This window comes from Chryseobacterium sp. II3a (assembly GCF_057815135.1).
In genome coordinates this window covers 749,730-807,400 of record NZ_JBYPZJ010000001.1, presented here as the reverse complement: position 1 = coordinate 807,400, position 57,671 = coordinate 749,730, and the positions used below count along the sequence as shown (strand labels likewise).

Sequence of the window (57,671 nt, the reverse complement as noted above, 5' to 3'; positions counted from 1 at the left end):
TTACCTGGCCTATTATGACTACGTTAATAAAACGACCCATTATGACACGTATATCAAGTTCAGGTCCGGCTATGAAGGCGTTGGCGAATGTATAACAAACAGACCCAAAGCTCGGGAAAAAGGTCTTGATGAAGCCTTTTATGAAGAACTAAAAACCTATGCTAAAAACATTTCTGAAAACTTATTTCATGCTTTTAATTCTGCCGGCTGGTTTTCTACCATCCATAAAACCGATACTATTACTGCGATGGATAACGGATTGGCAGACTCTGATGTTGAAAAGGTAACACAAGCTATTAATGGAGGCCAAACCAATATAGCAGAAAGAAAAGATTACACCAAGTGGACTAAAGAATTTTTTAAATATGATACAGAATGCGTAAACAAATAATATACCTCTTTTTCCTCCTTTTTTATTCACTGAACAGCTGCCAGAGTACTTCAGTAAGTAATGATCATATTGCGGTTTTACAGAATAAGAAAAAAGTAGGATCGATCAACCAGGCAACTGAGATGAAGTGTGACAGCTGTTATGCTTTAAGAATAGTACAAATAGACGGCAGGAATTTTACCTTCAAAGTACCTGTTTCTTTAAATAATATTGATAACAAGAACATTTTTCAGGAGGATTATGAACTTATAGCAGATCAGTCGGCCAAAGACCTGTCGATCAAATACAACAGTCTTATTACTTCTGATGCCTATGTTTTTAAGATTAAAAAAATTAAAAACAATGTTGTTATTACCGGGGTAAGCAAAGTAAGTTCTGCAGTTCATCATCATAAAATAGCCAAAGATGATTATGCGGATTATCCAGCTACTTCAATATGTGAAAAAGATACCCATCATGTACTGTTGCCAAGCCGGGAAATTAATCTGAATTCTTATTTCATCAACTCTGATAAGAATTGCTTTTTATGTCCCACAAAATATAGTGTACAAGAGTGTTTAGAAAAGAAAAAAACGAATACCAAGTTCAATTGGCAATAGCAAGAGTGAAAAATTATGGAACCAGTGTTTCCCATACATGTTAAATTAAACCTTCAGGAAGGAAAGAAATTTTACCGCTACACCTATAATGAATATACCACTATCTATGGAGAAACTCATAGAAGTGAGCTGAACAAGGTTTTTCATGTTACGCTGAAGCGTTTAGAAACAGAAAGATTTGAATACCATATTGAAATTTTCGACAGAGTTCATCGAGATAAAGAACTTTCGTCAGCAGAAAAGAATTTTTTAGACAGGATTGCAGAGATCAATAACAATGTAAAGCTCATAACAGATGAATATGGAAGGTTAAAAAACATACAGGACCTGTCTGCTCTTCAGGAGAAAGTGGAAAAAACAGTAGAAAAGCTTTCCCGAACTTATGTTGGGAAACAAGCAGACGATTTTTATCAGTTTTTAAAAACATTGTATCAGAGTGAACATCTGGTGGCTAAAGATCTTTTAAAGAATATTCATTTCGGAATGATCCTCCATCCATTTTATGGAAGATTTGATGAGAAAGATGACCAGGTAAGGCATGGTGTACGTTATCGTAATTTTATGACCAACGCCATCATAGATATTGACGAAAGTATACAACCAGAGGCCATTCGTTATGATGATGAGTTATTATTGCTACAATATACCGGCAATATCCCCTCAGATAAAAACTGGGAGATGTTTTATGGAGAAATGCAGCGAAAGGAAATCGCCCATCATAAGGAGACCGATTTCCCCAAACTGGACAAATATAAAGGACAGATTTTATTGGATTTTGTCACCAAAGAAGTATTGGAACATAAACTTACCATAGAATTTTCTCTTGGAGACAACTACCAAAAGAGAATCATCTATCATATAAAAGAAATAAGCCATGAAGAACTATAGCAAAATACCATGGATGGAAGAGATACAAATCCTTCGGATGGAAAATTCAGCAAAAGGCTGTCCTATTATGGCTGTGTGCTTTTAGTATCAAAAAAAACCGTATTAAAAAAGTAAAAATTTTAAAATGGCGACACGTATTACCATAACAGATTCCGGGCAGACGCAAGTCTTAAATGGTCCGTTGGCTCCGGATACTCCCGATAACTCATTACAGCGGATCACTGATGTTTATTTCGCCAAGAAAGTGACAACAGACGATGGAACAAGAGTCAGTTTTACCAAAATTGATTCTGCCCATGTGCAGCGGGATGATCAGAATCAGGAAATTCCATACGATTCCATATTAGGAAAAACGGTATACCTGGTCATAGAAACCAGTAATATGACAAACTTGAGCATAGATGTGGTGATAAGACCTTCTGCCAATACGATGACGGAAAGTACAGATACCTTACAATTAATGCGTTTCGTATCTCCCAACCGATATGAAGCCCAAAGATTATTTACGGTGGCAGTAGGCAACTTTGATGCGCTCAACAACAGACAAGGGACCCATGATCATTATTGTAACTTAGAGGCCGACCATATTAATAAAGCGATTATTAAACTGCAACTAAGACCGGATGGTAGAGCTATTTTTGATGAGTGGACCGAAAGACTCGCAGATGCCAGCATTAATCTGGAAATAGCGGTAGAAAGAACAGACAATAAACCTTGTGCTTACGGAGATAGCCAGGAAGAGGTAAACGGAGCCGGTATTTTCTTGAATGATGACAGAGGCCGCTTCCGGGTGGTGGGTAAAACGATATACAATATTCATCATGGCAGTAATACATACAACACTTTACAGGTGATCACTCAGAATCCGGAAAGAAGAAGAAGGATTCAGAAGGTTTTGAATAACCATTCTAATGACATTGTTTATTTTTATTACGATCAAAATGATAATGAACACAGGATCTGTTCCAGAACTAAAGTAAGTGTCACCAGAAAAAGAAGAGTCAATACCGTTCCACCGTTAGCTCAAAGAGGAAATCTTTCGCAGACCATAGATTTTACTGCCAATAGAGCAGCCGGCGAACAGATCGATGCTCATCAATTATTGGTGTATGCTAACGGAACTCTTGGTGATGGAGCTACTGATAAATGGTATGCCAATCAGCAAGGAAATGTTGATCTGGTGGATATGGATATTTTAGCGAATGCTGGTGTAGGTCCGCAGATTTTTGAAGCATTTAATTATAATCAGAATGGGGTCATCATTCGTTATGGATTCCAGCATACCAGAAGGAGAAGTATTCAGCCGGATTTATTTGCCGGTTTCTTAGGATCATTAGCACAATTCAGACAGCAAGGACACACGCATTATATCGTATCTCAAGGTTTTTCTTACTCAGATGCGTCATGTTATCCCAGTGCAGAACACGTGAATGGAGAAGCAGGAGATTTGAATTTATTAACGACTCAGGAAAATGGAGTCAATACCGTCCTTAGTGCTGCCAATTTTGATTATGAAAACCAGGTGATTCTTCGAAATATTCTTTATGATTTTGGATTTGAATCAGGCCGATCAGAGAATTTCTCCAACACCTCCAATGCCAGCACTGGTGATGATGTTACAACACGGTTACCACACACCACCCATACCGCTACTCCAAGACATAACAACCACCTGCATGTTCATGGTTTCACCCCAATATCAGATATCTATGCCTAAAATTAATATCATTTACTTCGCTGCTTTATTTTTCCTTTTTTCCTGCTATTCTAAAGCTCAAACGGAAAATAAGACCATCAGCGCAGAAACGCGTTCAACAGATAAAGGATCAGCTGTCTTTAACACCAATAAAGCAGATTGTATAAGTCTGCCCTTTGGATATTCAGATCTTTCAAAACAAACAACAGCTGATGCAGTATTGCCTGTCATACAGGATGAAAATAAACTAAAGGAACTTAAGGCATTACGATTTGAAACAGCAATACCCAAAGATTTTGTCCTGCTTCCAGAAGAATATGATGCTCTTTTACCATTCAGTAAAAATGTCAATGAAAAATCTTATCAGATTAAGATGGCCTCTAAATTTTTGTGTTATGGAAAATATTCCCTGTACTTTATGGCCGTGTACAATACCGTTCGATATGCAGAACCCTTTATTGAAAAAATATATTTAGTGTCAACAAAAGACAATAAGCCGATTGATATGAAGAGAATCTATCTTCATCATGAGGGAGAAATGGGGTTTGCCAACTATACCTTATTCAATATTGACAAAAATTATATCATTTCTCTACAGGATTATGAATTTAGTGAAAACCCTTTTACCATAAAACCTTTACAAAAATACCAAATCCTTCCTTCCGGAAAATTTGCCCGATACTTCGATAAAGAAGGTTCATACCAAAATACCGAAGAACAAGGTATGGTAAAAAATCACACCAAAGATGGAAAATGGATAGAATACAAATCAAACAGTTCTATAGATTTACAAAAATATCCTGAGTTTACAGATCCTTATACGTATCTGGAAGCGGAATACAAAAATGGATCACCTACTGGAACATGGAAGTTTTATAAATTACTGCAAAATTATAATGAAGAAACAGGAGAACCTATCATCAATACAAGAAAAAAAGGACAATTGATTTATACTGAAGTGTATAAAGACGGGATGTTGGAAAAAAGGGAATTGAAGTAGTAGTATCTTTATTTTCTGCATTTAAAAGGCCTTTTCATTCATGAATGAGTGGCAATCAGCACATATTCAATGGTGTATCAGATAAAATCGATGCACTTCGCTACCCTATTTTTGAATGAAATTCTATCCAATTAAGATCCTTGTCAAGGATGCCACACAAACTACCTTTACATGATACTTAGACGATATTGTTAACCACCTATTCAATTAAATTCATAGACTTGTTCTTCATTCAAAAACCTCAAAACGAAGCTCATGCAAGGCTATTAAAGCAAGCTATTCTTACTTTTCCTTCCCCTTTTCCCCTTTATTTTTAACACTCCCTATACTCTGTTGAACTGAATGTTTCCGCTGTAATCTTTTTTTGCTTATTTTTACATAAAATAAATAAAAATAAGACATGAAAAGAATCGTATTAGCCGGGCTAATAACTATGGGAGGGCTTCTAACTGCAAAAGCACAGTGTAAAACCGTATCTACTCTTGTAGAAAATTTTGATACATGGAAAGATATTGATAAATGCTGGACTGCTCAGCCAGGGAAAGCAATGCTGTATGCGAGTGACAAAAAAATTATATTTTATTCTATGAACAGCCCGGGAGAAAATATGTATTTAGAGACTCCAGAAATTAAAGCCGGAAACTATACTCTTACCCTTGACATTTCAGATAACGGAGGAGAGACCACACTGGAAATTTTCTCAGTCAACAAAACTTCCGATGCCAAATCATATGTTTCAATCGCTAAACCTTCCAAAATAACAGGGGATAAAAAAACATACAATATTTCTATAAAAAAAGACACCCACTTAGGCATGAAAGTTTTGCTGAATGGCGTTCATCAAGCTGTTTATATAGATAACTTTTCATTGAAACAAAAATAATATATCCCAAAAAATATTAATCTTTTAAAAGGTATTTAAAGACACTCATACAAGTTCATCCAATCTCCGGAGTCAGACAACTTCGGAGATTTTTATTTCAAACAAATAATAAAAAACTTTACTTATTCACTGACTTTTGACAAGCTGGAAAAAATCAATACTATAAATATTTAATTTAAAAGAAATAAAGTGTAAGGACAGCCTAAAATTTTATACTCCAATGTAATACTATCCTTTTCTCAGGTGTTTTACTATTAGTGTAAACCATAAAATAACCATAGAATATTTCTTTACCTATGAAGGAAATCAAAAATCATTCAATGCATTTGATTGTTTACTGAAGGTCATCTTAGCTAATTAACTAATGAAATGATCAAAAATCGCTTGAATGAAATCTTGAAAACATCATTACAAAAATTAAAATAAAATGAGAAATAAATACCTATTCGTATGGATAACAATCTTCTTTATCAACATTCTTTCCGGGCAAGGGTTGAAAGAATTGTTTTCAACGCTTTATGAGAAAAAAATTTTTAATGGAAGTGTCGTTACCTCCAACCCTGGAGATGCTATTTTTTCTAATAGGTATGGATTTTCAAATATAGAGAAGAATGAAAAGATGAGTGATACGTCTCAGTTCCCCATTGCTTCAATCACAAAAACGTTTACCTCAACCGCTGTTTTGCAGCTTCAACAGAAAGGAAAGCTTAGGATAGAAGACCCTGTTCAAAAATATCTGCCAGATTTCCCTTATTCTAATATCAGTATCAAACAACTCCTTAGCAACACTTCAGGATTGGCACAAGAGTATCATTTATTTGATACGGTTATCAAAGAAAATCCGGAAAAAATAATTTCTAATCAGGATATTATTCCAGTACTCCTTCGCTTTAAAACTCCCCTTTCATTTCTACCAGGAAGCAAATGGGAATACAATAACGTTAACTTTTGTATTGCCGCAATGATCATAGAGAAGGTTTCCGGAATGAGCTATGGCCGGTATCTGGATGAGAATATTTTTAAACCTGCCAAAATGAAAGATTCATTGGTCCCTGTTAACAGGAAAATTAAAAGTCAAAATCAGGTAGAATTATACACTTATCCTAATTTATATTCAACCCATCTTGTGAATGTCAATACCCTTAAAGATCCTTTTCTGATACAGGAAAAAAGTAATTTTTATGGAAACGGAGGTATTCTAAGTACGGCATCAGACCTTAAAAAGTATCAAAACGCATTGTTTGCCCATCAAATAGTAGGAAAGAAAGAACTGCTGGATGCTTTAACTCCCACTACACTCAGTGATGGGAAAAAAGTAACTTTTATGATAGACGGAAAAGAAGCCAGCTATGGCTTAGGATGGGCAATGTATACGGACGAAACTGATGGAAAGATAGTTTTTCACGATGGGGCAATCAATGGTCTCACCAGTATTTTACTGCATAATATGGCTAAAAACCAAACCGTTATTCTTCTTTCGAATAGTGGAAATACTCCTGTTTTTGCTATATCCAATACTGTTTTAAATATAATGAATAACAAACCGCATACGGTTCCAGAACAAAATTTTTCAAGAACCTATGGAAGCTTACTTGAAAGTGGAAACAATGAAAAAGCAGATCAGCTGATTCAGGAATATCTGAAAAATCCACGCAGTTCTGAAACCTCTGAAAGAGATTTTAATAAGCTGGGATACCAGTTTCTCAGACTTCCGCAATGTGATCACGCCTTGAAAACCTTCCATTCAGCAACACTATTATTTCCGATGAGTTGGAACGTGTATGACAGCTATGGAGAAGCGTTGCTACAATGTGGTAAAAAGGAAGATGCTGTTACCATGTATCAGAAATCCATTGCATTAAACCCTGATAATAACAATGCGAAAGAAATGCTTTTGAAAATTGAAAAAGAGAGTATAAAATAATGATGGTCTCCGAAATATTCTCCGTAAAGATTTTTCACAATATACGGCAATATCTCCTGAGATGTAATATATTTAACGATCAGACTCTTATATTGATAAATAATAGAACTAACTCCATGAAAAACCTAATTGTTTGCTTACTTCTTCTTGTTTCCGGTTATTTTTTTTCACAAACCATTCCTGTTGAAAAATTGGATAATTATCTGAGCTATATTGAAAACAATAATATAGGAGTTGGAAGCTTGTCGGTTTTTAAAAATGGTAAGGAAGTCTATGCTAAAAATTTTGGACAAAAAAACATTCCTGAATTAACGTATAATAAAAATACCAGATACCAGGTGGGCTCTGTTACCAAAATGATGACTGCTGTTTTAATTTTTAAATTAATTGAAGAAAATAAGCTCGAATTAAATGATAAACTTTCAGCGTTTTATCCGGAGATTCCCAATTCCAATACAATAACCATTAAAAATTTATTAGAGCACACCAGTGGATTGGGAAGCTATGTGGTAAAAGATGGTGAAGTCTGGGTTACCGAAAAAGTAAGTGACCGGGAGATTATGGACCTGATCATTAAACAGGGGAAAAGTTTTGAGCCAGGTGAAAAGGTTGCCTATTCAAATTCAGCATACTATCTCCTGACAAAAATTCTTGAAAAAAAATACCAGAGACCATTTCACGAAATACTGTATTCTGAAATCATAAAACCTTTGGGCTTAAAAAATATAGCCTCTTTCAAATCTGACAAAAAAAATGTATTCCTGCCTTACCGATATGAAAACGGATCCTGGAAGGTTCTGAAAAAGGAAATAGACTTTCTCAATGTAATTGGTGTAGGCGATATTTCTGCGACTCCTTATGATCTGAATATTTTCATTAATAGTTTATTCCATAACAGAGTTTTAAAAGAAAAAACATTAAAATTGATGGAACCTGTATTAGGCAAAGAAGATTGGGGAAGAGGGATCGCTATCTGGGATTTTGATCATCATATATTTTATGGGCACGGCGGGGATACTTTAGGATCTCACGCAATTCTCATTTATAATAAAGAGGCAGACCTATCCATTGCTTATGAGACGAACGGAGAAATAATAAAAAAGGAAGATTTTATAAAAAACATAGTTTATCTGCTTTATAACAAAGAAATTAAACTTCCTGAGATCAAAGGTAAAGAGTAATACATCTTTTCCTATTTAAATCAACAAATATAAACCACAACCAATACTTATGAAAATCATCAATTACACAAAAATTTTCAGAGAAGACTGCATCAAAATCTTCAAAAGCAATTTGCCAAAGTTTTTTGCTATGGAAGAATTATCTTTCTTTGAAGACTTTTTAGATCAATATACTAAAGAGAATTACTTCGTGGTTAAAATGGATGGTCATATCATAGCATGTGGAGGTTTCTTCTTAGATACAAAGAATAATACGGCGGGATTATCATGGGGAATGGTTCATGCTGACTATCATGGAAAAGGAATTGGAAAAGCCCTTACTCAATACCGAATTGATTTGTTAAAAAAGACCTATCGATCCATGCCTTACAAAATTGAAACCTCACAGCATACTGCTGAGTTTTATAAAAAGAACGGATTCCGAACAGTAGAGATTGTACCGGATGGATTTAGTAAAGGAATTGATAAATACATCATGATCATGGAAGCACATGAGCGCTAATGTACTCCTTCACTCACGAAATTCTTCCGATTTATATCATTCTCACACTATGAACCTGATTTTTAACTGTCATATTTAATTATATTTGAAAATCAACCAATGCACCCTTTAAAATGGAAGATCATATATAAGAAATAAAACTCAGACCCACAATAGTTGATGATTTAGAAATCCTTTTCCAATTTCAGCTTGATGATGAAGCCAGACACCTTGCTGCATTTACTTCAGAGGATTCTAAAAATAGAGAAGCCTATCTGGCTAAATACACTCAATTATTGGATAATCCGACCGTCAACAACCAGACCATTATGGTAGGTTCTGTTATTGCAGGCAGTATTGCCAAATTTGTTATGGAAGGCGATGCAGAAATCACCTATTGGCTCGATAAAAATTTCTGGGAAAAAGGTATTGCTACTGCAGCGTTGAAAGATTTTCTTACCATCGAAATGACAAGGCCCATTTTTGGACGGGTCGCTTTTGACAACCTTGGTTCACAAAAAGTTCTGGAAAACTGCGGCTTTATTAAAATCGGTACTGACAAAGGTTTTGCCAATGCCAGGCAAACGGAAATCGAGGAATTTATTTACAGACTTGATATTTAGCTCTAACAAAAAGTTCAGCTGTGTGGTATTAAACTTATATTTTGATGAAGTATTTTTTAAGCTTCCTGATTTTGAAAATTAATTGCTAACCAACCTAGCGTTAAAGACTTAACAAAGGCGCTATTTCCTATATATTGTATAGTTTTTTCTTGGCAGTGGTAAATTCATCAATAAGGACCATTAACTTTTCATGAAGCGAAATTATATTCATGAATTTTCGCACATAAAACACTATAAAAACAACATCAAAAAGACTTAATTTAATTAAAAATTTTCATTGCCACTTCAATTCGTTTGGTTATTTTTAACTTTTAACACTATCAATTATATTTTGTATTCAAAAAAACAAATGATGCTATGAAAAATGAGTATTATGACACTTTAGATCTTAAGCCTAATGGGAACATTTTGGAAATGTACAGAAACCGTAAACGTTATGTTCCGGATGCTCAGGATGCCATAATTGATATATTGAAAAAAAGAGGCTTATATGAAAAAGCTCTTGAAGAAGAAGAAAAAGAGGAGATAGAGCAGGAAAAGATAGAAAAAGAAACTATTAAGGACTTTGAAAGAAAGGTCTTTGGTGATGACTCATCAAATATTGAATTTGCTCAAAAATCCTTGCATGGTAATGAATACTTTAAGGCAGTGTTTTCTACTGTACAAAAGAGTTTTCATTTTAGCAGTCTTGCTTTAATTATAGGTATACTTGGAGTGGCAAGTCTATTTATTTTTTTTATAACCAATGAATATAAAATAGACTTAATACTGTATTGGGCCCTTCCTTCATTACTTTCATCGCTGTTTTTAATCATTGGAATTAAGGGACAAAAGTCTGCCCAGTCAATAGTCACATTGCATAGAAAAAACAATCAGCAAATTGATTTGACAATACAGATGAAAGAAAATGAAATTACAATTAATTACCCGTTCAAATACGAATACTATTGGACCTACATACAAAATATTAAACCAAGGCTTAAACAGGTTACCTTATTCATTTTAATATATAAACATGATGAAATGCTAATTTGTTTAAACGAAACATTGGATGCATCCAAGAACCCGCCCCCTCACTGGAATTATCTTCAAAATGAAAAAATCATAAAAGGATCAAAATTTTTATTTACTAATTATGGCTTTCAAAGTCCAAATCTGTATAAACTGCAAAAAATATTAGATGGAATAAAAGAACAGCATTAAACTGAACATTTTTCTATCCATCTCTTTCATATTTAAGTAGGTTTACATTTCTATATAGTAAAGACTGCATTTAATTCTTTTAGAGCATTTTTTCTGCTTCTTCCCTATTGTATATGATTCTATTATCCACTTTTATTAAAGAGCTAAAAACATCCGCATATTCATTAAATATATTTTTCTCATAGTGAACCATAACCGGAAATAACTGGCTGGCCTGATAGAACCTTTTATTATGTAAGGCACTTTGCATAGCTTCTTCTATATCTGTTACTAGAGGTCTGCAGTTTTTCTTTAAAAGGAAATTCTTTAGATTCGATTCAAAGAACTTATCTCCATAACTGTTTAAAAACTGCTTGATATAAGGATATAATTCCTGTTCGCTTTTCCCGTTAAATGTCGCAATATATAATGCATTGGTAATTACATCGTACACATTGTCTTCATGATAGATTCTGTGCGGTTCAAAATTTTCTTTTTCATCCCATTTTTGATGGATGAAGCGATCAAGCATTTCAAATCCTTCGGGTATTGACCACGCCAGTAAAATAAGCATAGCCTGATATGCAATATACTGATGGTCACTATAAAGCAGCAGTTTTAGTTTTTCTATCCTGTCAATATCTATTTTTTCAAGGAGCTGTACTTCACTCAGATCATATCCTTCTTCTCCTTCTTGGTTATAGTAATAAAGGAGTTCATTGAGTTCTTTATTCATTTTTACAATCATTTGATTATAATTTATGGGGTATTCTGGATAAGTTTCAAATATCTCAGCATCCAATAATATCCATGCTCCTTACAATAAGGACCGGACTTGATAAAACCGATATTTTGAGAATCAGTTTCATCCCAGGCTTTATTGATTAGTCTAATTTAAAAAAGAAATATACTACCGCCGCCCATTCTTTTTTAACACCTTTAGCATATCCAATAGTACTTCGGCTGCTATTTTCCACCGTTCCGTCATCTTTAATATATCCAAGGGTTGAACGGCTGTTACTTTCTACGGTGCCATCTTTTTTAACGTACCCTACCGTTGAGCGATTTTGATTTTCTATGGTTCCATCGCTTTTGATATAGCCAATAGTGCTGCGGTTTTTATTTTCAATATAACCTGTTGTGCTGCGGCTTTCAGATTCAATGATTTGTGCATTTACAGAGAAAATACTGAACAGAAGAAAGCTAATGAGCAATGTTTTTTTCATGATTTTAAAATTGTTGTGAATTGTTTTGAATTGATCTGCTACTCTATTCAAGCTCAAAATCCCATTCTTTACTGAACATTTGGGTATCTTCATTGATGACTTCAAATAGATTGTTTACTTTTTCTTTGCCATGAATATTTTCTAATTCCAGCCATTCTGATTTTGATAATGGTAAAAAGGCTAAAGTATCAGAACCATCGCTCCCTTTGCAAAATCTGATTTCATAGTCGGATTGTAATACCCTGTTTAAGAAAATGAGTGTAGGATCCCGGTCAATAATTTTTTCTGTAAAGGTATTGCCTTTGTAATCGATGGTAAGGAGGAGCTCATCTCCATTGTAAACTATTTCAGCATTCAGAGTACCTGTATTAAGACATTTCTCACAATATTCTACAATGGCATCATCCTCTTCCCGCCAATCTACCCAGAAGATCAGTTGACTGTTAAGTGCATTCAATTCTTCAAAACTTTCTGTTTCAATATATTTTTTCAGGGTATCAGCTTTGTTCATTCCGTAATTTTAAAGATTAAATATACAATTTATATGAATCTCAAACTCTATAAAAAAATAGCGCCACTTAAAAATAAGTGACGCTATCTATTCAGAAAAGATTTAGGTTACCAAGCTTTTAAGCCTTACTATCGATAACCATTAAATTTATCGTTTGATAACTTTTACTGTTTTTACAAAGTCGTTTATGGCATTTATTTTAACCAAATAAACTCCTGATACAAATTCGGAAGCATCAATGGTTCCTTTTGTATCATTAATTGCTTTAGTAAGGATCAGCTGTCCTGATGCATTGTAAACCGTTACAAAAAGAATTTTCTGATCGTATGAGATCGTAAGGATATCCTGTACCGGATTTGGATAGACTTTCAGCTTATCTTCTTTTGCTGAAACTTCTGCAACCGCTAAATTACTTGTAGGGCAAGCAACAGGTACAAAAATTGGTTTGTCAATATTGGTACCATCTCCTAGCTGGCCAAAATCATTGCGGCCTGTTGCTGATAAAAATCCATTGGTATTTATAGTAAGCCTAGTATAATATCCTGCTGCAATCATTTTTGTATCAGTAGCTGTACCTATTTGTGTAGGAACAAGTCTGTCGACTTTTGTACCATCACCTAGCTGTCCGAAAGTATTTCTACCCCATGCCCAATGGGTTCCATCTGTTTTAATTCCTACAGAAGAATTAAAATGGTTAGTAGCTACACTTTTCCAGTCTGTTGCAGTTCCAATTTTCGTTGGAGTACTTCTAAGTATTTTGGTTGCATCTCCTAATTGACCATCGAAATTTTCTCCCCAAGCCCATAATGTTCCATCTGTTTTAAGTCCTATTGAATGAGAATATCCTGCACTCACGGCTTTCCAATCTGTATCGGTTCCGATTTGAGTAGGGATTAATTTTAAAACTGATGTTGCACTTGAATTTCCATCGCCTAATCGTCCAAAACTGTTGCTTCCCCAACCCCATAATGTTCCGTTTGTTTTGATAGCAAGAGTATGACTTGTTCCTGCTTCAATTACTTTCCAATCATTTGCAGTGCCAATTTGTACAGGGACTGTTTTACGGATGGTGGTACCATCTCCCAATACTCCACTAATATTATATCCCCAACCCCATAGTGTCCCATTGGATTTTATTCCAAATGTATAATTATCCCCGGCAGCAATACTTACCCAGTCTGTTTCTGTTCCTACTTGCTCAGGAGTATTTATCTTGGTTGTAGTTCCATTACCTAATTGTCCATTTTGATTATCTCCCCACGTCCATAGTGTTCCATCTGTTTTAAGTCCTACGGAATGAGTATATCCAGTCGCTATTTTCAGCCAATTATTTCCAGCTCCGATTTGTGTTGGAGTATTTTTTGAAATATTAGTTCCGTCACCTAATTGTCCAGATAAATTGTTTCCCCATCCCCATAATGTACCATCTGTTTTTATCCCTAACGAATGAACATCCCATATACTCACAGTTTCCCAACAGCCTGTTTCATAAGTAGGAAGTGTAGTAAAAGAGCCAGCCAACACCCAATTACCCTGGCTGTTTCCACAATTAGATGCTACCCACCAATAATAAACAGTGTTAGGTAATAAATTGGTCAAATTTACTGTTTGGGAAGAAGTCGTTCCCTGTATACCTCCAATAATTGGACTTGTACTATATAAGTAATAGTAACCCGCATTAGGAGCTGGATTAGATCCTGTCCAGTTAATAGTAGCCGTTCCAGAAGTGATATTAGTTGTTAAAAATTGTGCAGGAGGAAGACAATTTAAAGGGCAACTCAAAGAGACGAGAGTACTTTTCGAATTATTTGTTCCATCTCCTAACTGTCCATAACTGTTATCTCCACACACTTTTAAAACTCCATCAATGTTTTTTACAAGAGTATGATACCCCCCGGCAGACATCAATATATTATCTGAAGAAGAACCCACTTGTGTAGGAGATAGTACTGATCCACTTGTTATACTACCTAATTGACCAAATTGATTGGCTCCCCACGACCAAAGTGTTCCATCAGTTTTGTTAGCAAAAGTAGAATTATAACTAGCGCTGATACTTTGCCAATTGTTTCCTATTCCTATTTGGGTTGGAATATTTTTAACAATAGTAGATCCATTACCTAATTGCCCATTGCCATTAGTACCCCAGCTCCATAATGTTCCATCCAGCTTTATTCCCAGAGAATGAGATGTTCCAACATCAATATCTCTCCAATTTGTAGCGGTTCCGATTTGGGTAGGAACGTTCTTTGCAGTTGTTGTTCCATCCCCAAGCTGCCCACTGTAATTGGATCCCCATGCCCATAGTGTTCCATTTGTTTTGATGGCAAGATTATGTTGATAGCCTGCGGCAATACTTTGCCAGTCTGTTGCTGTTCCGATTTGGGTAGGAGTAATTTTTTCAACAATCGTTCCATCACCTAATTGTCCGTAGATATTATATCCCCAGCTCCATAATGTTCCATCTATTTTTAACCCCATAGAATGATAACTTCCTGCACTTACGCTTTTCCAACCTGCAGTAGTTCCTATTTGAGTTGGAGTAACTTTATCCGCTTTGGTACCGTCTCCCAACTGTCCATAGTCATTATTTCCCCAAGCCCATAACGTGCCATCTGTCTTGATGGCAAGGGTATAATTCTCTCCGGTTGCTATTCTCAGCCAATTATTGTCTGTTCCTATTTGAATAGGAGCATTTCTGTCAATTGTAGTTCCATCTCCGAGTTGACCATTGGAATTACGTCCCCAGGCCCACAGGGTTCCATCTGATTTTACTCCAACCGAATGCTGGTTTCCTGCACTAATACTTTCCCAACAATCTGAGGAAGTCGGTATTTTTACATTAATAACATTTCTAAAAACAGGGCCCCAAACACCCATATTGTCTTTGATACGTACGTTAAATACATGTAAACCATTAGAAGGCAAATTAATTCCTGTCTTGGTCAGTTCTTCATAAGTGCTGTTAAAATTTCCATCGGCAGCCAGTACCGGGGTTCCACTGCCTTCTCCCGGATCGGTATCCCAGAAATATTCGGCCTGGGAAAGAGAAATCACATTTGACGTTACAGGTTGTTGAACATCAATAACATTGCTAAAAGCTGGTCCCCAAACCCCTGTATTATCTTTGATACGGACAGAGAATTTGTGTAAGCCATTACCTGGCGTAACAATATCTGTTTTAATCAGTTGCTCGAAAACACTGTTGAAACTTCCATCCGCAGCCAATACCGGAGTACCATTTCCAGCTCCAGGATCTGTATCCCAGAAATATTCAGCTTGGGAAAGAGAGATCACATTTGACGTTACAGGCTGCTGAACATCAATAACGTTGGTAAAAACAGGTCCCCAAACCCCTGTATTATCTTTGATACGGACAGAGAATTTGTGTAAGCCATTACCTGGTGTAGCAATATCTGTTTTAATTAATTGTTCAAAAACACTGTTGAAACTTCCATCCACGGCCAGTACCGGAGTGCCGTTTCCTGTTCCGGGATCAGTATCCCAAAAATATTCTGCCTGACTTACGAATACTTGTGCCGGGCACAGTATTACCATAAGCAAAGCAATGATACTATAGATATAATTCTTCATATTTTGTTATATCGTTAGTCATTATTTAGAAAAACCTGATGCATTGATATTCAGCGTACCTCCTACCATCGTTCTTGGAGTAAGCAAATAATTTATCTGAGGTTTATTACCAACATTGGCAGGCCAGTAATTAGCCCAGCTGTTAGAACCTCCATAGTGACCTGCATCGTTTCTTGTTAAATCTAAATCTGTATATTTTACATCAGGGCTTCCGGCATTGACATTCATCCCTGTTAAAGTATAGGTTGTATTGTTAAAATTCATATTAACAGAGCCTGAATTGTTACTTTGGGTCATCGTTCCATCGGTTACAAATGGATTGGTAGATAGATTGTAACTGGCAGTTATATTCACATTAGCACTACCGTTTGAAATACAGGAATTAGTCTGCCCTATCACAAAAGAGATCGCATTGTTCATAATGGCAATATTTCCCGTACCTGCAGTACTACTGTTCAAGCTAATCCACAACGGAGCTACATCACCTGCACTCGTGCTATAGAGTGTATTATTAGTAATTTCATTAGAGCCTCCTGCCTTAATCCCATGCACAGATATACGGCCGCAAAAATTATTATAAAATTTAAAATCATAAAAAGGCTGCGTATAGGATAATACATCATCAACAATATTTCCATACACCTCAACATCAGACGGGGCTATAGAAGATTCCTGAAGGTTAGAACTAGAGCGGACAGTAATAAATTGTGCTTTATTAGCCGTAGCTCTCCCGTGGGAAAAGCTAAGAGAACCCCTAACGACACAACCAGAAATGTTTGTGGTAATATTAGATTGGTTAGTAAACACATTATTCAAATCACAATTCAAAAGATTGATGGTTGTTCTTCCTCCAGTTGTTGGTCCATTCACTGTCACATCATTGATGGTATAATTCCCTGAAGTCAGATTACTGATAGTTACCACTCTTCCTGCAGCCGAATTGATTGTAATGGTTCCTTTAATGAAATACCTGCTATAATTGGTTTCGGAAACAAAAGCAAGTGATTTGTTGATGATCAGGTTTTCTGTATAAGCCTCTCCGTTAGCTTTAGGCTGAATGATGATACGGTCACCTTCTGAAGCAGCTGTGATAGCCGCGCTTACGGTAGAATAAGCTCCACCGGTTCCACCATTTCTAACATAAAGATCGGCTGCAAAGGCCATAGTACCTGATAAGCCAAGGAAGGCCATGGTTAGTAGTTTTTTTCTCATAATAGTAAAAATTTATTGGTTAAATATTAAATTATATTTTTTATAGTTCTCTATAGATGTTCTTCTATTTCCTTTATTGTTAAAAGCAAAGGTTATGGCATAAGAATTTCGATCAATGAATAAACATAGATTTAAAAAATTTCTTTGATTAAATAATAGAGCATCATCATCTACACCACAAAGCTTTATAAGAGTATCATCTACCCGGGCTTTAACGGAATATCTAATAATCCTTTCTCCGGTTCCTTTATGTGATTTAATAGGAAATCATTAAATCAATAATTCAGGAAAATAACATATAACTCTAAGAAATTTTGAGGATTTACTGTTGTTTTAAATGGTTTGAAACAACAAATTTTGATGTATTAAAGGTAAATACAGAGTAGTTGTATTCATTTTTATAGTTTTAATTAGTTTTCAGGTTTAGTTTTAGTTTTTCAAACAGCAACATAATCAACTATAATAGCTTGATGGTGTTTACTGCAAAAGTAGATTTTTATTATGACTCATGAAATAGGTGATGAAAAATTAATTATAATTCATACCCTATCTAAATATTCTTGCATTTTAGAACTTAAGATGGAAATAATAAAGAAAAGCGGCCTCCCATTTTGATCATAAATATAATTTCAAAAAAATAACAAACACCAAAGATATTTGCCATTTTTTAGTATTAAAGATGAACCCGAACACACTTTATGTACTTCTCAGTTCACAGATTTCTTTTACCAATTTCGGGTACAGCTTCTGAAGGTCAGCTCCGTTTTTGGGTTCACGGTTCATGTGACGATCCATGCTGTCATAATGATGATCCGGATACCATTCATTAACAGCATCCCTTATTTCTGATTCATCTTCATTCTCATGATTTTCAGAATAGGCTTCATCTGATACATACAACAACCCTTCTGCCCAGCAGTCCCCAATATTGAAGCTATATTTGCCGCTGACAAATGTCTGTATATCTTTTTTAATATCATCAAAAAATGCTCTGCCTTTCAATAATAACCAGCAGCGGAAATAAATAAATCCGTCATCGGAAAGATAACCATCAAAAATATAATTTTTATTTTCAGTCCTGAAATCACATTCAAGGATGATGGAAAGTTCGGCAATTTCAGCAGTGTAGAGTTCACTCAGCTTTTCCTGAAGGGTCTTTTCAAAAAGGATCAGCCTTTCTTTTCCAAATCTGGAAAGATAGACCATCAGGTGTTCCAGGTGTTCATCAATATCATATTCACTCCATTGGGCATTTTTATGTTTATTGGTTTTTTCAATTGCTTCCCAGAAATAAATATCAGCTTTTTCAGCTTCAGAAAGTTCTGTTTTCTGTGGGATTTTATCATCTTCAAGGATTTCCGTATACCCTTTTTTAAGCTTTTGTGCGATCAGTTTTTCAGATTCTTTGGAACACTCCATTTCATTTTCAAAATCTTTAATGGTTTCGCGGCCTTTGGTCCCCGTTTTTCCAAACACAATTTTTTGTGTATTTCCTTCATATTCAATATTCCAAAATTTATCTGAGATTCCATTTTGATTGATAAAATTCCTTTTCATAAGTATATAAAATGTGATTGATAAATTAACGGAATTAAACTACGAAAAAATAAAGAAACTCAGTCCTTCTTCGTCTTTATATGTTATCCTTGTGAATGCATATCTATAAAACATTGGAGAGCCTTTGATTGTGGCCCGTCTTTCCTGAAAATAAGAACGGTATTCATCGTACCCAATTGCTTATTTAAACCATAAGTTTTGATAGCTCTTCCGCCGTAATATGCAGTCACAATTTCTTCCGGCAATATACTGATTCCCAAACCTGCTTCTACAAAGTTGATAATCCCTTCAAAAGAATTCAAAACAGTACTTTTATAGTTCATCACCCCTTTATGGCTCAGCCAGGATTCGAATCGCTCTCTAAAAATACAGCCATCATCAAATACCACAATTTTCAAAGGGGACTTTTCAAGCAATGTTTTTAATTGGGGACCTTTGGAAGAGGTTAGAATAACAAGCTGCTCATCTTTAATATTAATCTTTTCAAGTCCGTTGGCAATAATAGGAGCAGAAACAAATGCGGCGTCCAAGCTGTAATCCAAAACTCCCGCTATCAGAGAGTCCCTTGTATCTGATTTAAATTCCAACTCAATATCCGGATATTTTTCTTCAAAGGTTTTAAGGATTTCCGGAGCTTTTAAAACCATGGTTGTTTCAATACAGCCAATTTTCAGACATCCTCTGACATTCTCGCCACTTCTGATATTATGTTTGGCTTCTTCCACCAGGTGCTGAATCTGTTTACAATACTGCATCAGGACCATTCCTTCGGATGTAAGTTCTACTTTTCGGGAAGTGCGCGAAAATAGCTTGGCATCAAATTCCTCTTCCAGACTTTTTATTCTTGCTGTTACATTAGACTGAACTGTAAACATTAAGGAAGCTGCCTTTGTAAAGCTGCCGGTTTCCGCAACGGCTTCAAATATTTTTAAATCGTTTGTATTCATTTTACAATCATTAAAAGTGATTATATTGATTATAATTAATCGTTTTTAATAATCAAATATCCGTATTAATTTTGGAATCTCAAAAAGAATTCAATGGAAATAACATTCAGACAACTCATCACAGGTCTTTCAATTGGTTTATTCACCAATACCCTAGTAATGGGCCAATCTACCCAAAAATCAATTTTAAATCATCACATTATGAAAAACCAGTCAATACATTACCGTACGACTCAAGTTAACGGCTTACAACTATTTTACAGAGAAGCTGGTCCTGCCAATGCTCCCACTATTCTTCTGCTGCATGGATATCCTACATCATCCCATATGTTCAGAAATCTAATTCCGATACTGAGTACAAAATACCATGTTATCGCTCCTGATTTACCCGGATTTGGCTATTCGGATGCTCCGGATCATCAACAGTTCAACTATACATTTGATAATCTTGCCAATACAATACAGATATTGGTTGACAAACTAGAAATGAAACGTTTTGCAGTCTATATTTTTGATTATGGAGCACCGGTAGGACTGCGCCTGGCGATGAACAACCCGGAAAAAATAACCGGAATTATTTCTCAAAACGGAAATGCTTATGAAGAAGGACTAAGCAAAGAATGGAATCCTATACAAAAATACTGGAAAGATCCATCAGAAGCTAACCGCCTCTCCCTTAAAGATTTTGTTTCTAAAGAAGCTACTTATTTCCAATACCATCACGGAGTATCAGATAGTTCTCTCATTGCTCCTGAATCATATACATTAGATCAGAAATTTCTGGACAGACCAGGCAATATAGAGATACAGCTCGATCTTGTGAAAGATTACAGAACCAATGTGGCTTTGTATCCCAAATTTCATGAATATTTCAGAAAACATCAGCCAAAACTTTTATTAGTCTGGGGGAATAAAGATCCCTACTTTCTGCCTGAAGGTGCTGAAGCTTATAAAAAAGACCTTCCGGATGCCCGCCTCAAGTTTTATAACACAGGACATTTTGCACTGGAAACCCACGTTACGGAAATTGGTACTGAGATCCTTGATTTTATGAAAACCTTACCTCAATAATAACTACTAGCTTAACGAATATCTTATTATGAAAGCAATTGTAATCAAAAATTATGGTGGGCCGGAAGTTCTCCAACTCGAAGAAGCCCCCATTCCATCTATAACAGAGTCTTCTCAAGTGCTGGTAAAAGTAAAAGCCACCTCTGTCAATCCATTGGATTACCAGATAAGGCGGGGTGATTATGCCTCATTATTTGATTTACCTATGATAACAGGTCATGATATTGCTGGTGACGTTATCGCAGTAGGTGATGCTGTCAAAAACTGGAAACCCGGTGATAAGGTTTACTATTCACCTCGTTTTGGCAGTACCGGAAGCTATGCAGAATATCATGTCACTGAAGAATCATCATTGTCAAGAATGCCTTCAAATATCACTTATGAGGAAGCCGCTTCCATTCCTCTCATCGGTGGAACAGTCTGGGAGATGTTAGTAGTAAGGGCACAAGTGAAAAAAGGAGAGACCATTCTTATTCTTGGCGGGGCCGGAGGTGTTGGAACACTGGCCATTCAGGTTGCAAAATCGCTTGGCGCTTTTGTCTATACTACCGGGCAAAGTATTTTACATGAAAGACTCCAGAATCTGGGAGCAGATGTTGTTATTGATCATCATCACAAAAACTATATTGAAGAAATACAGATACACACTAAAGGTAAAGGAGTCGATATAATTATCGATACTGTGGGAGGCAGTACGTTATCAGACAGTCCGCTTGCCTTAGCAGATTATGGCAGAGTGGTAACATTGGTTGATATTCCACAGCCCCAAAACCTTATTCATGCCTGGGAAAAGAATGCCACCTATCATTTTGTTTTTACCAGACAAAGCAGAGACGAAGTTCATTCTATCACCCAGTTAATTGAAAGCGGGCATATTAAACCGGTTATAGACAGTGTATTTCCTCTGGAAGAAATTCAGAGTGCCCATCAAAGAATACAAGATACGAAACGAGTCAAACCCTTGTTTGGTAAAATTGTTCTGACATTGTAGACAACACTGCAAAAATATTGACTTTTATGAATTATAATTTTTAATCCTCTCAACATATGTAAACGTTTTGAAAAATCATTGAGCCTACCTTTGTCTCATCCATGAAAACACCTCATAGTTCGATATTTAAAATTTTATAAGTCATGATTCATTCTAAAAACATTGCACATCAGGGAAAGCTTCTTCTGGCTTCATTCATTCTTATCTTAGCGTTTGAAAGCTGTTTACAGACTAACAACGATACAACCCACACAAAAAAAAATATGACAAGTATTGAGTATAAAAATCCAGAAACTCTATTTGATCCGACTCCATTTGCATTTTCACACGCAACCAATGGTGTAGGGAACGGAAAATATGTATTTATATCTGGACAAAGTGGTGGTGAAGACCTACATCACAACCTCTCGGAAGATTTTAGGAAGCAAGTACAATTCGCTTTGAAAAACCTGGAAACAGTGCTTAAAGAATATAATCTAAAGTCTGATGACGTCCTTAAAATCACAGTACTCATCGTTGATCACGATCAGGAAAAACTCAAGATCTGGACAGAAGAAATGCACAAAGTATGGAAAAACAACAAGTTTCCAGCAAGTACTTTAATTCCTGTTCCCAAATTAGCATTGGATGGCATGATGATAGAAGTAGATGCCGTAGCTTTTATGCCTTTATAAAAACTAATCACATAAGGCCATTCTTTCACAAAGCATGCTGATTGTGGGAGTTTAAAATAAAGTAATCGAGTTTCATTGAGAAAATAGCAATCCCTGCTCTCCAAACTAAGAAGAGCAGGGATTGATGTATAAACTTGTCTTCAGTTCCATTATACTTTTTATACTTTAAAAGTGTAAGTCAAAGCGAAATACAACATAAAAAGGCAGATTAATGTATAAATCCCATTAACTACCATCAATACAGCTCCCATTTTAGTTTTTCTTGATGCAATACCTAATATAAAGGCTACAATTACAATCCCAACAATCAAGAGCATAACAGCATTCTCCCAATCATGGGTAAACAATACCTCATCATATTTCATTAAGATCACAGATAAAAGAATATGAGCAATGGTAGCCAACAGGCTTAATTTTGATGTAGACATATGTATATTTTGTAAGCAAAGAAAGTGACAGTTCCGTTTTTCATGGTCAGAATATCAAATATAATACATTCTGTTTCAACAGACATATTTCTAGGGAGTATTACTTATATAATTCATTATACTTGTCTACAATATCACGGATGCTTTTCCATGCAGGGTCGTCATAAGCATTCATTTTGGAAATATCACCAGCAGTTGTTGTGACGATAATACGGGTATCAATACCGTCTATAGGCTGTACGCTGTGTCCTTCCTTTGCGGATCCAAACATCTTCTGATCAATGGCATCAATCAGATTTTTCCAGTCTTCAGGTTTTATTTTTCTGCTGTATGAAAGGTTATTGGCTTCATTAGCTGCCATTTTCCGATTGTAATGAATAGAATCTTTATCTATCAAAGTAGTGGAAGAAAATCCAAGCTGCCCACCGGCAGAGGTCATTTTCACAGATTGCACCTGCTCAGTATGTATCGTATTAATCTGGTCTGTTTTGCTCTTATTTTCTTTACAGGAGATGAATATCATCAATAACAAAATCATTAAATGCTCTAAAATTTTACGCCTTGTTTTCATCTCTGATGGTATCATTTTTTTCATATTTCTTTAAAAGTATCATTAAAAATACAGAACGACAAGTAAATAAGCGGTTATAAAAAAAATTGAGCACTAAAAGGTGCCCAATACGTGGTGTAGTATATATAGATTGTTATTAGTTCTGCTGTTCCCTGTTAAGTTTCTTTCTGAAAAGTAACAGTAGTGAGCTGAAGAATGTCAGATAAGCAATATTGAATATAGCACCCCCAACCCATCCTGAATATGGCAATGGTAAAAGACCTTTAATCGGAATGATAAACAGAGTCAGGACAAATGGAGTCAATAAAGCCATCCATCTTGGCAACAGTGTTTTATTTAAAAGAATACACACGGCAAATGAAATCCATCCAATGGCTAATACTCCAATAGCCGCTCCCCAGGCTATGTTAAGCATTTTCATAAAACCCCGGCCTGTTTCCAAAAGATATGAATGAGCCACCGGATCTGTATGATAGATTGCTTTATAGATTTCGCCTACATAGAAGAAACCTGCATGGCCTAAAGGAGACAAAACCGCCCCAACCAATAAGATCCAGTAAACAGCTACCGAATACCATTTCCCGGTATCTTTAAAAAACTGGAAAACCAGCCATGTTGCCGGAAGCAGCAAAGGTCCTGTGAGTGCTCCGATTAAAGCTCCAAACATTAATCCTGGTGTTGAGCCTTCCAGCATCAAAGTAGCAAATTCAACATTCACCTGATCGGCATAGGTCTTTGAGAATAATGGATAATCAGCAGGATTCGGGTCAAATCCGGCTACGAAAACATCACCGATAATCCAACATATAGATACCATAATGGCTGCTGCAAAACACCAATTTACTTTACTTGAATATTTCATAATTTAAAATCATTTTTTACGTTCACTTTCTTCATTATCTCTATTTTTCATGCTTTTGCATATGGCAAAATGAACATTATTAAGAACCATTCTAAATAATTATTTATATTTGTGCAAATCTAATCGGTAATACAGCTCATACAGGTATGTAGAAGGGAGTAAAAAGTCCGTAAAAAGGAGATTTCTAATTAAAATAAAAGCATAATGACAGTAAGAATCTATGATGATAAGATTGGAGGTACCCTCATTGAAAGAAAGTATCCTGATGTTTTTTTTCTGAATGACGGGGAAATCACAGAGTGTATTACGTCTCTGAAACCTCCTTATGGAAATGGTTTTCATCATGAAATCTGCTTTGAGAATGTTCACATTGGCTTCGGAAATGTTTCCCTTGAAAATAAAGTATTACTCTATTTTGAAGCTGACTTTGAGAGCGTTGAAATGCATTTTTCATTAAAAGGAAAAAGCGCTGCCCTTTCAGAAAATTTCAACAATAAAGTGTGTTTTGAAAGCTATCAGCACAATATCATTTATGCCCATCAGATGTCTGGCCAGATGGAATTCGACGGACATGAAATGCAGATCCTGGAAGTCAATTTAGCGCCCGCTTTTTTTAAAAAATTTCTTCCTGAAGACTCTGACCTGTTCAATACTTTCAGAAATGCTATTGAAAAACAACACTCATGTCTTATCAATCCGGACCATTGCAGGATCAACCTGGAAATGTATCAGGTACTAAACGACATCATCCATTGCGACAGAAAAGGGATTTTTAAAAGGATTTATCTTGAAGCTAAGGTTGCTGAACTCCTTCTGTTACAACTGGAACAGCTTTTTAAAAACGAATCTTTCCCCTCATCTCTTCCTAAAAAAGATGAAGATAAAATATATGCTGTGAGAGATTTTATTGTCAATAATCTCAGCACAACCTGTTCATTAATTGATCTTGCCCATCAGGTAGGTACGAATGAATTTACATTGAAAAAGGGCTTTAAAGAGCTATTTGGAACTACTGTTTTCAATTTCTGGAACGACATGAAAATGGAAGAAGCGAAAAAAATGTTGCTTGAAGGACACTTGAACATCAATGAAATTTCCGATATTATCGGATATAAAAACCCAAGGCATTTTTCTTCAGCATTTAAGAGAAAATACAATTTAATTCCAAGTAAACTTAAAAACACTAATAGAATAAGCCATTAAATTTATGGATAATCCCAACCCATATCTACTAATTCTCACCTCATCAAAATTTAAAATTTTCACCCTAGATCATATAGGCTGAATTGCTCTATTTTTAAATAACGAAAATTACTATAAAAACACACCCTTTATTTTATTTCATTTAACATTTAGGTACATTTGTTAATGATTTGGTAATAACAAAACACTGTAAAAAGATTGATTTTTATCATATCGCCAAAAAATAAACACCTACAAACAAAACATTATCAACTCATTACTGAAAATTAATTATTGTTTGCATAAAATATTTTGCCGTTCTCATAAAATGTCTATATTTACCACCAAGGAGTTCTTAACACCTTCTTTATCAACCGAAATTGGTAACACTTAGCTGTGTATTAAAAGGGAATCGTGTGCAAATCACGAACTGTCGCGCAACTGTAAGTAACAACAAAAAGGTTTTTATCAAATTCATATCCACTGTATGCTGCGGTATATGGGAAGGATGATAAAAACTGTTACAAGTCAGGAGACCTGCCTATTTCGAATTGACGATGCTTTCGCGGTTTGGAGCTTATAGTCAGGTATGATACGGTATGGATAATGATATGATAACATAGTTTATCAACTTGTATTATTTTTTGAGATAGAGAGTAGCAGAACAGCAGGTTCTTCTATGGATCTACAGCTCACCCGTGTCCCCTTTCCATAATTTTTCTTTCTCACAAAAAACATCGTGAAGTTTACAAGAGCTTTTTATAGGGTTTAATCTATGTAAAAAGTTTAAAAATGTACCAAGCCAATCACAATTATGTATCCATGAGCAACAGATTTATGACCGTAGAAGTCTCGTTCTGTGAAGTTTCGAAAAATCCTCTGCTTTCATGCTCATCAACAACTTATCTGATTTCTTCTGATCATTTTCTTTTTATCTCCCAACAGCAGCTTAGCAGCCCTTCTTTCTTATCACACAAACTTCAACTAAACCATAAATATTACAATGACTAAAAATGAAAACTGGAAGTCTCCTGGTGCACAATTCCGAGAGGCCATGCAAAAAGAAAGTCCTCTTCAGATTGTCGGGGCCATCAATGCCAACCATGCATTATTGGCTAAACAAGCCGGCTTTAATGCTATTTATCTTTCAGGAGGCGGGGTTGCTGCCGGATCTTTAGGAGTTCCGGATTTAGGAATCACTACACTGGAGGATGTGCTGATTGATATTCAAAGAATCACCAACGTTTGTGATCTACCTTTATTGGTAGATGTGGACACAGGATTTGGTCCGTCAGCATTCAACGTCGCAAGAACAGTAAAATCATTGATCAAAGCAGGTGCAGCAGCACTGCATATTGAAGATCAGGTAGGGGCAAAACGCTGCGGACACCGCCCGGGAAAAGAAATCGTAAGCAAAGGGGAAATGGTAGACCGATTAAAGGCTGCAGCTGATGCTCGTACTGACGAAAACTTCGTAATCGGAGCCAGAACGGATGCCTTTGCCAATGAAGGATTGGAAAAGACCTTAGAAAGAGCTGCCGCTTACAAAGAAGCTGGTGCTGATTTCATCTTCGCAGAAGCAGTTCATGACCTAAGCTTTTATCAAAAATTTGTAGATGCTACAGGAATTCCTGTGCTAGCCAATATCACCGAGTTTGGAATGATTGATTTGTATACTATTGATGAGCTAAAAGCCGCAGGTGTAGGATTGATCCTCTACCCTCTTTCAGCATTCCGTGCTGCGAATAAAGCAGCTTTGAATGTCTATGAACATATTCGTAAAGATGGAACTCAGGCCCATGTATTAGACACCATGCAGACCAGAGAAGAACTCTACCAAAGCATTGGATATCATGATTATGAACAAAAATTAGATAACCTTTTTAAACAAAATATTAGTAATGTCAACGAATAGCGAACCAACATTTAAGCCAAAGAAAAGCGTAGCTCTTTCAGGAGTAGCAGCAGGGAATACAGCCCTTTGCAGTGTAGGAAAAAGTGGAAATGATCTCCACTACAGAGGATATGACATCCTGGATCTGGCTGAAAAAGCAGAATTTGAAGAAGTAGCTTATCTTTTAATCTACGGTCAGCTGCCTACCGGAGCTCAGTTGAAGAACTATAAAGCTAAATTAAAGTCTTTAAGAGGATTGCCGCATTCTGTAAGAAATATTTTAAAAAGTATTCCGGCCGCGGCTCATCCTATGGACGTGATGAGGTCTATGGTATCCGCTATTGGCAGTATTCAGCCTGAAAAAGATGATCACAATGTAGCCGGAGCAAGGGATATTGCAGATAAATTATTAGCTTCATTCAGTTCCGGACTTTTGTACTGGTACCACTATACCCACAATGGTAAAGAAATCAATGTAGAAACAGACGACGATACTATTGGCGGACATTTCCTTCATCTGTTACATGGAAAAAAAGCTCCGGATTCCTGGGTAAAAGCAATGGAAATATCTCTTAACCTGTATGCTGAACATGAATTTAATGCTTCTACATTCACGGCTCGTGTTATTGCCGGAACTTCTTCAGATTTTTATTCATGCATCACAGGAGCCATTGGAGCTTTAAGAGGTCCAAAACACGGTGGTGCCAATGAAGTGGCATTCGAAATTCAGAGCCGTTACAATTCACCTGATGAAGCTGAAGCAGATATCCGTCAGCGTATTGCCACTAAGGAAGTGATTATCGGATTCGGACATCCGGTTTACACAATTTCAGATCCTAGAAACGTAGTGATTAAAAAAGTAGCTAAGCAACTTTCTGAGGAAGCAGGAGATATGCTGTTGTATAATATTGCTGAAAGACTGGAAACCATTATGTGGGAAGAAAAGAAAATGTTCCCGAATCTGGATTGGTTCTCTGCAGTATCTTATCATCTAATGGGAGTACCTACCCTTATGTTTACTCCATTATTCGTTATTTCCAGAGTTACAGGATGGAGTGCTCACATTATTGAACAGAGACAGGATGGAAAAATCATCCGCCCAAGTGCCAATTATACAGGCCCTGAAAATAAGGAATACGTTTCTCTACAAGACAGAAAATAAACAAATTATCATTAATAATAAAACTATAAAACAAAGATGTCATCACACATTTCAAATGAAAGACCCCAACCGGATAAAGTATTAACAGATATTGCAGATTATGTATTGAACTTTGAGATCAAAAACGATCTGGCCTGGAAAACAGCACATTATTGTCTTTTGGACACCATCGGATGTGGATTGGAAGCTTTAACCTACCCAGCGTGTACAAAACTTTTAGGTCCTGTCGTAAAGGGAACAGTGGTTCCTAACGGAGCAAAGGTTCCGGGTACACAGTTCCAGCTGGATCCTATTCAGGCTGCATTCAATATCGGAGCTATTATCCGTTGGCTAGACTTTAATGATACCTGGCTGGCGGCTGAATGGGGACATCCATCAGATAACCTTGGCGGAATTTTAGCCACAGCAGACTGGTTATCAAGAACCAATATTGCAGAAGGAAAATCGCCTTTAAAAATGAAGCAGGTATTGGAAGCCATGATTATGGCCCATGAGATTCAAGGGGTAATGGCATTGGAAAATTCTTTTAATAAGGTAGGTTTAGATCACGTATTATTGGTAAAACTAGCTTCCACAGCTGTTGTCGGAAAGTTGATCGGTTTAACGCGTGAAGAGATCATCAATGCTGTATCACTGGCTTTTGTAGACGGACAATCTTTAAGAACCTACCGTCACGCTCCCAATACAGGTTCCCGTAAATCCTGGGCTGCCGGAGATGCAACATCAAGAGCAGTACGTTTAGCATTGATCGCTAAAACAGGAGAAATGGGCTATCCATCTGTATTAACAGCAAAAACATGGGGATTCTATGATGTCTCTTTCAGAGGAAATGAATTCAAATTCCAGAGAGATTATGGTTCTTATGTCATGGAAAATGTATTGTTCAAAATCTCATTCCCAGCAGAGTTCCACTCTCAAACCGCTGTAGAAGCAGCAATGACACTGCACAATACTTTAAAAGGCCTTGGAAAAACAACAGATGATATCAAAAAAGTGACCATCCGCACCCACGAAGCTGCCATTCGTATTATTGATAAAAAAGGACCTTTGAACAACCCGGCAGACCGTGATCACTGTATCCAATATATGGTAGCTGTACCATTGATCTACGGAAGATTAACTGCTGCAGACTATGAAGATAATATTGCTTCAGACCCAAGAATTGATATTCTCCGTGATAAAATTGAATGTATTGAAGATGTTCAGTTTACAACAGATTATCATGATCCGGAAAAACGTTCCATTGCCAATGCGATGACCATAGAACTGAATGACGGAACTATTCTTGATGAAATTGTTGTAGAATATCCTATCGGGCATAAACGAAGAAGAGAGGAAGGAATTCCTGAGCTTATCAAGAAATACAAAGTGAACTTAGCCCGTATTTTTCCTGAAAAACAACAAAAAACAGTACTGGAAAACTCATTGGAATACGAAACATTGATCAATCTTAACGTCAATGAATTCGTTGATCTACTCGTAATATAACCCAATTAAAAGTTGAAAGTAAGCAACACCACTTACTTTCAACTTTCCTTCTCAACTTTTCAACTTATAAAACGATGTCACAAAAAGTAAAAATATTAATTAATGGAGCGTTTATTGAAAGTAAAACTCAAGAATACCTTCCTGTAGAAAATCCTGCTTCCCAAGAAATTCTTGCTGAAGTACCTTTAACATTAGTATCAGAAATCGATCAGGCTATTGAAGCGGCTACAGAAGCTTTCAAAATATGGAAAGAGGTGGCTACGCCTGAAAGAGCAAGGTTATTTTTAAAATACCAGCACCTTTTAAAAAAACACCAAAAAGAAATTGCGGAAATTCTTTCCAAAGAAAACGGAAAAACCTTTGCGGATGCTATGGGCGATGTATGGCGCGGTATTGAAGTGGTAGAACACGCATGCAATATTCCAACCCTAATGATGGGAGAAACCGTAGAAAATGTAGCCCGTGGCGTAGATACCTACAGCTACATCCAACCTCTTGGAGTTTGTGCTGGAATTACTCCCTTCAACTTCCCTGCGATGATTCCTTTATGGATGTTCCCAATGGCAATTGCCTGTGGAAATACTTTTATCCTAAAACCTTCTGAACAAACTCCAATGACCTCCATGAAAATGGCAGAATTATTCTTAGAAGCCGGTTTTCCAAAAGGAGTCCTGAATATTGTTCACGGTTCTAAAGACCAGGTGAATCATATTCTGAATCATCCTGAAATCAAAGCCATTTCATTTGTAGGTTCGGTACCTGTTGCAGAGCATGTTTACCGTACAGGAACAGATAATCTGAAAAGAGTTCAGGCATTTGGAGGCGCAAAAAACCACATGGTTGTGATGCCGGATGCCAACAAAGGACAAGTGATCAATAATTTAGTAGGTGCCTCTTGTGGGGCTGCCGGTCAACGCTGTATGGCTATCAGTGTAGCTGTGCTGGTAGGAGAAGCTCAACATTGGGTAGAAGAGATCAAAACAGCTTTAAGTACCATCAAACCTGGGGTATGGTCTGATGAATCTGCTGCTTTTGGCCCTTTAATCAATCAACAGTCTAAAGAGAAGGTGTTAAGGTTAATCAAAAGTGCCTACGATCAAGGTGCTGAAGTATTATTAGATGGAAGTAACTGTACCGTAGAAGGCTATGAAAACGGATATTTTGTAGGTCCTACTCTCTTCAGTAATGTATCTGTGGAAATGGATATTTACAAAGAAGAAATCTTTGGCCCTGCTTTACTTTTATTAAAAGCAGACACCTTGGATGAGGCTATTCAGATCATTAACAACAACCCTTATGGAAACGGAACTTCGATCTTTACCAATTCGGGAGCGGCTGCCAGAAAATTCCAGCACGAAATTGAAGTAGGACAGATTGGAATCAACCTTCCAATTCCTGTTCCATTACCATTTTTCTCATTTACAGGATGGAGAAAATCTTTCTTTGGTGATCTGCATTCTTATGGAAAACAAGGGGTAAAGTTTTATACCGAAACCAAAACCATTACTGCCCGTTGGTTTGAAGAAGATGTTCCCGGAGGAAATGTAAATATGACAATCAGTTTAAAATAATTGAAATGGAAAGCTGAAAAGTGGATATTCACTCATATTTACAGAAAGCCTTCCATTCTTAATGCTCAACTTTCAATTTAAAGACTATGGAATTTAACCTAAGTGATGAACAACTGGCATTTCAGGATGCCGCAAGAAAGTTTGCTGAAAAAGAGCTCGCTCCCTATGCCTCGGAATGGGATGCTAAAAAAATATTCCCAAGAGAAGCCATAGCCAAAGCCGGTGAATTGGGATTTTGTGGAGTTTATACAAGTGAAAATGCAGGAGGTTTGGGATTATCTAGACTTGATGCTGCTATTATATTTGAAGAATTGGCAGCAGCCTGCCCTTCCACTACTGCTTATATCACCATACACAATATGGTTTCCTGGATGATTGATGAATTTGGAAATGATGAGATCAGAAAAGAATTCTGTTCAAAACTGGCTTCCGGAGCGCTGCTTGGCTCTTACTGCCTTACGGAACCGGGATCAGGATCGGATGCAGCAGGGTTGAAAACGACGGCTATCAAAAAGGAAAATAAATATATCATTAATGGAACAAAAGCTTTCATTTCAGGAGCTGGCGAAAGTGATGTTCTTATTGTGATGGCGCGTACAGAAAACTCCGGAGCCAAAGGAATCAGTGCCTTTGTAGTCCCTGCTCAAACTCCGGGAATCAGCTTTGGTGAAAAAGAGAAAAAACTGGGATGGAATACCCAGCCTACCCGTTTTGTATTTCTTGATCATGTAGAAGTGGATGAGAAATATCTTTTAGGTACCTTAGGGGAAGGATTTAAAATTGCCCTAAAAGGATTAGACGGAGGCCGCATTAATATCGGAACCTGTTCTGTAGGAGCTGCCCAGGGAGCTATCAACCAGGCTCAACGCTATATGCACGAAAGACAGCAGTTTGGAAAATCACTGGCTCAGTTTCAGTCTTTGCAGTTTAAAATTGCAGATATGGCTACGGAATTGGTTGCTGCCCGTCAAATGGTTCAGCTGGCAGCCTTTAAGCTTGATTCTAAAGACCACAACGCCACGACTTACTGTGCTATGGCTAAGCGGCTGGCTACCGATATGTGCTTTAACATCTGTAATGAAGCATTGCAGATATTGGGAGGATATGGATGCACCCAGGATTTTCCTGTAGAACGTTTAATGCGTGATGCCAGAGTGCATCAGGTAGTAGAAGGTACTAATGAAATTATGAAGCTCGTTATTTCAAGAAAGATACTTGAAGAAGGAGCTACTTTACAGATTCGTTAATTCAAATAATTAAAAAATGAGCTTACTCCTTACAGAAATAAAAAATAAAGTCGGAATCATCACGCTTAATTCTGAAAAAACACTCAATTCTTTATCATTACCCATGATTGAAGAATTAAAAACGGTTTTGGAAGACTGGAAAAATTCCGATGAAGTAGCCTGTCTGTTTATTCAGGGGGCAGGTGAAAAAGCGCTGTGTGCGGGGGGAGATGTAAGACAATTACATGATGCCATCATTGCACAGAGAGCGATTAATCCTACCCAGGTACCACAGGATTGCTATGATTTCTTCTCAAAAGAATATCAGGTAGATTATACTATACATACCTATCCTAAACCTATCATCGTTTGGGGGCACGGAATTGTGATGGGAGGCGGAATCGGAATTATGGTCGGTGCATCCTACCGTATTGTAACGGAAAGAAGTAAACTCGCGATGCCGGAAATTACGATTGGCCTCTATCCGGATGTAGGCGGAACCTGGTTTTTAAATAAAATGCCCTCCGCTTATGGCTTGTATTTAGGATTAACAGGAGCCAGACTGGATGGAGCCGATTGCCAATTTTTAGGGCTGGCAGACTATTATGTAGCATCCTCTTCAAAAGCAACCATCCTCAACGAATTAGAGCTTGCTGACTGGAATAAAAATCCTCATAAAACCGTTTCTGACCTATTAAAGAGTGTTTCCAAAGACGTTTCTGTTCCGGAATCATCGGCAGCCTTGCATCAGAACTTTATTAAACAGTTTGAAAAGGCTGAAACATTGGATCAATTCAAAGAAATATTAATCAATTCTCCAGAAAAAGACGAGTGGATCAATGCTGGAATTAAAAGTTTCGAAGCAGGTTCTCCCAGTTCAGCTCACCTCATTTTCAGACAATTGAGACTGGGTAAGGATTTAAGTCTGGAAGAAGTTTTTCAGTCTGAACTGAATCTGTCTTGTCAATGTTGCATTCATCCCGATTTCGCGGAAGGAGTACGGGCATTATTAGTGGATAAAGATCAGTCTCCCAAATGGCATCCTGCCACCTTAGATGAGGTCACTCAGGAATGGGTAAACTCTTATTTTGAATGGATCATCGGAGAATGGAAAGTGAATAAAGAAGTAATGATTGGATCTTAAAATCACCTCGTTCTTTTTTAATTCAAATTAAATCATTTTTTAACCCTCAAAGAAATAATTATGTCCAATATAGCATTCATAGGATTAGGAAATATGGGCGGACCTATGGCCGCAAACTTAGTAAAAAACGGTCATTCTGTAACGGGATTTGATCTCTCCAATACGGCTTTAGAAGCCTTGGTTTCAGCAGGCGGACAAACTTCCGGTTCAGCTCTGGAAGCCGTTAAAAATGCAGATGTAGTCATCACGATGCTGCCTTCGGGGAAACACGTTGCCGAATTGTACTCTGAAGAATTTATCAACAGCTTACAGCCTAATACGTTATTGATTGACAGCAGCACCATAGATGCTGTAACAGCCCGTTCTGTAGCGAAACTTGCAGGATCTAAAGGCTGTAAAATGATAGATGCTCCTGTTTCCGGAGGTACCGCTGGAGCAAAAGCCGGAACATTAACGTTTATTGTAGGGGGTAAAACCGAAGACTACGAAAAAGCAAGACCTATTTTAAAATGTATGGGACAAAATATATTCCATGCAGGAGATTCCGGAGCAGGTCAGGTGGCCAAAATCTGTAATAATATGTTATTGGCTATTCATATGATCGGAACTTCCGAAGCCATTAATTTAGGCATCCGACATGGATTAGATCCTAAAATACTAAGTGAAATTATGCAGAAAAGTTCCGGTAAAAACTGGTCTTTAGAAGTCTATAATCCCTATCCGGGTGTAATGGAAAACGTTCCCGCATCAAGGGAATATTCAGGAGGATTTGCTGTAGATCTAATGACCAAAGACCTGGGACTGGCAGCGGAAGCAGGATTGGAAACCAAAACCGCTACTCCACTGGGAAATGCCGCTTTAAATCTATATAGAATGTGGAGTGAATCTGGAAATGGAGCCATAGATTTTTCAAGTATTATCCAATTTTTAAATGGGAAATTAAATGCAGAAAACGGAAAATAGCTCCACTTTATCCAAAATTATCCCATCAAATAAAATCAGATACAATGAATTTTGAAACCCTATTATACGAACAACACGGACCTATCGGAACACTGACTATTAACCGTCCACAAGCATTAAATGCATTGAATGAAGTTGTTTTAAAAGAACTAAAAATATTTGCCGATCAGATAAAAACCACCCCAGACATTCGCGTTCTGATCATCACAGGCTCCGGAGAAAAAGCTTTTGTTGCCGGTGCAGATATCAAATCCATGCAGGAAATGACTCCTCAGGAAGCTGAAGCCTTTTCCATCATGGCACAAACCGCATTTAATGCCATTGAAGAACTACCATTTGCGGTTATTGGAGCAGTTAACGGTTTTGCACTAGGTGGCGGCTGTGAACTTGCATTATCCTGCGACATTATTCTGGCCAGCGAGAAAGCTAAATTCGGACTTCCGGAAGTTACTTTAGGCTTATTGCCATGTTTTGGCGGAACACAGCGTCTTCCAAGAGCAATTGGCCTGTACAAAGCAAGAGAAATGGTTTTCTCAGGGGAATTTTATTCAGCAGCTGCCTGTAAAGAATTTGGTTTTGTCAATCGTGTTATTGCTCCTGAAGACCTATTGAATGAAGCTCAAAAACTGGCAGAAACCATTGCCTTAAGAGGTCCAATAGCTGTAGCCAAAGCAAAACAATCATTAAATACTGGTTTTGAACTGCATATTGCAGACGGGCTTAAACAAGAAGCCGCCTTATTTGGAGAATTATTTAATACTCAAGACCATAACGAAGGTATAGGCGCATTTATAGAAAAAAGAAATCCTGAATTTACAGGGAAATAATATTGAAAATAGAATGTTTCGCTAATAAAGCCCGGAAAGATGGTATATTTAAGTTCAAATAACTAAATGGAGCGAAGTTTTTCACAAGTTTAAAAAACTTTCCCTAATCCTTTCCGGGTTTATATTGATGTTTGTAAGAGTATATAAAACTATTTATCAAGCTGTTCCATAATAACCTGCGCCATTTCTTTTGAACTAAATGGATTTTGCCCTGTAATAAGATTTCCATCAACAACAACATGGGATGTCATGGGTATAAATGCTTTTTTCAGATCTGCCCCTCTTTCTTTAATAGCTGCTTCAAGATTGAATGGCACTACTTTTTTTCGTCTTGCAAGACTTTCTTCAAACCAATCGAAACCGGTCATAGATTTTCCTTTGATGAGATATTCATTATTGGAAAGCTTTACATTCAACAAGCCGCCAACTCCATGGCAAATGGCAGCCACCATTCTGCCACTTTCATATTGTTGCCTGATTATGGATTGCATCACAACATCATTCGGAAAATCATACATGGTTCCATGGCCGCCTGCTAAATACACCAAATCATACTTTTGATCAACTATTTCCGTTAAGTTGCGGCTGTTATTCAGCAATTCCCGAAAAGAAATATCATTCCAATATGTTTTGGAGACTTTATCAAGGGTAAAATATTTGAGACTTTCAGGATCTATCGGAACATTTCCTCCTTTTGGACTGGCAATGGTTATCTCATACCCTTTCTTCTTTGCTGCATGATAAATATGGGTCAGTTCGCTAAGCCATAAGCCGGTTTCCAGTTTTCCACTGGTATACATGCTGACATTGGTGACAATAATTAAGATCTTTAACGTATTCATACCATTAATTTTAGTATAACAAAGTTCAGAAGAAACGCTAAATCTAATGTAGCTCAATTCAGGAAAGTTGTAACCTAATCTCTGAGTATTTAATGATTACTTTAAGGTACTTTTCAAATACAAAAGCTTTTGTGATTCAAATAATTTAGTTAAAAGAAGCCCGAAATTCTAATGGTGAAAATGAGGTACGGTTTTTAAACAAACGGTGGAAAGACTGCGGATGTTCAAATCCCAGTTGATAAGCAATTTCCGAAACAGACATTTCTGTCGTTGAAAGCAGCTCTTTGCCCTTCTCGATCAATCGGTTCTGAATATGCTGCTGGGTAGTCTGCCCGGTTTGTACCCGGAGCATATCACTGAGATAATTGGCGCTCAGATTCAGCTTTTCAGCAACAAAATGAACGGTAGGAATGCCTTTCTCAATCAATTGTTCATCTTTAAAACATTCATCCAACAATGTTTCCAGCTTTGAAAGCAGATCGTTATTTACTTTTTTACGGGTTAAAAACTGACGGTTATAAAAACGGTCACAATATTTCAACAGCAGATCCAGGTTTGATACCAACAGATCCTGTGTGAAAGAATCCATATTGGCAGCAATTTCCTGTTCTATATTTTCTATAATATCTAAAATAGATTTTTCTTCTTTTTCAGAAAGAAACAGGGCTTCATTGGCTGTATAGGAAAAAAATCCATAGTCTTTAATGTTGGATGCCAGAGGATAACTTTGAAGAAAATCAGGATGTACGACCAATACAAACCCCTCCACTTCATTCAAAAGAACATCTTCAAATTGTAAGACCTGCTGCGGAGCAGTAAAATACATAATCCCTTCATCAAAATCATAATACTGCTGTCCATATTTAAATTTCCCTCCTGCACAATCTTTCTTAAGTGCTACAGCATAAAAGTCTGTTATCACTGCGCTAAGAATGGTCTCTGATTTCAGCTTTACATCATCAAAATTGAACACACTGATCAGAGGATTTGATGGCTTTTTCAATCCCAGGGCCTGATGCATCGCATTGATTGATGAAATTTTTATGGGTGTTTTCATTACTGATTTTCTAATTTATTTTTTTTACTACATAGATACATAGGCATTATAGGACACTAATAATTTCATGAAAATATTTTTGACATCCTAAATATTTTAGCATTTTTAGGTGCCTGTGTCTTTTAAAGCTAAACTTCATTTACAATTTTAAGAGCTTGGCAAAGCATTAAAATACTCATTTACAAAAGTTTTTTGCCCTTCCTTAAAAATGTTTGAACAATGAAAATTGATAAGTATCCCCTTTGGGCACTTTAATAGTTTCATATAAGTTAAAAGTTGTGCCTCATAAATTGGTATTAATTCCTGTACTGATTTCAATTCTACAACAATACTATTCTCTACGAATAAATCACATCTAAAATCAACATTCAAAGCTTTCCCTTTATAAATCACCGGAACTTTCATCTCTGTAAGAAAGTTGATTTTTTTATATAAAAATTCCTCTTTTAAACATTGATGGTAAACACTTTCCAATAATCCACCTCCCATAATCTTATGAACGTCAATAGCACTGCCTATTATTTCATAGGTCAAGTCATCTAAATATTTTTTTGTAATCATTATTTATGTGTTTTTTTATTTTTAAACCACATAGAGACATAGGATTTATAGGACGCTAATAATTTTATGAAAATACTTTTGATATCCTAAACATTTCGGCATTCTCTAAGTACCTATGTGGTTTAAAAAGATAACTCATACTAAATTACTATTTTATTATTTTTCAGAAAACTGTTCACTTTTAATCTGGTTGATCCCTTGTTTATAAGTGGTCACCTGAAATTCAGGAAATCGCATTCTGAACTTTGAATCACCAAATATATTATCATGTTCGTATCTCGGTAGTAATTCCAATAATTCCTTTACTTTTTTATTGAATAAAGCACCTATCTTAAAAACGAATTTAGGTACTGCAGAAAACTTCAAATCTTTACCATATATTCCGGAAGCTATTTTTATAAATTCACTATAAGTTGGATGGCTTTTATCCACCGGAAGATGCCAGGTTTGTCCGAATGCATCGGGTGTATTTCCGATTAAAGCTGTTGCACGGCTCGCATCCGGAGTCCAGATTAGACTTCTTTTCTTGCTTGTACTTAATGGAACTTTCAGTTTTTTCCCTTCTTTGATATTATTAAAGACCAATGTATTCGTAATACTCTGTGTTTTTCCTGGACCATAAAATTCAGGAGCACGGCAAATTACCACTTCCAATTCACCGGATTCTATTTCTCTCAATACCATTTCAGCCATTTTCCTTCTTACTCTTCCTTTTCTACCCACTGGATCAAACACTGTATTTTCAGTCAAAACGCGGTCATCTTGCGGATACATATACGTATTGTCGAAGAACACCAACTTTGTTCCATTGATTTTGCAGGCATCAATTACATTTTGAAGGATCAACGGAAATTGTTCTTCCCAAAGATCTGAGCTTATCGGAAGTCCTAATGTAAAATAAGCAATTTCACTTTCCTTTACCGCTTCAATAGCCTTCTCTCGGATAGATAAATCTGCTGAGAATACCTCATCAGTATCATTTACTTTTTGGGCATTTCTGCTGACAATACGAATATCTGAGGTATAATTTCTTTTTAATTCTCTTGCCAACTCTTCGCCAATTTGTCCGTTGGCTCCTAATATTGTTTGCATATTGCTGTACTTTTTCCGGTTAATATTATCTTTCGTTATTTTGGTAAGACAAAGTTCAGAAAAGCACATAAGATCTGAGTATCTCAATGAAGGTAAGTTGTAACAGAATCTCTGTTTTGAATACTTCTCTGGCTTTCAATTGATGTATACATTTTGACAAAATTTGTTTTTTTGTCAAAATTGTTTTAAATTTGTCATCACAAAATCGAAACTTATGTTTTCATCCATACAAAATGAACAGGATCAACTTTCAGAACAGATACTTACAGCTGCCTCTGAACTTTACCTGAAGTATGGTTTCAAAAAAGTAACGATGGATGATATTTCCAAGGCCATCGGAAAAAGCAGAACTTCTATTTATTATTATTTCAAAAACCGTGAAGAAGTCTTCCATGCTGTCTTGAATTCTTTAGTAAAAGAAGTCATTTTCGAAATCGGAAATGCAGTAAATCAACAGGAAACATTGGAAGAAAAAATAAGGGCATTCTGTCTGACAAAGATTAAAACGTCTGAAAGCAAGACTCCTTTTTTTACGGCTGTAGAAGCTGGAATGAATGCTGAAGAAAAATCAAGACACTCTCAGGTTATGGAAGTTGTACACCAACATTTGATGGACGGAGAAAAGATTATTCTTGAAAAAGCTATTTCCCCAAGTATTCATACAAAAGAAATCCGTCCTTTAACACCAGAGGAACTGGATACTATTATTTTTATTTTGCAGAGCAGCATTCGAGGAGTTAAACGTGAAATGCTTTTAAAAAATAGTTTTGACGGATTAAATACAACCGTAGAGGTTCTGACTTCTATGACTGTAAAATGGCTCGTATAAAATTTTTTATCCCAATTTTGACATTTTCACAACATATGTCAAATAGTTTATTTCAAATATGAAGAAATTAAGCAATATCAGTACATTCAGAGCTTTTCAGAGTAATAATTATACTTTGTATTTTTTTGGACGTTCTGTCTCACAATTTGGTACATGGATGCAGCGTACGGCGGTGGTTTGGGTGGTTTACAGTATGACTCATTCTGCATTTATGCTGGGGCTGACTATTTTCGCAGAACAGTTTCCTTCCTTTCTATTTTCTGCCCTTGGAGGCGTAGCCGCAGACCGCCACAACCGATATAAAATCATTCAGATCACCCAGATTGCTTCCTTGATACAATCGGTTTTATTGGCTGTTTTAGTGATGACAGGTCATCAGAACGTATGGCCCATCTTAGGATTAAGCGTTTTACTTGGGATTATCAATGCTTATGATGTCCCTGCAAGACAATCTTTGATTAATGAAGTGGTACATGATCCGGCAGATCTGCAAAGTGCTCTTTCTTTGACGGCTGCTATGGCGAGTCTTGCGAAACTACTTGGACCAGCGTTATCAGGGATTATTTTACATCAATTCGGAGCCGGTGTTTGTTTTATTTTAAATGCGGCAAGCTTTGCGGCTGTCATGATTTCTATTTCAATGATGAAAATTTCGAAGACGACACATAGCTCCAATAAAGCAAAGCAAGGTGTACTTAAAGAACTTGCAGAAGGTTTTATCTATATAAAGAAAGAGTCTTCTATTGGCTGGATTATCGTCATGCTGAGCATTACAGGATTATTTATTCTTCCTTATGATACGCTTATTCCCGTATATGCCAAAGAAATTTTCAAAGGGGATGCCCAAACGTTCGGTTATATATCCAGCTTCATTGGTGCAGGAGCGGTATTGGGAACCATTATTCTAGCTTCTTTAAAGGAAACCGTTTCAATGAGAAAAATATTAATTGGAAGTACGATTGTGTTAAGTGTTGGACTTATTTGCTTCTCCTACACTACCAATTTCATGCTCTCCATGTTCTTTGCTGCGGTTACCGGTTTTGGTGGTGTTGCTCAGTTTACGACCTGTAATATCATTGTACAATCTGAGGCAGCACCGGAAATGCGTTCCAGAGCGATCAGTATTTTGCTGACTGCGATATTTGGAATGCTGCCATTAGGAAGCCTGCTGATTGGAATTATTTCTGAAAAAATAGGAGCTCCCAAAACACTACTTTTCGAAGGAATAGCAGGAGTGATTATCGCATTTGCCTTTAGAAATATTTTAATTAAAAAGAGAAAAAACAGTCCACCGGATCAACAACTTCTGGAGGAATCTGAAGAACGATTCATCAATAAAACATAATACTCTAAAAATGGAAAAAGCAAAAAAAGTATTACTGGTTATGGACATGCAGTCATCTATTCTAAACTCATTACCTGATGCAACACTATTGATTTCCAATATGGCGCAAGCGATTAAAACTGCACGTGTAAACCAAATTCCGGTCATCTATATCGTTGTGGGATTCCGACAGGGAATGCCTGAAGTAAGTAAAAAAAACAAAGCTTTCTCAGCGATAAAACAGCATATGGCTAACGTTAATATGCAGGAGTGGATGACTATTCATCCTGACCTTTCTCCTCAGGAACAGGATATTGTCATCACTAAAAAACGATTCAGTGCTTTTACGGGAAGTGATCTGGAAATTGTGCTCAGAAGTCATGATATAGAACATCTGGTATTGGCAGGAATATCAACCAGCGGTGTGGTCCTTTCCACTTTAAGAGAAGCTGCAGACAAAGATTATAAGCTAACGGTTATAGAAGATTGTTGTGCAGAGGGCGATCTGGAAGTTCATCAGGTTTTGATGAATAAGGTATTTCCCAGACAGGCGGAGGTTGTTTATTTGCAGCAATGGACTTTATAAAAGACAAAAACCTTGCTTTTGCAAGGTTTTTTCATGTAGGTGTACAAAAGCTGTTGGTGATTTTGCCATCTTACTATCTGAATACTTTTTAGATATCTAATTCAGAAATAAACTGTTGAGCCTTTATTTATTATTTTATTCAATCTAATGTCCAAAGCCAAAATACACGCTAAGACAAATGATTAGTATGACAACAGTCGTGATTCCTACATATAATTTATCCTTTTCTAACGCGAAACTCACTAAGGATAGTATTACTCTTAAAAACGGGGTACAAAACAGGACCAATATGCCAATATAGATAATACTTGATCCATCAAGATTAACAGCTCCGGCAAAAATATCGCCAATAACTTTAAATATATTTTCCTCTTTCTCGGTAAAATGAGAATAATCTACTTTTTCAGTCGCATGGTTGGAAAGAAAGATCGCACCTCCGATAATTCCAATACATAAAACGGATCTTACACCGTATTTCAAGACATTCCCGACAAGATTTCTAATGGTTTTATCTGTGACTTCCATACTTTTAAATTTTTCCTTTAATTCCACTATAGATCATATTTGCTGCTAAAAAGAAGATGATAACGGCAAAAAAGGTTCTTAATTTTTTAGGATCTGTTGACATTAATATTTTGGAGCCGATGATCGCCCCTAAAAGAACCCCAACCATCACTGGTAAACAGATATCAGGAACGATATAGCCTTTTTGGATATAAATAACACAACTTGCCAAGGCAGTAACTCCCATCATAAAGTTGCTTGTAGTAGTTGAAACTTTAAAAGGAATCTTCATAATAGTATCCATAGCAATTACTTTGAATGCCCCTGATCCAATTCCGAGCATTCCTGATAACATTCCTGCAAGGCCCATCATTCCAAATCCACCTACAACATTCTTTGTGCCATAATTAATTTTTTCTCCTCTATTACTGGGATAATCAGAAGGCAGCTTTAAAGAGATGGCAAGCGGGCTGGACTGTTCCACCACTTGCTCTTCTTTTTTTCTCAAGGAGTTTCCGGCTGAAAAAATAAGCGCAAGACCAAATAGTACGGCAATAAAAGAACTTGGTGCAGCACTGGAAATAAGTGCTCCGGCAACCGCTCCTGCAGTTGTTGCAATTTCCAGAAACATTCCTAAACGCATATTGGCAATTCCTTCTTTCACGTAGGCTGCAGCAGATCCCGATGAAGTAGCAATTACAGAAACCAATGCGGCACCAATGGCATAATGGATATCAACCCCCAATACTATCGATAATAAAGGAATGACTACAATTCCACCGCCTAAACCCGATAAGGAACCGATAATTCCCGCTGCCACCGAGCCTAATAATACACAAATAGTAAATACTAGTACTGTCATAATTTTAAAAAATATATTTCAACTAACTTATAATCAATATACAAAATTTTCAGCTACCCCATCATTAGACAACTGCTTTCTCAACTCAATCAACTAATACGTATATTTATTTTCTTTTCCTTAAAGCATAATAAAACATGATGGAAATCGGGTCAATGATAGAATCTTACAGCTGATGAAATCGGCAGCCATCATATTGAAAAAGTGCCGGACCTTTTTGGAATTCAACGGAGTAAAAATACTTTTTCAAGGTTTTAATTTTAACGTTACAAAGTTATGCCTCCAACATTAGAGGAAGATTAGAGTTTGATTAGAATCAAATTACTGTTCTTTTTGGAGTGCAATAATTATTTGATTCCTGATCCCTGAAAATCAAACAGCTAAACAAAATATACTTTTTAAACATCAGAAAACAAATAGCACCATTCGAAATGGTGCTATGCTCTATTTACAAAACTGTTTATTAATTCAACTCCTGATTCGCTTTCTGAACAAAATCATTCCATTGTGTATTCAGGGATTCTACCGCTTGCTTTTTCTCATTTTTATTCAGGGAAGAATAATTAATAGAATTGAAAACTAATTTTTTCAAAGCTTTTACATCTAATTCCCAATTTACATAGGCAACCCAAAAATCATAACTCAGTCCCTCATAACCATACACGGCAGGGTCATCACTATTAATGGAACATTGCACTCCGTTGCTCAATAGTACTCTTGCAGGATGATTTCTTAAATCACTTACATATCCTAAGATTTGGTTACTGATAGGGCTTACTTCTACCAGCTTATTCTGTTTTTTAATCAGTTCCATTGATTTTGGAAAATAGATTAGATTGAGACCGTGTCCAATTCTCTGGTTATTCAATAAAGTAATATCCAGCACGTTTTTATTGAAAACAGAATTACTTTCTCCCGCATGAAGGAACAAAGGCATTTCTATCCCTGATTTTTTTGTGATTTCATTGAGTTTTACCCAGTTTTTCTGGAAAGAATTAATACTGTTTCCGGCTGCTTCATCCGCAACAAGGTCAAAACCAGAAATCATATCCGGAAATTGTTTCTTTAACTTAAAAGCAATTTCCAGTTGTTTTTCGATGCTGTCTGAGTCTAAAAACTTAAAGCTCGAATAAATCAGTTTCAGGCTGAACTGAGGGTCTAACTGACGCATTTGCTTTACAATATCCTGTAGATCTGTAATAGACTTTTCTAAGGGATATTTCCCATGCTGAAAATCATACAATTCATCGAATACATATCTGATCTCCACATGCTGCACATTGTCTTTTGCCAAGTCCTGGAACCCTTTCAGATAATATTCTTTAAAGAAAGGGCGGTAAGGCAATAGCAGATTAATACGTTGAAAACGTTTTTCAAACTCAATCCAATAATCTGTATAAGAACAAAGGTTATCCCGTTTTAAAAGGAGAAGTTCATGCAGTTCTTTTTCAAAACTTGGATCTGATTTCAGCTTTTGATCGAGATTGACAAATCCTGCCGGAACTTTTCCGTTTTCAAAGAAACCCAGCTGCCCTAAAATAAATTTATCATTGTCTTTTTGGTCATATACATAGCATTCTTTATATTTTCTTGCTGTGGCTACCAGCCAGTCAGCATTGGCAAGACCACCGCTGTGGGTATGCAGAAGGCCTCCTTTCGGCATTGTCTGTATCACCTTAAACAGCTTACTGGATTCTATCAGTGGTTTAATTTCATTAAAAGAACGGTTATATAGAGGAATATGCTGCTTTTCTGTTTCCATAAGGAATTGCTTCCTGATCTGGAATAGTTTTTTATCCAAAGTGATCTCCGCATCAGATAATTTTACATCCGCATCAAAGGCCATAGCTGCATTTTCTTTATCCAGCGATGTCCAATTCTCCTGGTAAGCAGCTTTTTCAGCCACTTTAGTTTGGGCTCCCACCAGAGGAAATCCCAACATTAAAATATAGGTAAGGTATTTTCTCATAATATAGTAACCTGCTACTGACAAAAAAGACTTTGCCAATACAGTAATCAAAAATATAATTATTTTTTTTTGTAAAATAGTTTCCATCTGAAAAAAAACAAATGATCCACTTTTTAACGACACATTTTTCATCTTCATCATCCTTCGCTAGCCCCGATAGAAACGGTTACCCCGCAACACATCTGAGCCTTAGCCCTGGCGTGAGGAGTATGAGTGGATAGCGGGATAAAGCTCCCTAAAGAAATCGGGCGTAAAATACATAAAAAGTCTACAAAAACAATAGACTTATGGTATTAAGTTTTATTCATCTGTAAAAATGAATTTATTTCAGAATTTCACGAGTATTCAAACAAAAAACACAACAACATATATTTCAAATAGTTACATCTAAAAAATAAAAATCTCAATACCTATTTTCATATTACCCTACTTAATTAGTAGATTAATATGATTTTTCTCATGTTCTCTTTTAACAAAATTTTATGAATTATTAAATACTTTTGACCCAGTTAAAAAAATAAAACTCTATTCTCATGAATAAGAATGACTTTAATTCTTACCTATGCACTATCATGGCTGCAGCTGCTGTTCAACATAAAGGTTGTACAGGCAATGCCCTTTCACAGCACAACATCACTTCTAAGAACATGTGCTTTGAATCTATGATGTGTAAAATGATGATGCCATAAATCCCAAAGAAATATGCACATTATTGTAGGAATTAAAGCCCGATAAGCTCAAGGTCTATTTAATCCGGGTACACCTCCTCTATTTTAACATTTTCTTTCTGACAACTCCTTACAACAAGGAGGTAGGGACTTATTTTTTCCTAACCGGGAAGATAAAACGTAATACACATATTCAATTTTTTAAACCTAAGATTAATATAATGAGAAAAAAACAATGCAAACTTGGTGTATTGGCCGTGCTTTTATTCGCTGAATATGGCTTTGCACAGAAAAAAGACAGCCTTTCGCAGGAGACTGCCATCAAAGAAGTGGTGGTGGTAGCATTCGGAAAGCAAAAAAAAGAAGAAATTACAGGATCTGTACAGTCTTTAAAGGCTAAAGATCTGGGCAACCTTCAAAACGGGAACGTTCTTCAGGGAATTGGGGGGAAAGTAGCAGGGGTACAAGTGATCTCCTCTGGCCAACCTGGCTCCCAGCCTACGATAAGAATGAGGGGAATTGGTTCTATCAACGCCTCCAGTGATCCTTTAATTGTATTGGACGGAATTCCTTATAGCGGTGACCTGAATAGTATTTCTTCAGCAGATATTGAAAGTATCTCCTTTCTGGAAGACGCTTCTTCCAATGCTTTATATGGTTCCAGAGGGGCTAATGGGGTCATTATTGTGAATACTAAAAGGGGTAAAAACAAGAAACTAAGCGTTGATTTTGATATAAAAACCGGAGTTAACTTCAGATCTATTGAGGATTATTCGGTATATACTTCACCTCAGGACTATTATACGGCTTATTATAACAGGGGCCGGATTGGAGAAATTGCAAGACAAACGCAGCCGGGAGCTGTTCCTTCTACCACTACTCCACATGCTGCAGGGCTTTCAGCGCTGAATGGACTGGGCTATAACGTGTATAATGTCCCGTTTAGTCAACTGATTGCTCCGGACGGTTCTTTTAATCCTAATGCTAAGCTGCTTTATCAGGATAACTGGAAAAAACTTCTTTTCAAACCTGCCTTAAGAAGGGAAGCTACGGTAGGTATTAATGCCAGCGGCGACCAGGTAAAGTCTTACACTTCCCTAAACTATCTGGATGATAAAGGCTATCTTATTGCTTCTGGTTTTGAAAGATTCGGGATCAGATCTAACGTAGACTATTCTATTACACCAAAGTTAAAATTAACAACAGCCCTTTCTTATACGTACAGTAAACAGAAATTCGGAGAAACGGGAGGTTTTTCCAATCCGTTTCAGTTTGCCAGAAATATAGCACCTTTCTATCCGGTTTTTCTTAGAAATAATAATTACCAGCAGCTTTACGATAACCATGGAAATGCTTTGTATGATTATGGAGACGGACAAGGTCCTAACGGTGCTACAAGATCTTATGCTGTATTTGAAAATCCGGTAGGAAATCTTCAGCAGGATAAATCACAAAGAGTCAGCAATATCAGCAACATCAATCTGGGGTTAAACTACGAAATCATTAAAGGCCTTGATTTCACTTACAATTTTGGGGCTTATCTTGAAAATTTACGAAATCTTCAGTTCGGAAATACCTTGGGAGGAACTTCATCTTCTGTAGGTGGGACTATTTCTCAGGAGTCTATTTTCAACTATACCCTGAATCATCAGCAATTGCTTACTTATCAAAAGAAATTCGATAAACATAACTTCAATATACTTGTTGGTCATGAATTGAATAAAACAAAGAATGAAGGATTCTCCGGAAACAAACAACAGCTTCTGCTTCCAGAGTCATGGGCTTTTGATAATGCTGTAAAAATCACCAACCTGTCAGGAAGTGGATATGAATATGCTGTAGAAGGATATTTCTCAAGGTTATTGTATAACTATGACAGTAAGTATTTCTTTAATGCGAATGTACGTAGGGACGGATCTTCAGTCTTCGCTCCGGAAAGCAGATGGGGTACATTTTATGGGTTAGGAGCAGCATGGAACGTTGCTAAGGAAGATTTCCTTAAAGATAATAAAGTCATTAATGCTTTGAAATTGAAAGTTTCTTATGGGCAGCAAGGAAATGATAACATCCTCCTGACTGCGGCCACCAGAGATTATTATGCTTACCAGGACATCTATGGAATTAATGATTTTGGGGATGGAAAACCCGTACTTTCTTTAGAGAAACAAGGAAACAGAGACCTAAAATGGGAAACTTCCAAAAACCTTAACGCCGGTTTTGAACTCTCCCTACTCGACAACAGGGTGAATCTAAATGCAGATTATTTTGAAAGAAAGGTATCGGATATGATTTATGCTCTTCCGTTAGCAATATCCAATTCAGGTTCCTATGTAAAGTATGGAAATATTGGAGATATGTACAATAAAGGGGTGCAGGCGAACATCAGTGTAGATATTATCAGAACACAAGATCTTCAGTGGAATTTCTATGCCAATGCAACGCATTATAAAAACAGAATTACCAGGTTACCCGATCAGCAAAAAGCGACAGGACTGGTTTCAGGATTGTTTGTACTTGCTGAGGGCGGAGACCGATATACTTATTATTTAAAAGAATTTGCCGGAGTAAACCCTGCAAACGGAGATGCATTGTGGTATAAAAATACAATTAACCCAACTACTCAACAGATAGAAAAAACGGTTACCAATAATTATAAAGAAGCCACTGACTATAATACCGGGAAATCAGCAATTCCGAAAATTTATGGTGGATTTGGGACAGATATTACTTATAAAAGAGTGAACCTTTCCGTTAACTTCGCTTACCAGTTTGGAGGATACGGATACGATGATATTTACAGATCCCTTTTCCATTCTGACACCTACGGCTCTAACTATACAACTGATCTTGATAAAACTTGGACCCCGGAAAACCCTACTGCTGCCTTACCGCGTGTAGATCTAACATCTACCAATCAGAATGGACATTCCACACTTTATCTAGTTAAGTCTGATTATATCAGTCTTCAGGATGTCACATTATCCTACCAGTTATCTGATGATTTTGCCAAGCAGATTGGTTTATCCACCTTAAAAATCTACGCAACAGGAAACAATCTCTACCTATGGTCCAAGAGAAAAGGATATGATCCGAGAGCTTCATTAACAGGAGTTTCGGATGCTTACAAATACTCTTTATTATCCAGCGTTTCACTAGGTTTTAAACTAACATTTTAAAAGAAATTATGAAAACAATAAAATACTTTATATCAGCTTTAGCCGTAGGTCTCATTACAACGGGTTGTGCTAATGATCTCAACACTTTGCCGGAGGGAAATATTTCCGGTGAACAGCTGAATGACGATCAATCAAAGCCGGAAAAAATTCTGGCCGGAATTTATCTTGATCTTCGCAGTAATGGTGCCGGAGGAAACGTTTCTTCTCACTCTGATTTCGGGATCATGGGAATAAAAGCAGGTGCAGATTTAATGTCCAATGATGTGATCCAGGCAAAAAATCAGCATTTGGGAATGTTTTATAATTATGAAGCGACCAATGCCAGCAATATTGCAGCAGAAATTGTATGGACGACCTTTTATGCAAGGATATTCATCATCAACAAACTGCTTAATGATTTAAAAGGAGATGCAAGCCCTAAAAATAAAGCAATCAAAGGACAGCTGCTTGCCCTGAGAGCTTATTCTTATTTTAACCTGGTCCGTTTTTATGCTAAAGATTATAAAGGACATCAATCTGATCTTGGGCTTCCATTAGTACTTACCAATGATAATCCAAGCCAGGGACTCCCAAGATCAACGGTAGCGGAAGTATACACGCAGATTGGTCAGGATATCGAGGAATCTATTGTTCTTTTGGAGGGTTTTGCCCGCCCATCCAGAGCTCAGATCGATCAAAGAACAGCTAAAGCCATCGCTGCAGACGTATTCCTGCAAACAGGAGACTTTGTGAAAGCCGGAAAATATGCTGCGGACAGTAAGCAAGGTATTGCCCTGATGACAGAAAACGATTATACTACAACAGGATTTTCCAATCTCAGCAATCCTGAGGTAATCTGGGGATTCCATAACACGATTTCTACCATGAGTACCGGAAACTATTATGCTTCTTTCTTCTCCATGTTTGATAATACCAATGAAGGGTATGCAGGAGCCGCTCAGATCTATAAGCTTATTGATAAGCGTTTGTATGAAGCAATTCCGGATACGGATTATCGTAAAAAAATCTTCAATGGCAGCCAGCCTTCCAAGTATACCTTTAATGGAAAGACTAAAAACTACCCTGCTTATGTAAGCTGGAAATTTAAAGATCCTAGTATGTTTGAAGGAGATTATATCTATATCAGAGCCTCTTCTTTATATTATATTGAAGCGGAAGCATTGGCAAAACAGGGAAGAGAAGCTGAAGCAAGGCAGGTATTATTTCAAATCACTTCCAAAAGAGACAGTACTTATACTCTATCGACCAAAACAGGAGCTGATCTGATCAATGAAATTATCCTCCAAAAAAGAATTGAGCTTTGGGGCGAAGGCTATGCGTGGTTTGATATGAAGAGATTAAACACACCTTTAGAAAGAATATATACAGGTACAAACCACACTTTTGGAAGATTTAACCTGACAACAGATAAATTCATATTCCAGATCCCCAATAAAGAAATTAATAATAACCCACAAATCAAACAGAATTAGCAGATAAGACCGTAAACAAAACAATTTTAATATATTTCAAGCAAACCATCATTTTTTATAAATGATGGTTTTTTTATAAGTCATTAAAAATCATTGTATTTTTTAATCAAAATTAATAAACATTTGGTCAAAATTAAGGATCATGTTCACATCTAGCCGTCAACTTCTCCTTATTGATCATAGCTCATTACCATAATATAAAAACAGCACCATTTAAAGTAAATGATGCTATTCATACAAGTTGATTGTCAATAGAATTAATCTTCTCTTGTTATTTATTTTTTTTCAATTCTTACAGCGCTCTTTTTCAGCAGTTCAATTTCCCTGGTTCGGATCTCAGAATAGATTTTAGACTTTCCATTGTAATGCTTATGAATCTTAAACGGATTTTAGTTTTAAAAATTATGTAGGAAGGAATGAATATTTATATGCAATATCTTTATGAAACTCCAATAAAACAAAAAGCTACCCCTTTAAAAAGGATAGCTTTAACAATAGTCGCTATTTACATAAATGTAAAGAGTCTTTATTCCTTATCTATTCAGGAATCTAGTCCTTGAAAGAATACATAAAGATCCTGATCGCTCGGAACATTAAGTTTTTTCCTTAATCTGTACTTTTTCTGCTGCGCAGATTTATGAAGAATAGACATATAAGCAGCGATTTCTTTGGACCTGAAATTGAGTTTTATCATCGCACATAGATGCAGATCTGCCCCTGATAAGTCTTCATTTATATCCAATAATTTCTCTATAAAATCCGGATATACTTCCTGAAAACGGGTAAGAAAGGCCGAGTCGTTTCTTTTAGCAAGCTGAACAAGATCACTAAAACTTTCATTCACTTTACTGGCTAAAACTTCGGTTTCGTTCGTCAAAAGCTCTGTTTGAGTTTTTAAAATAGTAGTTTCCTCTTTCAGCTGACTCTTCTTATTCTTCATTTTTTTATACTTCAATGCAAAAACAATCACCAGAATTAATATCAATAGACTTGAACCCGCAAATAATTTTAGTTTAAAAACCTCCACATCATTTTCTTTTTCTGATAGCACTTTATCAATCAAAAGATTTACCGTTTCATTCTGATCATCAGACTGTTTAGCTTTCGCATCCAGGTATTTATTTTCAAATTCAACTTCCTTTTCCCTATTCCCCATTCCCTTATACGTCTCAGCTATAGACTGATAGATAAAAGGAACATTATATGCCCGTTTCGTATCTAAAAAAACATCAAGTGCCTTCTGATAAAAGGCTTGTGCTTCGGCATAATCACCCTGACTTTTATAATAATCTCCAGCTACTCTATATACCATTCCCTTTTGAGCGTCCAATTGTATGGTATCCTTTTTTATAAGCTCCAGTGACGTGTTCACATATAGTTTTGCAGAATCAACAATTTTTGTATAAAGTAAGTGATGCTTAGCAAGTAAGCAATTAACCAATGGGGTATTCATAACATCTTTTGCCCGGTGAAAATAGATGAGTGCAGAATCTTTTCTTCCTATTTCATACAAAAAGTCTCCCCTATTTAAAAGAACCCTGTTCAGAAAGTAACTTCTTTTGTCCTGAAGTGAACATTTCCTGGCATAATAGAGCGATTTTGAATTGAATTTCAATGCATTATTATATAAACCTGTCACCTTACTCAGCTGACCATATTCCTGAAAAAGTCTTGCTTTAAGAGCCTCATTTTTTGATTCCTGGAGAATCGCTTCTGCTTTTTTCAAAAACACAAGGCCTTTCTTGTAGTTTCCAATACTTACAGATATATTTGACATATTAATATAGCAAAGAGCCTCCCCATCACGATAACCATCTTTCTGAGCTTTTTGAAGATATTCTTCATTCAGCAGCATACATTTACCATAATTACCAGCAAGCCGCAATACTTCATTTTCATGGAGCAGCGGGTAATCAAAATTGTTCACAGACAGATTACCTCCCGTACAACTATTAAAAAGAAAGAAGCTGAATATACTTATTATAAAATATACACTTTTTAGGGAATCTAAACCTATCATAAATTAATTACAAATAAAAATTCAATCATAAAAATAATCTGATATTATATTTTGCTGGAAAAGTTTAACGAAAATAACAAAACAGATACATCCTACAGAAAAAATACATCCTACAAATATCCCTCACCACAAAATCAACAGAACAAAGAAAATGAAAATCAACTATTTAAAAAACAGTTTCAATTTAGAATAATCAAATAAATAAAACTCGAATAATACCTTGTAGTACCTGATTTTGTCTCTTCATAATCTGCAAAACAGATATTTTAACCTCAAAAAACACAGCCAAAATTCATTTTTCAACACCAATTCAAAGCTACAAATGAACTAAAGAAAAGGCTTATTTACATTTTTCCATTAAAAAATATTGAATAAAATAATACTCTTTACAACAGCTCTTCCATTGCGTTTTCAACTATTCAGCACCAATAAAATTTACAAATAACAGATTCATTTCAGATATCTCTTATCGATAATTTCTGATGGATAAAATTGTTGATCTCAAATTGAAAAAAAGATACGAGAAATACATATATTTGGAAACCCAAAACTTTTCAAATAACCATATAAAATGAAGTCAAAGAAAATCATTCTTACTCTATTTATCCTATTCCTATACCTCCCTCTGTTTTCGCAGAACAATACCAATCCGGCATTCAAAAAAATAATTGAAACCATTCTTGCTCATAAAAAAGCAGAGGTAGGAGTATCTATTTTAACAGCTGGAACTCCTAAAAAGGAAGTCACCCAAATCAATGGTAATAAACCACTTCCCATGCTAAGTACATTCAAATTTCCTGTAGCCTTAGCGGTTCTTCATAAAGTAGAGAAAGGTGAACTTTCTTTACAGCAGAAAATCTACATCAAAAAAGAAGAACTCCTTGAGGACACTTACAGTCCGTTTAAAGACAAATACCCGGAAGGAAACATAGAACTAAGCCTTGAAGACTGCCTTCACTGGATGGTTGTATACAGCGATAATAACTTAACAGATATCCTGCTAAGACTCATCGGAGGGCCTGAATATGTTCAGAATTTCATTAACAATAAAGATATTGTCATTAAAAATGATGAAGAAGGCATGCATAAGGATTGGGATTCACAATTTATCAATACCATTACTCCCAACGAAGCCATTAGACTCCTAGAAAGTTTCTACACTGGGAAAATACTGAACAAAGATCATACAAAATGGCTATATACAGCTATGCTGAACAATGCAACCGGAACTAAAAGACTTAAAGGTAAGTTACCTAAAGATGTTAAAGTAGCTCATCGTACCGGTACCTCATTCACTAATAAAGAAGGAATGACGGGAGCTATTAATGATTATGGGATTATTGAACTTTCAGATAAAAAAAGGATCTATATAGCTGTTTTTGTACATGATACTTATGAAACATTTGAAAATTCGGAGGCTATTATTGCAGATATTGCCAAAGCAGCGTATGACTATTATAAAAAATAAATCCATGCCCAGATTATTTCTTTTCCTTGCCATTTCAGTATTACTCTCTGTTCCTGCAAAGGCACAAAAAGCAGTTTCTTATTCGAAAAAAATTGACAGTATTATCACATCTTCTACCCCATTGAAGTTCAATGGAGTGGTTTTGGTCTCTCAAAATGGAAAAACAAAATACCTGAAGGCGAATGGATATAAGGATTTTGAGAAAAAGACAGCCTTAAAAACCGACGATCAGTTTGAAATTATGTCGAATTCTAAACAAGTCACCGCTGTTTTGATTGTACAGGCTGCTGAACAGGGTAAACTCGACCTGCAGACTCTGATAAAAAAATATCTCCCAACCCTCACCCAATCCTGGGCAGATACCATTACCATACACCATCTTTTGAACCATACTCATGGAATTACAGATCTAGAGAAACCAACCGTTTTTAAAGCCGGCTCACAGTTTAAATATGGGAATCTGTCTTATATGCTGTTAGGAAAAATCCTTCAAAATACAACCGGAAAAAGCTTCACAGAGCTTGCTAATTCTCTTTTTAAAAAAATAAAAATGGAGAAAACGTTTGTGTATAACAGTACAAATAATCAAGCACTGGTTCCAGGGTATCGAAGTGAAAATAATCAGTTTGAAAAGGTAGATAGTTCATTTTTAAATGATGATATTGCCCCTGCTGCCGGGATTGTTTCCACGGTGGAGGATCTTGCAAAATGGGATCAGGCATTATTTAAAGGAAAGCTTCTTTCCCCTCAGTTTCAAAAATTAATTCTGACTCCATCTACATTCTCTCAGCATAATGTCTTTGGAAAAGAAAGCATGGGATTCGGTTACAATATCAGATTCATTAAAGAGTATGGACTTAATTATTATGCAGTAACAGGGCTTGGTGATGGCTTCACCTGCCTTAATGTATACTTTCCTTCAACAGATACCAGTCTGATTATTCTTGAAAACCAGATGCCTCGAAACAGTGAACATTGGAGCTTTCAGGAAGCCGGTATTAAAAATGTGGTCCTAAAAAGTATGACTTCAAAATAGTTTTTGGGCTAACAGCATAGAAAAATATAAAACAGCAAAAAATGGGAATCCTTTTCATTGCTTTTATCATCATTGCACTGGTTATTTTCTTTATATCCAGATTAAAGATCCCAACACGTCAAAAAGTATTGTGGTCTGCAGCTATGATCATTATCGCTTTCATTCTGATTGTTTATTTGTTTATCGAGGGGTTTGAAAGAGGAAGAGATCCCCAATCTGCAACAGAAAAACTCCAATCATCTACACAATAAATACAAAGATTATTTTTCATTTTTTAAAATTCTATTTTTAATATCAGAAAAAGGGATTTCAATAAAGAATCTATATAATAAACCACCCATAAGACAACTAACCCCACAAATAATCAGACACAGCGCACCTGAACTTTCAAGATTAAATTGGTCAAAGAGTTTCTGAACCATATGAATAATCCCTTTGTGGGAGAGATAAACCGCATAAGATAAAGCAGCCAACTGAGCAGTAATATAGGATTTCTTTTTTGACAGGAATGATGATGCAGAAACAGCAGACAAAACGATCAAACCATAACTTATGGCCACCAGGGTAAAGCCAAATACAGACGCTGTTTTTGAGGCCTGCTCATTACAGATCCAAAATGCAATCCCCAAAAGTATTACCCCTACCATAAGAAGTTTGTTTCCATTTTGATGCACCCATCTTTTAAATCCTGAAGAATACTGCATGCAATAACTGATAAGAACACCTATTCCAAGACCATCTAATCTTGTATGAGTAGGATAATATATCTTCATATACCAATATCGCCAGAAATCCAGGGAATTATTATCGATTCCTGCTACAGACACATTCCAGGTTACAAGCCTTATAACAAGAGAAGAAATGATGAAAACGATCATCATAACAGCAAAATATTTAAACAGTTTTGAAGGTATCACAATCAAAAGAAATAAAGGTAAAACAAGATAAAACTGCTCTTCAATACATAAAGACCACGCATGTGAAAATGTTCCCTGATCAATCACATCCAATCCATAATTCTGCGTGAAAGTTATAAACTTCCATAAAGGCGGCAAAGCTTCACGCTCTCTGAAAAAAGGAAAAGTAAAGTACAGAAACAGCGTAAAAAAATAAGCGGGAATAATCCTAAAAAAACGTTTGATATAAAAAATCTTTAAATTTATTGCTCTCTTTGTATGCATGTCTTTAAATAATTGTCCTGAAATCAGGAAACCACTTAACACAAAAAAGAGATCCACTCCGGTCCAGCCAAATCTCCCAATAGTATCAATCCAATCCGGATGTTTAAATGCCCGATAGTGAAATAGCAAAACCAGCACAATAGCTAATGCACGTAAGTGATCTAATCCGTAAAGTCGTTCTGAGCGCTCTGTTGTCATATTTTTTTATGCAAATCTTGATAAAAACAAAAAACCTTTTCAACAGAACATTCAGAAAACCCAAATTTCGATGCGAATGGTAAAATAAGCTGTCTGCACTTTGAATACTGTCATTAATCTTTATTTTACTTGATTTCGCATTACTTCTGTCCACGATCTCTTAAGATTCTTTATTTTTGAGGATAATGAAAACCGGAGCCATCACTTATACCCGACAAAACTTATACTTCCAGCTATTATTCTGGATTGCTTTATTTTTGTTTGGAATAGCAAGAACCTATGACGATTACAATGGAGAAATGTTTAAACAGCTGTTGATATATAATTTTTGTCATTGGATTTTTCAGATTCTGGCTGCCAATTTTATTTACTACGCTCTCATCCGGCATTTTTTTGACCACAAAAGGTATATAGAATTCATATGTTACCTTATTCTAAGCTTATACTTTATTTCGGTAGCCAACAGAATTTTTATTGTCGATATTGCTGAACCCCTTTTTACTAATGAGTCTAAAGACAGCTTATTCAGCATTTTTACCGATATCCGATATCTCTTATTCCATTATACTTTTCCTATCATCAGCGGGGCTTTTATTTTTATTTCAATCATGTTTTTTATGCGGTATAAAGACGAAAAAGAAAATACCATCCAACTGGAAAAGCAGAAAACAGAACTGGAGCTAAAATCCCTGAAATCTCAGCTTAATCCACACTTTCTTTTTAATACTTTAAATAATATCTATTCGCTTTCCATCAGCCATTCAGATCAAACACCCCAATCCATCAGCCAGCTCTCAGATATCCTGGATTATATCCTGCATAAAGGACAGAAAAAATGGGTATCTGCTGCGGATGAACTCAGTATTATTGATGATTA

Annotated in this window: 51 protein-coding genes and 1 riboswitch (2 of these 52 cut by a window edge); of the genes, 32 read left to right on the top strand and 19 right to left on the bottom strand. The window is 36.3% G+C overall.

The window, feature by feature from the left end:
* The 11 genes from AC3HD6_RS03600 to AC3HD6_RS03550 all read left to right on the top strand — a co-directional run.
* Positions 1 to 391: the 3' portion of a hypothetical protein gene (locus tag AC3HD6_RS03600; RefSeq protein WP_488895106.1), read on the top strand. Its footprint begins 1,112 nt before the window's first position; the window shows 391 of its 1,503 coding nt (coding positions 1,113-1,503); the start codon falls outside the window, past its left edge; it ends in the stop codon at positions 389 to 391.
* Entirely contained in the window at positions 376 to 990 is a 615-nt protein-coding gene (locus tag AC3HD6_RS03595; protein WP_488895105.1) for a hypothetical protein, read from the top strand. The genes AC3HD6_RS03600 and AC3HD6_RS03595 overlap by 16 nt, the downstream gene beginning before the upstream one ends.
* 15 nt (positions 991 to 1,005) lie before the next feature.
* A complete protein-coding gene (locus AC3HD6_RS03590) occupies positions 1,006 to 1,878 on the top strand; it encodes a hypothetical protein (RefSeq protein ID WP_488895104.1) in 873 nt (290 codons plus the stop codon).
* Between the two features lie 124 nt (positions 1,879 to 2,002).
* Positions 2,003 to 3,595 carry a hypothetical protein gene (locus tag AC3HD6_RS03585; RefSeq protein ID WP_488895103.1) on the top strand — a complete coding sequence of 531 codons (1,593 nt, stop codon included), beginning with the start codon at positions 2,003 to 2,005 and terminating at the stop codon, positions 3,593 to 3,595.
* Entirely contained in the window at positions 3,588 to 4,574 is a 987-nt protein-coding gene (locus AC3HD6_RS03580; protein WP_488895102.1) for a hypothetical protein, read from the top strand. The genes AC3HD6_RS03585 and AC3HD6_RS03580 overlap by 8 nt, the downstream gene beginning before the upstream one ends.
* 400 nt (positions 4,575 to 4,974) lie before the next feature.
* Positions 4,975 to 5,457: a hypothetical protein gene (locus tag AC3HD6_RS03575; protein ID WP_488895101.1), complete on the top strand. Its 483-nt coding sequence runs from the start codon at positions 4,975 to 4,977 to the stop codon at positions 5,455 to 5,457.
* A 427-nt stretch (positions 5,458 to 5,884) separates the two neighbouring features.
* Positions 5,885 to 7,381: a serine hydrolase gene (locus AC3HD6_RS03570; RefSeq protein WP_488895100.1), complete on the top strand. Its 1,497-nt coding sequence runs from the start codon at positions 5,885 to 5,887 to the stop codon at positions 7,379 to 7,381.
* A gap of 116 nt (positions 7,382 to 7,497) precedes the next feature.
* Entirely contained in the window at positions 7,498 to 8,562 is a 1,065-nt protein-coding gene (locus AC3HD6_RS03565; protein ID WP_488895099.1) for a serine hydrolase domain-containing protein, read from the top strand.
* A gap of 49 nt (positions 8,563 to 8,611) precedes the next feature.
* Complete coding sequence (locus AC3HD6_RS03560) at positions 8,612 to 9,064, top strand: GNAT family N-acetyltransferase (RefSeq protein ID WP_488895098.1); 453 nt, start codon at positions 8,612 to 8,614, stop codon at positions 9,062 to 9,064.
* Between the two features lie 134 nt (positions 9,065 to 9,198).
* Positions 9,199 to 9,666, top strand: a complete 468-nt coding sequence (locus tag AC3HD6_RS03555) for a GNAT family N-acetyltransferase (protein WP_488895342.1) — start codon at positions 9,199 to 9,201, stop codon at positions 9,664 to 9,666.
* A gap of 357 nt (positions 9,667 to 10,023) precedes the next feature.
* Positions 10,024 to 10,869, top strand: coding sequence for a hypothetical protein (locus AC3HD6_RS03550; protein ID WP_488895097.1), 846 nt, complete (start codon positions 10,024 to 10,026; stop codon positions 10,867 to 10,869).
* Between the two features lie 79 nt (positions 10,870 to 10,948).
* Here the strand turns inward: AC3HD6_RS03550 and AC3HD6_RS03545 are convergent, their stop codons facing one another.
* The 7 genes from AC3HD6_RS03545 to AC3HD6_RS03515 form a co-directional block, all read right to left on the bottom strand.
* A complete protein-coding gene (locus tag AC3HD6_RS03545) occupies positions 10,949 to 11,584 on the bottom strand; it encodes a hypothetical protein (RefSeq protein ID WP_488895096.1) in 636 nt (211 codons plus the stop codon).
* Between the two features lie 148 nt (positions 11,585 to 11,732).
* A complete protein-coding gene (locus AC3HD6_RS03540) occupies positions 11,733 to 12,074 on the bottom strand; it encodes a 5-fold beta-flower protein (protein ID WP_488895095.1) in 342 nt (113 codons plus the stop codon).
* A 43-nt stretch (positions 12,075 to 12,117) separates the two neighbouring features.
* Positions 12,118 to 12,585: a hypothetical protein gene (locus AC3HD6_RS03535; protein WP_488895094.1), complete on the bottom strand. Its 468-nt coding sequence runs from the start codon at positions 12,583 to 12,585 to the stop codon at positions 12,118 to 12,120.
* A 147-nt stretch (positions 12,586 to 12,732) separates the two neighbouring features.
* Complete coding sequence (locus tag AC3HD6_RS03530; RefSeq protein ID WP_488895093.1) at positions 12,733 to 16,179, bottom strand: RCC1 domain-containing protein; 3,447 nt, start codon at positions 16,177 to 16,179, stop codon at positions 12,733 to 12,735.
* 21 nt (positions 16,180 to 16,200) lie between these two features.
* Entirely contained in the window at positions 16,201 to 17,391 is a 1,191-nt protein-coding gene (locus AC3HD6_RS03525) for an autotransporter outer membrane beta-barrel domain-containing protein (protein WP_488895092.1), read from the bottom strand.
* A 696-nt stretch (positions 17,392 to 18,087) separates the two neighbouring features.
* Positions 18,088 to 18,948, bottom strand: a complete 861-nt coding sequence (locus AC3HD6_RS03520; protein ID WP_488895091.1) for a DUF4240 domain-containing protein — start codon at positions 18,946 to 18,948, stop codon at positions 18,088 to 18,090.
* Between the two features lie 83 nt (positions 18,949 to 19,031).
* Positions 19,032 to 19,895 (bottom strand): LysR family transcriptional regulator, encoded by an 864-nt coding sequence (locus AC3HD6_RS03515; RefSeq protein ID WP_488895090.1) that lies wholly within the window; start codon positions 19,893 to 19,895, stop codon positions 19,032 to 19,034.
* Positions 19,896 to 19,988: 93 nt separating this feature from the next.
* Between AC3HD6_RS03515 and AC3HD6_RS03510 the strand changes: the two genes are divergently transcribed.
* The 3 genes from AC3HD6_RS03510 (at position 19,989) to AC3HD6_RS03500 (ending at position 22,631) form a co-directional block, all read left to right on the top strand.
* Positions 19,989 to 20,966, top strand: coding sequence for an alpha/beta fold hydrolase (locus tag AC3HD6_RS03510; RefSeq protein ID WP_488895089.1), 978 nt, complete (start codon positions 19,989 to 19,991; stop codon positions 20,964 to 20,966).
* A 28-nt stretch (positions 20,967 to 20,994) separates the two neighbouring features.
* Positions 20,995 to 21,957: a zinc-binding dehydrogenase gene (locus AC3HD6_RS03505; RefSeq protein ID WP_488895088.1), complete on the top strand. Its 963-nt coding sequence runs from the start codon at positions 20,995 to 20,997 to the stop codon at positions 21,955 to 21,957.
* Between the two features lie 143 nt (positions 21,958 to 22,100).
* Positions 22,101 to 22,631 (top strand): RidA family protein, encoded by a 531-nt coding sequence (locus tag AC3HD6_RS03500; RefSeq protein WP_488895087.1) that lies wholly within the window; start codon positions 22,101 to 22,103, stop codon positions 22,629 to 22,631.
* Positions 22,632 to 22,789: 158 nt separating this feature from the next.
* Here AC3HD6_RS03500 and AC3HD6_RS03495 read toward each other — a convergent pair whose 3' ends face one another.
* From AC3HD6_RS03495 to AC3HD6_RS03485, 3 genes are all read right to left on the bottom strand, one after another.
* Positions 22,790 to 23,059 carry a hypothetical protein gene (locus AC3HD6_RS03495; protein WP_488895086.1) on the bottom strand — a complete coding sequence of 90 codons (270 nt, stop codon included), beginning with the start codon at positions 23,057 to 23,059 and terminating at the stop codon, positions 22,790 to 22,792.
* Positions 23,060 to 23,159: 100 nt separating this feature from the next.
* Positions 23,160 to 23,654, bottom strand: coding sequence for a hypothetical protein (locus AC3HD6_RS03490; RefSeq protein WP_488895085.1), 495 nt, complete (start codon positions 23,652 to 23,654; stop codon positions 23,160 to 23,162).
* 112 nt (positions 23,655 to 23,766) lie between these two features.
* Positions 23,767 to 24,492 (bottom strand): DUF6796 family protein, encoded by a 726-nt coding sequence (locus AC3HD6_RS03485; RefSeq protein ID WP_488895084.1) that lies wholly within the window; start codon positions 24,490 to 24,492, stop codon positions 23,767 to 23,769.
* 204 nt (positions 24,493 to 24,696) lie between these two features.
* Between AC3HD6_RS03485 and AC3HD6_RS03480 the strand changes: the two genes are divergently transcribed.
* The 9 genes from AC3HD6_RS03480 to AC3HD6_RS03440 all read left to right on the top strand — a co-directional run bounded on the left by AC3HD6_RS03480 (position 24,697) and on the right by AC3HD6_RS03440 (position 35,949).
* Positions 24,697 to 25,695, top strand: a complete 999-nt coding sequence (locus AC3HD6_RS03480; protein ID WP_488895083.1) for a helix-turn-helix domain-containing protein — start codon at positions 24,697 to 24,699, stop codon at positions 25,693 to 25,695.
* 343 nt (positions 25,696 to 26,038) lie between these two features.
* Positions 26,039 to 26,233, top strand: a riboswitch (cobalamin riboswitch).
* A 444-nt stretch (positions 26,234 to 26,677) separates the two neighbouring features.
* Positions 26,678 to 27,589, top strand: coding sequence for a methylisocitrate lyase (gene prpB / locus AC3HD6_RS03475; RefSeq protein WP_488895082.1), 912 nt, complete (start codon positions 26,678 to 26,680; stop codon positions 27,587 to 27,589).
* The gene (gene prpC / locus AC3HD6_RS03470; protein WP_488895081.1) at positions 27,576 to 28,730 is read left to right on the top strand and encodes a bifunctional 2-methylcitrate synthase/citrate synthase; all 1,155 of its coding nucleotides are present in this window, start codon (positions 27,576 to 27,578) and stop codon (positions 28,728 to 28,730) included. Before prpB ends, prpC begins: the two co-directional genes overlap by 14 nt.
* A gap of 36 nt (positions 28,731 to 28,766) precedes the next feature.
* Positions 28,767 to 30,218: a bifunctional 2-methylcitrate dehydratase/aconitate hydratase gene (locus tag AC3HD6_RS03465; protein ID WP_488895080.1), complete on the top strand. Its 1,452-nt coding sequence runs from the start codon at positions 28,767 to 28,769 to the stop codon at positions 30,216 to 30,218.
* A 74-nt stretch (positions 30,219 to 30,292) separates the two neighbouring features.
* Complete coding sequence (locus AC3HD6_RS03460) at positions 30,293 to 31,789, top strand: CoA-acylating methylmalonate-semialdehyde dehydrogenase (protein WP_488895079.1); 1,497 nt, start codon at positions 30,293 to 30,295, stop codon at positions 31,787 to 31,789.
* A gap of 86 nt (positions 31,790 to 31,875) precedes the next feature.
* Positions 31,876 to 33,036 carry an acyl-CoA dehydrogenase family protein gene (locus tag AC3HD6_RS03455; RefSeq protein WP_488895078.1) on the top strand — a complete coding sequence of 387 codons (1,161 nt, stop codon included), beginning with the start codon at positions 31,876 to 31,878 and terminating at the stop codon, positions 33,034 to 33,036.
* A gap of 16 nt (positions 33,037 to 33,052) precedes the next feature.
* The gene (locus AC3HD6_RS03450) at positions 33,053 to 34,159 is read left to right on the top strand and encodes an enoyl-CoA hydratase/isomerase family protein (protein ID WP_488895077.1); all 1,107 of its coding nucleotides are present in this window, start codon (positions 33,053 to 33,055) and stop codon (positions 34,157 to 34,159) included.
* Between the two features lie 54 nt (positions 34,160 to 34,213).
* Positions 34,214 to 35,122, top strand: coding sequence for a 3-hydroxyisobutyrate dehydrogenase (gene mmsB / locus AC3HD6_RS03445; RefSeq protein WP_488895341.1), 909 nt, complete (start codon positions 34,214 to 34,216; stop codon positions 35,120 to 35,122).
* Between the two features lie 44 nt (positions 35,123 to 35,166).
* The gene (locus AC3HD6_RS03440) at positions 35,167 to 35,949 is read left to right on the top strand and encodes an enoyl-CoA hydratase/isomerase family protein (protein ID WP_488895076.1); all 783 of its coding nucleotides are present in this window, start codon (positions 35,167 to 35,169) and stop codon (positions 35,947 to 35,949) included.
* Between the two features lie 149 nt (positions 35,950 to 36,098).
* On the opposite strand, the gene AC3HD6_RS03435 is transcribed toward AC3HD6_RS03440, so the two are convergent.
* The 4 genes from AC3HD6_RS03435 to AC3HD6_RS03420 all read right to left on the bottom strand — a co-directional run bounded on the left by AC3HD6_RS03435 (position 36,099) and on the right by AC3HD6_RS03420 (position 39,501).
* Positions 36,099 to 36,791 carry a type 1 glutamine amidotransferase domain-containing protein gene (locus tag AC3HD6_RS03435; protein WP_488895075.1) on the bottom strand — a complete coding sequence of 231 codons (693 nt, stop codon included), beginning with the start codon at positions 36,789 to 36,791 and terminating at the stop codon, positions 36,099 to 36,101.
* Between the two features lie 145 nt (positions 36,792 to 36,936).
* Entirely contained in the window at positions 36,937 to 37,848 is a 912-nt protein-coding gene (locus tag AC3HD6_RS03430) for a helix-turn-helix domain-containing protein (protein ID WP_488895074.1), read from the bottom strand.
* 147 nt (positions 37,849 to 37,995) lie between these two features.
* Positions 37,996 to 38,409 carry a GxxExxY protein gene (locus AC3HD6_RS03425; protein WP_488895073.1) on the bottom strand — a complete coding sequence of 138 codons (414 nt, stop codon included), beginning with the start codon at positions 38,407 to 38,409 and terminating at the stop codon, positions 37,996 to 37,998.
* A gap of 156 nt (positions 38,410 to 38,565) precedes the next feature.
* The gene (locus tag AC3HD6_RS03420) at positions 38,566 to 39,501 is read right to left on the bottom strand and encodes an NAD-dependent epimerase/dehydratase family protein (protein ID WP_488895072.1); all 936 of its coding nucleotides are present in this window, start codon (positions 39,499 to 39,501) and stop codon (positions 38,566 to 38,568) included.
* Between the two features lie 214 nt (positions 39,502 to 39,715).
* Here AC3HD6_RS03420 and AC3HD6_RS03415 point away from each other — a divergent pair, with 214 nt between their 5' ends.
* From AC3HD6_RS03415 to AC3HD6_RS03405, 3 genes are read left to right on the top strand one after another with little or no spacing between them, the layout of a single operon-like run.
* Complete coding sequence (locus AC3HD6_RS03415; protein ID WP_488895071.1) at positions 39,716 to 40,330, top strand: TetR/AcrR family transcriptional regulator; 615 nt, start codon at positions 39,716 to 39,718, stop codon at positions 40,328 to 40,330.
* A gap of 58 nt (positions 40,331 to 40,388) precedes the next feature.
* Positions 40,389 to 41,675, top strand: a complete 1,287-nt coding sequence (locus AC3HD6_RS03410; RefSeq protein ID WP_488895070.1) for an MFS transporter — start codon at positions 40,389 to 40,391, stop codon at positions 41,673 to 41,675.
* A gap of 10 nt (positions 41,676 to 41,685) precedes the next feature.
* Complete coding sequence (locus AC3HD6_RS03405; RefSeq protein WP_488895069.1) at positions 41,686 to 42,240, top strand: cysteine hydrolase family protein; 555 nt, start codon at positions 41,686 to 41,688, stop codon at positions 42,238 to 42,240.
* Between the two features lie 144 nt (positions 42,241 to 42,384).
* Here AC3HD6_RS03405 and AC3HD6_RS03400 read toward each other — a convergent pair whose 3' ends face one another.
* From AC3HD6_RS03400 to AC3HD6_RS03390, 3 genes are all read right to left on the bottom strand, one after another.
* Positions 42,385 to 42,765, bottom strand: coding sequence for a DUF1634 domain-containing protein (locus AC3HD6_RS03400; RefSeq protein WP_488895068.1), 381 nt, complete (start codon positions 42,763 to 42,765; stop codon positions 42,385 to 42,387).
* A 4-nt stretch (positions 42,766 to 42,769) separates the two neighbouring features.
* On the bottom strand, positions 42,770 to 43,606 hold the full coding sequence (locus AC3HD6_RS03395) for a sulfite exporter TauE/SafE family protein (protein ID WP_488895067.1): 837 nt from the start codon (positions 43,604 to 43,606) through the stop codon (positions 42,770 to 42,772).
* A 463-nt stretch (positions 43,607 to 44,069) separates the two neighbouring features.
* Positions 44,070 to 45,575 carry an amidohydrolase family protein gene (locus tag AC3HD6_RS03390; RefSeq protein WP_488895066.1) on the bottom strand — a complete coding sequence of 502 codons (1,506 nt, stop codon included), beginning with the start codon at positions 45,573 to 45,575 and terminating at the stop codon, positions 44,070 to 44,072.
* 889 nt (positions 45,576 to 46,464) lie between these two features.
* Here AC3HD6_RS03390 and AC3HD6_RS03385 point away from each other — a divergent pair.
* Positions 46,465 to 49,419 (top strand): SusC/RagA family TonB-linked outer membrane protein, encoded by a 2,955-nt coding sequence (locus tag AC3HD6_RS03385; RefSeq protein ID WP_488895065.1) that lies wholly within the window; start codon positions 46,465 to 46,467, stop codon positions 49,417 to 49,419.
* A gap of 8 nt (positions 49,420 to 49,427) precedes the next feature.
* On the top strand, positions 49,428 to 50,891 hold the full coding sequence (locus AC3HD6_RS03380) for a RagB/SusD family nutrient uptake outer membrane protein (RefSeq protein WP_488895064.1): 1,464 nt from the start codon (positions 49,428 to 49,430) through the stop codon (positions 50,889 to 50,891).
* Positions 50,892 to 51,432: 541 nt separating this feature from the next.
* Here the strand turns inward: AC3HD6_RS03380 and AC3HD6_RS03375 are convergent.
* The gene (locus AC3HD6_RS03375; RefSeq protein ID WP_488895063.1) at positions 51,433 to 52,818 is read right to left on the bottom strand and encodes a helix-turn-helix transcriptional regulator; all 1,386 of its coding nucleotides are present in this window, start codon (positions 52,816 to 52,818) and stop codon (positions 51,433 to 51,435) included.
* A gap of 664 nt (positions 52,819 to 53,482) precedes the next feature.
* On the opposite strand from AC3HD6_RS03375, the gene bla reads away from it, so the two are divergent.
* Genes bla through AC3HD6_RS03360 form a run of 3 tightly spaced genes read left to right on the top strand, consistent with a single transcriptional unit; the run spans position 53,483 to position 55,666 of the window.
* A complete protein-coding gene (bla, locus tag AC3HD6_RS03370; RefSeq protein WP_488895062.1) occupies positions 53,483 to 54,379 on the top strand; it encodes a class A beta-lactamase in 897 nt (298 codons plus the stop codon).
* Between the two features lie 4 nt (positions 54,380 to 54,383).
* Entirely contained in the window at positions 54,384 to 55,415 is a 1,032-nt protein-coding gene (locus AC3HD6_RS03365) for a serine hydrolase domain-containing protein (protein ID WP_488895061.1), read from the top strand.
* 41 nt (positions 55,416 to 55,456) lie between these two features.
* Positions 55,457 to 55,666, top strand: a complete 210-nt coding sequence (locus AC3HD6_RS03360) for a hypothetical protein (RefSeq protein ID WP_488895060.1) — start codon at positions 55,457 to 55,459, stop codon at positions 55,664 to 55,666.
* Positions 55,667 to 55,675: 9 nt separating this feature from the next.
* Here the strand turns inward: AC3HD6_RS03360 and AC3HD6_RS03355 are convergent, their stop codons facing one another.
* Entirely contained in the window at positions 55,676 to 56,794 is a 1,119-nt protein-coding gene (locus AC3HD6_RS03355; protein WP_488895059.1) for an acyltransferase family protein, read from the bottom strand.
* A gap of 185 nt (positions 56,795 to 56,979) precedes the next feature.
* Between AC3HD6_RS03355 and AC3HD6_RS03350 the strand changes: the two genes are divergently transcribed.
* Positions 56,980 to 57,671 carry the 5' portion of a sensor histidine kinase gene (locus AC3HD6_RS03350; protein WP_488895058.1) on the top strand. The gene runs 370 nt beyond the window's last position, so only the first 692 of its 1,062 coding nucleotides appear in the window; its start codon is at positions 56,980 to 56,982; its stop codon lies beyond the right edge, outside the window.

Coding starts and splice junctions, on each gene's coding strand:
- AC3HD6_RS03595 (WP_488895105.1), top strand. CDS start 376: ATGCGTAAACAAATAATATACCTCTTTTTCCTCCTTTTTTATTCACTG.
- AC3HD6_RS03590 (WP_488895104.1), top strand. CDS start 1,006: ATGGAACCAGTGTTTCCCATACATGTTAAATTAAACCTTCAGGAAGGA.
- AC3HD6_RS03585 (WP_488895103.1), top strand. CDS start 2,003: ATGGCGACACGTATTACCATAACAGATTCCGGGCAGACGCAAGTCTTA.
- AC3HD6_RS03580 (WP_488895102.1), top strand. CDS start 3,588: ATGCCTAAAATTAATATCATTTACTTCGCTGCTTTATTTTTCCTTTTT.
- AC3HD6_RS03575 (WP_488895101.1), top strand. CDS start 4,975: ATGAAAAGAATCGTATTAGCCGGGCTAATAACTATGGGAGGGCTTCTA.
- AC3HD6_RS03570 (WP_488895100.1), top strand. CDS start 5,885: ATGAGAAATAAATACCTATTCGTATGGATAACAATCTTCTTTATCAAC.
- AC3HD6_RS03565 (WP_488895099.1), top strand. CDS start 7,498: ATGAAAAACCTAATTGTTTGCTTACTTCTTCTTGTTTCCGGTTATTTT.
- AC3HD6_RS03560 (WP_488895098.1), top strand. CDS start 8,612: ATGAAAATCATCAATTACACAAAAATTTTCAGAGAAGACTGCATCAAA.
- AC3HD6_RS03550 (WP_488895097.1), top strand. CDS start 10,024: ATGAAAAATGAGTATTATGACACTTTAGATCTTAAGCCTAATGGGAAC.
- AC3HD6_RS03545 (WP_488895096.1), bottom strand. CDS start 11,584: ATGAATAAAGAACTCAATGAACTCCTTTATTACTATAACCAAGAAGGA.
- AC3HD6_RS03540 (WP_488895095.1), bottom strand. CDS start 12,074: ATGAAAAAAACATTGCTCATTAGCTTTCTTCTGTTCAGTATTTTCTCT.
- AC3HD6_RS03535 (WP_488895094.1), bottom strand. CDS start 12,585: ATGAACAAAGCTGATACCCTGAAAAAATATATTGAAACAGAAAGTTTT.
- AC3HD6_RS03530 (WP_488895093.1), bottom strand. CDS start 16,179: ATGAAGAATTATATCTATAGTATCATTGCTTTGCTTATGGTAATACTG.
- AC3HD6_RS03525 (WP_488895092.1), bottom strand. CDS start 17,391: ATGAGAAAAAAACTACTAACCATGGCCTTCCTTGGCTTATCAGGTACT.
- AC3HD6_RS03520 (WP_488895091.1), bottom strand. CDS start 18,948: ATGAAAAGGAATTTTATCAATCAAAATGGAATCTCAGATAAATTTTGG.
- AC3HD6_RS03515 (WP_488895090.1), bottom strand. CDS start 19,895: ATGAATACAAACGATTTAAAAATATTTGAAGCCGTTGCGGAAACCGGC.
- AC3HD6_RS03510 (WP_488895089.1), top strand. CDS start 19,989: ATGGAAATAACATTCAGACAACTCATCACAGGTCTTTCAATTGGTTTA.
- AC3HD6_RS03505 (WP_488895088.1), top strand. CDS start 20,995: ATGAAAGCAATTGTAATCAAAAATTATGGTGGGCCGGAAGTTCTCCAA.
- AC3HD6_RS03500 (WP_488895087.1), top strand. CDS start 22,101: ATGATTCATTCTAAAAACATTGCACATCAGGGAAAGCTTCTTCTGGCT.
- AC3HD6_RS03495 (WP_488895086.1), bottom strand. CDS start 23,059: ATGTCTACATCAAAATTAAGCCTGTTGGCTACCATTGCTCATATTCTT.
- AC3HD6_RS03490 (WP_488895085.1), bottom strand. CDS start 23,654: ATGAAAAAAATGATACCATCAGAGATGAAAACAAGGCGTAAAATTTTA.
- AC3HD6_RS03485 (WP_488895084.1), bottom strand. CDS start 24,492: ATGAAATATTCAAGTAAAGTAAATTGGTGTTTTGCAGCAGCCATTATG.
- AC3HD6_RS03480 (WP_488895083.1), top strand. CDS start 24,697: ATGACAGTAAGAATCTATGATGATAAGATTGGAGGTACCCTCATTGAA.
- prpB (WP_488895082.1), top strand. CDS start 26,678: ATGACTAAAAATGAAAACTGGAAGTCTCCTGGTGCACAATTCCGAGAG.
- prpC (WP_488895081.1), top strand. CDS start 27,576: ATGTCAACGAATAGCGAACCAACATTTAAGCCAAAGAAAAGCGTAGCT.
- AC3HD6_RS03465 (WP_488895080.1), top strand. CDS start 28,767: ATGTCATCACACATTTCAAATGAAAGACCCCAACCGGATAAAGTATTA.
- AC3HD6_RS03460 (WP_488895079.1), top strand. CDS start 30,293: ATGTCACAAAAAGTAAAAATATTAATTAATGGAGCGTTTATTGAAAGT.
- AC3HD6_RS03455 (WP_488895078.1), top strand. CDS start 31,876: ATGGAATTTAACCTAAGTGATGAACAACTGGCATTTCAGGATGCCGCA.
- AC3HD6_RS03450 (WP_488895077.1), top strand. CDS start 33,053: ATGAGCTTACTCCTTACAGAAATAAAAAATAAAGTCGGAATCATCACG.
- AC3HD6_RS03440 (WP_488895076.1), top strand. CDS start 35,167: ATGAATTTTGAAACCCTATTATACGAACAACACGGACCTATCGGAACA.
- AC3HD6_RS03435 (WP_488895075.1), bottom strand. CDS start 36,791: ATGAATACGTTAAAGATCTTAATTATTGTCACCAATGTCAGCATGTAT.
- AC3HD6_RS03430 (WP_488895074.1), bottom strand. CDS start 37,848: ATGAAAACACCCATAAAAATTTCATCAATCAATGCGATGCATCAGGCC.
- AC3HD6_RS03425 (WP_488895073.1), bottom strand. CDS start 38,409: ATGATTACAAAAAAATATTTAGATGACTTGACCTATGAAATAATAGGC.
- AC3HD6_RS03420 (WP_488895072.1), bottom strand. CDS start 39,501: ATGCAAACAATATTAGGAGCCAACGGACAAATTGGCGAAGAGTTGGCA.
- AC3HD6_RS03415 (WP_488895071.1), top strand. CDS start 39,716: ATGTTTTCATCCATACAAAATGAACAGGATCAACTTTCAGAACAGATA.
- AC3HD6_RS03410 (WP_488895070.1), top strand. CDS start 40,389: ATGAAGAAATTAAGCAATATCAGTACATTCAGAGCTTTTCAGAGTAAT.
- AC3HD6_RS03405 (WP_488895069.1), top strand. CDS start 41,686: ATGGAAAAAGCAAAAAAAGTATTACTGGTTATGGACATGCAGTCATCT.
- AC3HD6_RS03400 (WP_488895068.1), bottom strand. CDS start 42,765: ATGGAAGTCACAGATAAAACCATTAGAAATCTTGTCGGGAATGTCTTG.
- AC3HD6_RS03395 (WP_488895067.1), bottom strand. CDS start 43,606: ATGACAGTACTAGTATTTACTATTTGTGTATTATTAGGCTCGGTGGCA.
- AC3HD6_RS03390 (WP_488895066.1), bottom strand. CDS start 45,575: ATGAGAAAATACCTTACCTATATTTTAATGTTGGGATTTCCTCTGGTG.
- AC3HD6_RS03385 (WP_488895065.1), top strand. CDS start 46,465: ATGAGAAAAAAACAATGCAAACTTGGTGTATTGGCCGTGCTTTTATTC.
- AC3HD6_RS03380 (WP_488895064.1), top strand. CDS start 49,428: ATGAAAACAATAAAATACTTTATATCAGCTTTAGCCGTAGGTCTCATT.
- bla (WP_488895062.1), top strand. CDS start 53,483: ATGAAGTCAAAGAAAATCATTCTTACTCTATTTATCCTATTCCTATAC.
- AC3HD6_RS03365 (WP_488895061.1), top strand. CDS start 54,384: ATGCCCAGATTATTTCTTTTCCTTGCCATTTCAGTATTACTCTCTGTT.
- AC3HD6_RS03360 (WP_488895060.1), top strand. CDS start 55,457: ATGGGAATCCTTTTCATTGCTTTTATCATCATTGCACTGGTTATTTTC.
- AC3HD6_RS03355 (WP_488895059.1), bottom strand. CDS start 56,794: ATGACAACAGAGCGCTCAGAACGACTTTACGGATTAGATCACTTACGT.